Here is a 54,258-nt window from a genome sequence, read left to right as displayed (position 1 = left end):
GCCGCCATCAGCGCGGTGTGATGCCCATGAGGACGAGCGCGACGGCGTCGCGCGCCAGGTTCGGCGGCAGTTCGCCGCCGAACTGCGTGACGTGCAAATGGACCAGACCACCGAGGGTCGAAATGGTCAGCCGGGGATCCACCGTCGCCGCCACCTCGCCGCGGGCGATCGCGCGCCGGACGATCTGCTCCGACGCCGACAACCGCCGCGCCCAGAATTCGCGCCGGATCGCCTCGGCCTCGGGGTCGGACTCGGCGAGCACGGCGCTACGGATCAGGGCTCGGCCGGACGGTGTCCCCGCGAAGCGGACGAGATCGGTCATGAACCGCTCCAGATCGTCGCGCAGCGACCCGGTGTCCGGCAGCGGGATCTCCTGGGCCACCCGGGACAGCAGCGCGTCCAGCAGCAAGCGGGGCAGCGTTTTCCAGCGGCGATAGATCGAGGTCTCGTGCACGCCCGCGTCCGCAGCGATATCGGCGACCCGCACGGCGCCGATGCCCGCCGACTCGATCCTGGACAGGGTCGCGTCGAGCACGGCTGCACGCAGACGTGCGCCGCGGATCTGTGCGCTGGACTCATCCATCGGCCGATTATCGCAAGTTCTCTTGCGTTACGCGGTCGCGGTCCCTAGCGTGGTGCTATCGCAAGTCGACTTGCGATAGAAGGGTGAGAGCGGCATGGACGACGTGATCGCGCCCTCGGGGCGCTGGCGGGGCGAAGCGCGCGGCGGCGTCGCGGTGTTCCGTGGCATTCCCTACGCGCGGGCCCGGCGATTCGGTGCACCCGAGCCGGTCACGCCGCCCGACGGGGTGTACGACGCGACGCGCCGCTACGCGATCGCGCCGCAACTGCCGGGACGGCTGGAGGGCGTGATGGGGCGGGCGGAGGCGCTGGAGCAGTCGGAGGACTGCCTGGCGGTCACCGTCACCGCACCCGTGGCCGCCGAGCCGGGCGGTCTTCCGGTACTCGTGTGGTTGCACGGCGGCGCCTATTTGGCGGGTAGCGGGCAGTGGAATCTGTACGACGCGGCCCGGTTCGTGAGCGAGACCGGCGTCGTCGTCGTGTCGGTGAGTTACCGGCTCGGCGTGCTGGGCTATCTCCGCGCCCCAGGAGTATCGCCGGGAAATCTCGGTGTGCGCGACCAGATCGCGGCGCTGCGGTGGGTGCGCGAGCACATCGCCGAATTCGGCGGCGATCCGGAGCGCGTCACCGTGGCGGGGCAGTCGGCGGGTGCGCAGTCGGTCGTAGCGCTGCTGGGCATCGCGGAGGCGAGGTCGCTGTTCGCCGGGGCCGTCGTGCAGAGCGCGCCCTTCGGCATCGGATTTCAGAGCCACCGGCGGGCCGAGCGGGTAGCGGCGATGTTCCTCGCCGAACTCGACGCCGATCCCCGCACCGCGTCCCTGCCCGAACTGCTGGCCGCGCAAGGACGCACGGTTCGCCGGTGCGCCGGTCCCGGCGCGGTGAATTCGGCACCGCCCTTCTTGCCCGTGGCCGATGCGGGACCGCTGCCCGACGAGCACACCTGGCGACAAGCGGTGCGGAACGGGGTCACCGATCTGCCGGTCGTCCTCGGCTGCACGGCAGAAGAGGTGCGAGCGTTCTACGGCGGCCCGCATCCGGTCTTCGGCAGGCTGCGGCGGCTGCCGGTGATCGGCGCCCGGCTCGATTCGGCGGTGCAGCGTCTGATCAGTCGCAAGGCATTCGAAGACGGGCTGTGGCGTTTCGCCGACGAACTGGTCGATGCCGGGGCCCGCGTGTACTGCTACCGGATGGGACAGCTCCACCCGGACAACCCGTACGGCGCCTGCCACTGCATCGATCTGCCGTTGCTGTTCGGCGACGGCGACACCTGGCACGCCGCTCCGATGCTCGCGCCCCTCACCGCGGCGGAGATCGACGCGCTCGGCGCCCGGACCCGCGGGTACTGGGGTGAATTCGTGCGCACCGGCCGGATCGCCGACACCGGCTGGACGCCGCATCGACCGGGCTCACGTTTCGTCCGGCACTTGCCCTGAGCACGCGCTCGACTAGGCCCGCGCAAGCCGCCGTTTCTGCGCCTCGACGTCGAAGGTCGGTTGCGGCCAGTCGAGGTCGAGCCGCTCTAGGGCCGCGATCAGCAGTTCGGTGACGGCGAGCCGGGAGAACCACTTGCGGTCGGCGGGCACGACGTGCCAGGGCGCGTACTCGGTGGACGTGCGGTCCAGCATCGCCTGGTACGCGTCCAGGTACGCGGGCCAGAACGCGCGCTCATCGATGTCGGACGGGTTGAACTTCCAGTATTTGTCCGTGCGTTCCAGTCGCTCGGCCAGCCGCCGCTTCTGTTCGTCGAGCGAGACGAACATGGCGACCTTCACCAGCGAGGTACCCTCGTCCACCAGTTCCCGCTCGAACGCGTTGATCTCGTCGTAGCGCGGCTCCCACACCGTCGGCGGCACCAGATTGTGCACCCGCACCACGAGCACGTCCTCGTAGTGCGAGCGATCGAACACCCCGAGCTGGCCAGCGCGCGGCAGCGCCTTGCGGATGCGCCACAGGTAGTGATGGCGGCTCTCCTCCGGCGTCGGCACGCCGAACGCGGCATGGTCGACGCCCTGCGGGTCGACCGAGCCGATGACGTGCCGGACTATGCCGCCCTTGCCCGCGGTGTCCATGCCTTGCAGGATCAGCAGCACGTTGCGCCGGTCGCCGCCTGCCCGGCCGTTGGCGTACAGCTTCTCCTGCAGATCCGACAGCACTTGGGCGCGTTCGGCGAGCAAGGGCACGCCCGCCTTCTTGCCGCCGGTGAACCCCGGCGTCCCGGAGGTGTCCAGCTCGGCTACGCGCAAACCATCGGCTCGCATGGCCTCGGTGGGCGGCACCGTCCACAATTTCGGCATGGCTCCAACCTAATCGCGCGGCGGTTCGGCCACGTCACACTTGCGCGAGCCGCAGTAACTGAGTGGCGAATTCCTCGTCCGACACCGGGGTGAGGATGAGATCGTGCGCGGTGGTGAGCAAGTAGCGGCCGTCGCCGGTGAAGTCCAGCCAGGTGCGATGGCGGGTGGGCGGGGACATCGGGTTCTCCGGCTGCACCGTGACGGTGATGAAGCCACGGCCGTCCACCGGCTTGCGCAGGGTTTGGCGGAACTTCGCCGCGCCGCGATGGCCATTGGTGACGAACGGCTCGGTGCGGTCCGGATTCAGCACCGCGTCCTGCGGCTCCCGCATGGGGGCGAGCTTGCCCGGTCGGGCCGAACCGATGATCTGCACCAAGCGTTCGCCCACGGCACGGGCGTGGCACATCTGTACGGTCACCCGGTCCGGCGTGGCGACCAGAATGCCCGCGTGGTTGTGCACCACCGCGGCGAACGCGAGGATCCGTTCGGTCTCGGACCCGCTGCCGTTGCGCGAGAGCGCCGACCGCTCGCCGGAGACGGTGATGGTGGTCGCGTCGTTGCGCGCGCAGAGCACCAGCGCGGCGGCGAGATCCGGATCGGCTTGGCGGGCGAAGCGCTGCGGCAGATGGAGGGCGTGGTACTCCGACTCGGTCCGCGCGGTGGCCGAAGGGACCATGTTGACCGGGTAGGGCCTGCGGTCCAGGCTCGTTTCGTTCGTCCAGACATGCGTGAACTCGTCCGGGGTGAGCACCCATTTCACCGTGCGCCGCCTCCGCGCGCGGAATCCGGATCGCCGGGTGCGTTGTCGGCCGCCGAACCTTCCTGCGGCCGGGGGAATCGGGGAACGCGGTCGCCGGTGGCGGGCATCGTCGGGGTGTAGACGTAAGTCATCGTGTCCCGGACATCCGCTTCGATGTCTGCCGCCGCACTATCGTGTTCCATCCTACGTTTTCCACCGTAAACCGCTTCTGCGGCCGGGTCCGCCAGCGGCCGATACCGCTGCGGCGGCGCGATCGCGCCCCGGACCGTCTGCGCGGCATCGCTATTCAACTCCATCAGCCGAGCGACCGCCCGGCACACGTCGTGCGTATCCCCGCCCGCGCGGACGAACTGCCTGGTCGCGCTCACCGCGGCGTCGGCTGCCCGGCCCGACCAGCGCGCGAATTCCCGGTTGGTGGCATCGGAGAAGGCTTGGAACGCTTCGGCCACCGCGGTCGCGTTGGCCTGCCATGCCGCGGCGATCCGGCCCAATGCCGCCGGGTCGAGCGCTTCGTGCACCAGCTCCCAGATCTGCTGGTGGGTGTAGGCGCCGAACAGTTCCCGATCCGGCGCGTAGGCGGGATCGGTTGCGTCGTCGGTGAATCCGGCCAATTCCTGCCGGATGCCGTCGGCGGCGGCGCGTGCCGTTGAGTCTGCCATCCGTCGTCCCCCTCAGTCGGTCCCGGCGCACGGGTGCGCGCTCAACGGGGCTCCAGATAGTCGGCGACCAGCCGCAGTGCGGCCTGATTCGCCGCCTCGGCGTCGGCCAGCCGATTGGCCGCGGCGAGATACGCGGCCTTGAACAGCAGCGCCGTTTCCTGGAACGCGGCCAGGGTGTCCAGGTATTGCCTTCCCTTCGCGGAGAACCCGCGGGTGAGGCCGTGTCCGGTGGGCAGATCGGGGAAGCCGGTCACGTCGGTGAGGAGGTGTTCGCCTGCCATCGCGCGGCCCAGATCGTCGACCAGTTGGTCGCACGCGGCGGCGAGATTCTCCGCGACCGCCGTGTCCAGCTCGAACCTTTCGCTCCCGCCCGCGCCGATGGCCGCCGCGTACAGCTCGCGCGCCGTCCCCTGTCCGGTATCGGGTACCGCCACGTGGAAGCCCCCTTCCGCTCGGTCCTGTTCGTACCGCGCTGTACTGGATTCGCACTTTACCGGGCGGTTCAGCGCGGCGGACCGCCTCGGTACGGGCTTGTGTGAAGGCCGCTGCGCGCGTCTCCGCCGTTGTTACACTGACCAGCGGTCCGAGGGGCGGTGTGGGGAAGGCGACCGGTGGCCGGAATCGATGGCGTAGTCCCGAAGTATCTGCAGATCTCGGGGCATCTTCGGGATCTGATCGAGCGCGGGGAGTTGGCTCCCGGCGCCGAGGTGCCCTCCGAGCGCGAACTCGCCGCCCGCTGGAAGGTAGCCCGGCCCACTGCGGCCAAGGCGCTGAACACGCTGCGGCAGCAGGGAATCGTCACGTCACGTCGCGGGTCGGGCACCTACGTGGCCGAACGCTCGGCGCTGATGCGCGAGAGCGCGCCCCGATACGGACCGTCCGCGTCCCAGCCCGATTCGGTGACCGTGCTGGGAGCTGAAATGGTGGAAGGACCGCGGGAGGTCACCGAATCACTCGGTCTCCCGGCGGCGGATCCGGTGATCAGCTTGAAGCTGTTGTCCGAGAACGGTTCCGGGGCAGTGCGGCTTGTCACGTGCTGGTATCCAGGTGAATTCGCCGCGGCCGCCACGCTGGTGCACGGGACGGTGCCCGTACCGGGCGGAGTCGTGCGGCATCTGGAAAACGTGATCGGCCGCGCCGCCGCAATCGTGCGCGAGAGCGTCGGCGCCCGGCTGGCCACGGAGGACGAACGCCGCCGTCTCGCGCTGCCGCATCCGGCGGCGGTGCTGGTCGTGCACCGCATCGGTCTGGACGTCCACGGTGTCGCGCTGGAGTACCGCCAGAGCGTCCACCCGCCCGGCCGCCCGATCATGGAGCACGAGTATCCGGCCAGGTCAGCGACCGATTTCCGCCGTTGACACCCCTGTGCCGCAACTGGCATAGTCCACTTGTCGGAAGTATCGAAGGGTGGGAGGGGCGATGTCCGATCAGTTGACCGTCGGCGGCTGGGTGGTCGTGGGGGAGCAGTGCTCGGTCCGCTTGGCCCCGGTACCGCGCGACGACTTCCTGGCCTTCGTGTTCGAGAGCAGCGGCACCGAATTCGAATTGGCCTTGGCGCCCGCGATCCTGCACCGCATGGTCGATCTCGGGACGCCCCCGTCCGCGCCGTGACATCGGCGAGCCATCACCGCGGCGGATCGCCTTACGCGCACCGTGGTTCGCGGCGGTTCCTGCCGATGCCTGCGGAACAAGCTGATCTCGAGGCCGAAAAGTCAGTGCGGTTGCGTGCTTTCGGCTATGTCCGCGGTGTGGTCTACGCGTCGATGAAAAGGTCGTTGGCGAGCGCGCCGGAGCCCGGCACGACCCGGTAGTGGTCCAGGTCGGTGCGGCCATGGGAAGCGAGGACATCCTCGTCCAGCAGGAGCTGACCGGTGTAGGTCGCCGCAGGGCTGGTAACGATCAGTAAAGCGGCGTCCGCGCAGATGAACGGGTTGCGGGACGCGGCGACGGCTTCCGCGCCGCCGAGCAGGTTGCGCACCGCGGCGGTGTCGATCTTCGTGCGCGGCCACAGGGAGTTCACGGCGATGCCGTAGGGCCGGAACTCATGTGCCAGACCGACGGTGGCGACGCTGACACCGTATTTGGAGACGGTGTAGGCCACGCCGTTGCCCACGTGCTCGGGGTTCATGTTGAGCGGCGGTGAGAGGGTGAGGATATGGGGATTGCGCCCGGCCAGGGCCGAGGCGCGCAGATGTGGCAGCGCCAGCTTGGACAGCAGGAACGGCGCGCGGACATTGACGGACTGCATGTGGTCGTAGCGCTGCATGCCCAGCTGCTCGGCGCCCGTGAGATCGACCGATCCCGCGTTGTTGACCAGGATGTCGATGCCGCCGAAGCGCTCGGCGATCTGATCGACCGCTTCGGCCATCGCCTTGTCGTCGCGGACATCCGCCACCAGCGGCAGTACCGCGCCGCCCGCGGCCTCCGCCTCCGCGGCGGCGGTGTGGATGGTGCCGGGAAGTTTGGGGTGCGGCTCCTGGGTACGGGCGATCATCGCGACGTTCGCGCCTTCCGACGCGAATCTGATCGCGATCGCCAGGCCGATACCACGGCTGGCCCCGGTGACGACGGCGGTCCTTCCCGCGAGCAGATCCCCGGTCGCCTCTCCTCGAGCGAACGCGGGCGTGGGTAGGGGACTGTTCATGGCTGGGTCCTCTGACTGGAATACGCGATCTTGTGGAGTGAGGCTAGCTGGCATTCGCCGGCAGCGTGACAGATCCGTTGTCCCCGAGCTGTTTACAGCGGCTTGCGGGCGGTTGCTCGCCGTGCCCGAGGGGACGATCGAAGCCGGTGCGTCCATACGCGGCAGTCGTTTGAAAAAGCAATTGGATTTCTCGGCGATCCGGGGAACCGACAGCAGTCGGGATGCGTCCAATAACAGTGACGACCTTTTGAACGATGCACAGGCGGGCCTGGGGGTGAGGGGATCGGTGCGATGTCGGATGCGAACAACGCGGGTGCGATGGCGACCCGGACGGTGCCGCAGCCTCCGTTCCCGCCGGGGTTGCTGGCCGACCTGCATGCCGGGAATGTAACCGCCGCGCAGCGTGAACAGTTGTGGCCGATCGTCTCGCGTGATCCGCAGGCGGTGCGGTATCTGCGCGGGCTGGATGAGGTCAGCGCCGAGTTGGGTGCGTTGAGCCGGGATGAACGCGTCATCCACGCCATGCCCGAGGACGTCACCGCCCGGCTGACCGAATTCATCGAAGCACTCCGATCACCCCAGGACGCCACGGTCCATGTGATTGCGCGCGGGCGGGCGGGCGAATCCGGGCTCGATATCGAATATTCCGAACGCGGCGCGGCTCCCTCGGTCGCTGTCGACGAGCACCGCCGCACCAGGGCACGATGGTTCGCCGCGGCAGCCGCGGCGATCATCGCCGTCGCCGGAGCCGGCTCGGCCATCTCGACGATGGACGGCCGTGAGCACCCAGCCCCCACCGCGCGACCCACCATCGGCGAAGACGAAGTCACCGCCACCATGGCCCTCGGTGCGCTGGGACGCCACACCGAAGCGGGTTCCCTCGCCGACCCTGAGGCGCTGCGGCGTTGTGTAAACGCGAACGGGCTCGACCGCGCTGTCCTCGGCTCGGCCGACATCGCGTTCCAGGGCGGCGACGCGGTGCTCATCCTGCTCAGCGGCCCGCATCCGCCCGCCGTCACCGCGCTGGTCGTGGGAACCGGATGTGCTACCGATGACCCGCAGCGGAGGGTGCTGCAGGACATCGGCTGACCTCGCGCGGCGGGCCACGTCCCCGCTACGCCCGGCCGCCGGTACGCCCGCGCGGTAGGCTATGACAGTCGTCATGAGCAAGGGAGGGGAAGGGTGGCCGAAACGGCGCAGGCGCGGGATCGGATGGTGGCCGGCGCGGCCGACATGATCCGCCGCCGCGGTCTGAACGCGACCAGCGTGCGGGAGCTGGCCAAGCACGCCCAGGCCCCGCTGGGATCCACTTACCACTACTTCCCGGGCGGCAAGGCGCAGCTGGCGGCCGAAGCGGTGCGCTTCGCCGATGCGCTGGCGGCCCGCAAACTCGCGCAGGGCTTGCCCGTCGGGCCGGTCGCGGGATTGCGGTCGTTCGTCGACATGTGGCGGAAGGTTCTGGTGGACAATGATTTCCAGGCAGGCTGCCCGGTGCTCGCGGTCGCGATCGAAGACCAAGGGGACGACGACGCGCCGCAGCGCGCCGCCGCGGCCGCGTTCGAGAACTGGACCGGGCTGCTGACGCGGTCGTTGCGGGACCACGGCGCGAGCGAGGCAGACGCCGAGCAGACCGCCACCCTGATCGTCGCGGCGCTCGAGGGTGCGGTGGCGATATGCCGAGTGGAGCGCAGCATCCGTCCGCTCGATCGGACCGTGGCGAAGCTCGAGTTCCTGATCCGGACCGTCACCCGCGATTGATCACCGCGCTCCGGCGCACGCTGTTCCCGTCGCCGACTGAATGGGCTTCGTCGCGCTGACGTACTGGAGCAGGCGATGGACCCGCTGGTCGATCTCCACCAAGCCCTCCTCGGCGAACAGCGCGGGAAAGGTCCGGCCGCCGAACACCCGAAGTCCGCTCAAACCGCCGACGACGCGGCTCATCTCACCGATGGGGTTGGCGGCCCGGTGGCTGGTGGTGATGGCGATGCGGCCACCGGGGGCGAGGACGCGGATCATCTCGCGAGCGGCGACGAGCGGGTCCGGGATGAGGTAGAGCGCGCCGAAACAGCAGACCGCGTCGAAGGTTCCGTCCGCGAACGGGAGTGTGCGCGCGTCGCCGCGCAGATACCCGACTCGCGGTCCGGCGTTGTCCGCGACGGCGCGTGCCAGCATCGGCTCGGAGTAGTCCAAGCCGATCGCGTAGCCGTCGCCGGACAGCGATTCACTCAGGTATCTGGTGAAATTACCCGGCCCGCATGCGATGTCGAGCACCTTTTGCGCGCCGCCGAGCCGCAGGGCGGAGACCGCGTCGCGCCGGTCGGACGCGGTCGTCCGCCCACTGGCGAGATAGAACAGCGCCGGTCGCCAGGCCCGCTCGTACACCGCGGCGAGCGCAGGGGCATTCATCGTCTTCCGTGCGAGATTCACCGGAGTGCGTCCCTCAGGCGCGGTCGACGGTGATCGTCATGCCCGCCGCGCGCAGTCGCTCGGTGAGCGCGTCGCCCATTGCCGCGGCCGGGGTGAGAATGCCCGCGAGCTCGGGTTGCTTCTCCGTGTCGAATGCCAGGCACAGACCGCTCTCGCCGAGCAGTACGGCGGTGGCCTGGTAGCCCGGGTCGCCGGTGCCGGAGAAGGTGGCCACGTATTTCGCGCCCGAGGTGGTGTGCGCGAACGTCTTCATGCTGAACCAGCCGCTCTTGCGGGCCTGCTCGCTCGGTCCGGTGCCCGGCTTGGGCAGCACGCGATCGAGCAGCTTGCGGCCCGCCGACGCCCGCGACAGCAGCGCCCCCGCGGTCATGCCCGCCACGATGCCGCCCGCCATGCCCGCCGCGACCAGCGGCGCCACCCGGGACTTCCCCGCGCTCATCACTTCGCGGTAGCGGAAGTTCTTGCCGTACACCCAGCCGAGCAGGCCGTTGCTGCGGCGCACGACCTTGGTGTTGTGCGCGGCCATGACGAACGTGCTGACCCACCCGTCCAGGCTGGGGTCGATCGCGCTCGCCCGCGACAGCGCCTGATCGGACTGGCGGCCGACGTCGGGATCCATCGACCTGTCCGGGCTCAGCGAGTACGGATGCGACATCACCTTGCCCTTGGCCGGGTCGGCGGCGATCGCCTCCATCATGGCGCGGCCGGAATCGATGGTGCCGCCGCTGACGCCGCCCTTGAGCGAAGCCACCAGCGTGGTGTCGACGAGCTCACCGGTGTTGTCCTCGACCGTGCGGCGGTAGAGCTGATACACGCTCAGATCGGACGGAATCGAGTCGTAGCCGCAGGAATTCACGATCTTCGCGCCCGTGGCGACGGCCTGTTCGTGATAGTTGTCGATGGCGTCGCGGATGAACAGCGGCTCGCCGGTGAGGTCGGCGTAATGGGTGCCTGCCTTCGCGCACGCCGCCACCAGCGGCATCCCGTAGCGCAGGTACGGGCCGACGGTGGTGACCACGACTTTGGTGCGCGCCGCCAGCTCGTCGAGCGCGCTCTGGTCTGTCGAGTCGGCCACCACCAGACCCCAGTTCGCGGCCGTCGGGCCGAGGCTGTCGCGTACGGCGGTCAACTTGTCCAGCGATCGTCCCGCCAGCGCGATTCGCGCGGATTCCGGCGCGGCCTCGGTGAGATATTCCGCGGTCAGCTTGCCGACGAAACCCGTCGCGCCGAACAGCACTAGGTCGAATTCCCGTGTGTCTGCCATGGTCTTCCGTTCTGCGGTCGTGCCGCCGTTCGGCGGCTACTTGGTGGTCTTCTTGCGCGGCCGTTGCGGCGCGGCGTGCGGGCGGTCGGCGAGCCAGGCGTGATGGGCCCGGCCGAGCTCGGTGACCGGTGGTTCGTCGTAGAGCCATTCCCTGGAGATGCGATGCCAGTTCGCGGTGCAGCCGAGGTGACCGAGCATGCCGAAGGTCAGGAAGTCGGCGCGGCGTGAAAAGAGGTGCTCCGGCGGCAGATTCTGCTGCTTCATACCGGTGAACTCGCTGGCCCTCGGGTCGACCGCGAGCAGGAAGGCGCCGCTGGCGAGCTCGGGAGTGATGGTCAGTTCCTCGTCGACCAGACACCATTCCGAGGCAGCCAGCACGTATTCCAGGCACTCTTCGGCGCCGATCTCCTGCGGTGAGATGACGCCGCGCTTGATCATCAACTCGCGCAGATCTTCCGCGCGATCTTCTGCCGCGGCACGCAGACAGACCAGCTCGAATTGCACGTGCTCGGCGTCCATGCGATTGAACAATCCGAAATCCAGGAAGCCGACCCGGCCGTCCCCCGCCAGCAGCACGTTGCCCGGATGCGGGTCGCCGCAGAATTCGTTGAAGGTGAACAGCGATCCCACGTAGAACCGGTAGATGATCTCGCCGATCCGGTTGCGCTCCGCTTGGGGCAGCTGCCGGATCTCCTCGAAACCCTTGCCCTCCACGTATTCGGTGACCAGCACCCGCGTGGTGGAGAACTCCGGCAGCGAGCGCGGGACGATGACGAACGGATGCCCGGCGTACAACTCGGCGATCTGCAACTGGGTCGCCGCCTCGGCCCGGTAGTCGAGCTCGGCCTCCATGTTCAGCCTTAGCTCGTCCAGCACCGCGGGCGTCACCCACGGCATCGCGGACTGGAGCACGCGCCGGAACATCGCGAGATTCTTCAGATCCGCGCGCACCGCGGCATCGATGCCCGGATACTGCACCTTCACCGCGACCTGGCGACCGTCGTGTAGTCGCGCCCGGTACACCTGGCCGATCGAGGCGGCGGCGACGGGCTCGGCGTCGAACTCGGCGAATACCGCGTCGAGCGGCTTTCCGAAATCGTCCTCGATCACCTGGCGCATGGCCGCGAAGGAGACTGTCGGAGCAGCGTTGCGCAGCACGGCCAGGCGTTTCTGGAACCGCTCCCGATGGTCCTCTGGCACCAGATCCAGATCGAGCACCGACATCATCTGGCCGAGCTTCATGGCGACGCCCTTCATGGTGCCCAGCACCGTGACCACCTGCTCGGTGGTGCGGATCATCGATTCCTCGGCCATCTTCGCCCGGACGGCCTCGGATCTGCCCCGCATGGTCAACCGCGTGCGCTGGGTGCGAAGGACCGAACTGGCTGCCACCGCGCCCAGCTTCGTGCCACGAGCAAGCCGAGAGGTCGGTACTTGCTTCGCCATCGAGGTACCTCCGTTGGTGCCGCGGTCGGAGCGACGGACGCGGGCGGCAGCGTGCGGAATCCCCGCACGGACCGCCGTCGAGTACGGCGCCTGCGGTGACGCAACGCACTCGGCGCACCGCTCGGGTTCAGACTAGCCAAGGTTTCGGCAAAGTCGAGAGTGCTGGTGAACTTTTGCAAGCGCTCCAGCTAGCACCAGGGCCGATGGCTCGATTCAGTCTTGCGCCGGCGTCTCGGGGGCGGGCAGCACGTGCTGCTGCGCGTTGAACGCGGCGGGCGAACCGCCCGCGCGGGCCATGCCCTCGATGGCGCTCCAGGCGAGCATGGTGAGGTAATCGATCACGTCCTCGCGGGACAGCGACTTGTTGGTGGTCCACCAGTGTGTGGCCAGCTGGATGCCGCCGACCAGCACGTACGACGCCAGCGCCGCGCCCTCGGTCGCCACGCCCCGGTCCTTGGCGCGATCGGTGATCACCGCGCAGACCACCTCGGCGAAGAGCTTCTCGAACTCCGCGAGCGAGGACTGGTCCGCCGAGCCGTTACCCATTATGAAGCGGTAGACCTCGGGGTCCTCGTCGACCGTGCCGACGTACTCGGCAAGAGCCGAGCGCACCAGCTGGTATTCGTCGGCGTCCAGGCTGATCGCGCCGTACACCCGTGGCATCAGCGTGGTCTCGATGAACCGCTGCATGGTCGCGTGGACGAGGTCGTTCTTGTCGGAGAAGTAGCGGTAGAGCACGGTCTTGGAGACGCCGATCTCCGCGGCGATCTCGTCCATGCCCGCGTTGCTGCCGCGGGCGCGCACGGCGGCGAGAGTGCCGTCGACGAGTTCCTCCCTGCGGTCGATCTTGTGTTGCCGCCACCGGCGCTTGCGGCCGTCCATCCGGCCGCCGCGCACCGCCGACGGTCGCTCGCCGACATCGACAAGGTCTTCGGTGGACAGCGTGGGCTCCCTCGTTCGTAAGTGCTCCGGTGGCTACCAGCTTAGGTCCCCGATACCCGTGATATGCGCTTTTGAGCCCGGATGCGGTAGGAACCACAGTCCGGGCGTGCCCGGCGCCCGGCACGTCCGGTTTGTGCGCAGGCACTCACCCCGCTCCCTCACTTCGCCGCGCACAGCAGAATGGGAGGCATGGAGAAAGCTCCCGGCAACACCGCGGTGCTGAACGCCCGGGGCGAGCGCGCCGGAGAGGCCGCGCCGGCCGCCGTGCCCCTCGGCTTCGCCGCCGTGCTCGACGAGGCGGCCAAGCGTCGTGACCTCTGGCGGATGAAGGCGTTCGCCACCGGGCTGCTCGCCCTGGCCACCGCGATCTATCTGTTCTGCCGCTGGACCGAATCGCGCGGGGCGGGCGGCGACTGGGTCGGCTACCTGCGGGCCGCCTCGGAGGCGGGCATGGTCGGCGCGCTGGCGGACTGGTTCGCGGTGACCGCCCTGTTCCGTCACCCACTCGGCCTGCCCATCCCGCACACGGCGATCATCCGGCGGAAGAAAGACCAGCTCGGCGCCAGTCTCGGTACGTTCGTCGGCACGAACTTCCTGGCACCCGAGGTGGTGTCGGCCAAGGTGAACTCGGCGCAGATCTCCTGGCGGGTCGGGCGCTGGATGGCCGATCCGGGTCATGCCGCGCGCGTGGCGCAGGAGAGTTCGACCATCCTGCGCGCCGTCGTCGGCGTACTGCGCGACGAGGACGTGGAGCAGGTCATCGACAACACCATCGTCAAGCGGATCGCCGAGCCCCTGTGGGGTCCGCCGATCGGACGGGTGCTGGCGGAACTGCTCGCCGACAACCGGCAGTTGGCGTTGCTGGATCTGCTCGCCGAGCGGGCGCACCAGTGGGCGCTCGGATCTCAGGAGACGATCGATCGGATCGTGTTGCGGGACGCGCCGCAGTGGGCGCCGAAATTCGTCAACATCTTGCTTTCCGAGCGGATCTACCGGGAACTGGTCGAGTTCACCTGGAAAGTCCGCTCCAACCCGGAGCACGAGGTCCGTCTCGCCGCGAACCGGTTCCTGGAGGAATTCGCCGAGGACTTGCAATTCGATGACGCCATGATCAAAAAGGCGGAGCGGATCAAGGCGCAGATCATGGGCCGGGAGGAGATCACCGGACTCGCCTCGGCCACCTGGCGCGCGGCGAAGCGGCTGATCCTGGAGTCCGCCGACGATCCGAGCAGCACGCTGCGGCGCAAGGTCGCCGAGAACGTGCAGCAGCTCGGCGAACGCTTGCGCGACGACGCGGACATGCGGGCCAAGGTCGACAACTGGATCGATCGCGGCGCGCGCTACTTGGTGGAAAACTATGCCGGTGAGATCAGCACCCTGGTCACCGACACGGTTGCCCGGTGGGATGCCGAGGAAGCCAGCAAGAAGATCGAATTGCAGGTCGGCCGGGATCTGCAATTCATCCGCATCAACGGAACCGTCGTCGGTTCGCTTGCCGGACTGACGATCTACACGATTTCCCACCTGATGTTCGGCGGTTGATCCGCGGCGTGCGGAAAGTTTGCCGAAACGCTGCTAGCAGACTGCTTGCAATAGCTAGCACCCTGACCTAGAATCGAATTCGTACAACCGCCAGAAGGTGAGTGATGGCTGACCAGCCCGAGGTTTCCGCCGAGTACACCGAGAGATCGGACGAGCATTCGTCCGGCATCGGCGAACGAGGGGGTCGCGTCGTCAGTGCGGCGCACGACATCGGAGGCTTCATCAGGGCGCAGCGGGAAGCCGCGCAAGTCTCGTTGCGTCAGCTCGCCCAGCTGGCGGGGGTGAGCAATCCGTATCTCAGTCAGATCGAGCGCGGACTGCGAAATCCGTCCGCCGAAGTGCTCACGCAGATCGCGAAAGCGCTGCGGGTCTCCTCGGAGGTCTTGTACGTACGGGCTGGCTATCTCGAGCAGCGGCCGCACAGTCCGGTCCGGGACGCACTGCTCGCCGACACGTTCATCAGTGAGCGGCAGAAGCAGGTGCTGCTGGACATCTATGAATCGTTTCGCCGGGAAAACGGAGGAAACGAGGTAGGGGGGGACGTATGGGACAGCGACGTTCCGCGCACGACAACCGAAACTCCGCCACGCCAGGAGAACGAAACACCATGACCGAGAAGAACGCCACCGTCACCAAGCCCCTGCTCGCCACCGTCGGCGCGGGTGACGCCCTCTACGCTGCCGTCAACGACGCTTTCGCCCAGGTGCGTGAGCGTGCGGCCGCCACCGAGGTGCAGGCCCGGGTGGAGGAGGCGCGCGAGCGCTTCGCCAACGTTCCCGCCGACGTCCAGGACCGGTTCGAGTCGCTGCGCGAGCGGCTGTCCGGCCTGCCGTCGGAGCTGCCGGATGACCTCGCCGAACTGCGCGAGAGGTTCACCGCCGAGGAGCTGCGCGCGCTGGCCGAGAAGTACTACCGGCAGGCGCTGGACATCTACGCCGACCTCGCCGTCCGCGGTGAGGAGACGATCGAGCGGCTGCGCGCCAACCAGGTCGTCGAGGAGCGGATCGGCAAGGTCGAGACGCTGTACGGCGACGCGGTCAGCCGCGCCGAGGACGTGCTCGGGCGCGTCAACGGACTGATCGGCCGCCCGGCGAAGGTCGCGGCCGACGAAGAGACCGACCCGGCGCCGGTCGTCGAGGCCGAGGTCGTCGAGGTGACCACCGAGGCCACCCCGGCTCCGGCCGTGAACGGTGAGGCCAAGACGGCTCCGGCCAAGAAGGCCCCCGCGGCCAAGAAGGCTCCGGCCAAGAAGGCCGCTCCCAAGAAGGCCTGAACGGCCCGCGGCTGAAGCGATTCGACGCCCTCGCGCACCCCTGGTGTGCGGGGGCGTTGCTTCTATGATGGGTGGGGTGAATATGGTGCACGGATTGACCGGGATGATCCTGCTGGTGCTGTGGCTGGCGGCGCTCGGTGCGACGATTTTCGCGCTGATCCACGCCGTGCGTCAGCGTCCGGACGCGTTCACCGCGGTGGACAAACTGACCAAGCCGATCTGGCTGGCGATTCTCGGGGCGGCTGTGCTCGTGCTCCTGCTCTCGCCCGCGGGTCTGGGCCTGCTCTCCTTCGCGGCGATCATCGCCACGGGCGTCTACTTGGCCGACGTCCGGCCCAAGGTGGACGAGGTGCAGCGGGGTCCCCGCTGGTGAGGGCGGAGTTCGCCGACAGGTAAGGGTGCTTGCACTAGCAAGCGGCGCGAATCGGGGTTACTGTATCTAGCAGTAACACAAAGGAGTGTCCGATGCGTGCCATGCTGCCGACCGCGTTGACGAGCTTCCGGGGCCTGCTCCGGAGCTTGCGCGACGCGCACAGCGCCGACTTGCGGTCGCGTACCTACCAGACCGCCGCGTTCAACCCGCCGACCGCGCATCGCGAGGTGATTCCGGTCCAGACCGGTGACGGCGTCCGGCTGCGCGTACACGCCTACGGCCCATCGGATGCCCCCGCCATCGTGCTCGTCCACGGGTGGACCTGCTGCCTGGAATACTGGAATCCGCAGATCAACGCGTTCGCCGGTGACTATCGGGTGATCGCTTACGACCAGCGCGGTCACGGCGAGAGCGAATACGGGTCGAGCGAGCTGACCATGGAGCTGCTGGCCGACGACTTGGCGGCCGTGCTCGACGCCGCGCTCGCGCCCGGGCAGCGGGCCGTGCTCGTCGGCCACAGCCTCGGCGGCATGACACTGCAAGCGTGGGCGGGCCGCTATCCCGAGCGGGTCGCGCGCCAGGCGCTCGCGGTGCTGCTGACCAATACCGCGGCGGACCGTTTGATCCTGGAGACAACGGTCGTGCCGCTGCTGAATCGTCCGCTGCGGCTGCTGCAGTTGAAAGTGCCGCTCCCGTTCTTGTTCGGCAGGCTCGGGCTCGGCGCCCCGATGGTCTTCCCGCCCATCGCGCCGGTGCGCTGGCTGTTCGCGCGTCAGATCCTCAGCACCGCGGCCAAAGGCGAGCTGTTGGATTTCAGCATGGCGATCGTGCGGTCGTGTCCCGCGCGAGTGCGCGCCAAGTTCGGATTCCTGCTGGCCACGATGGATGTCGGGGAGTCGGCCCGGAATCTGGTGGTCCCCACGACGGTGATCTCGGGGCAGTTCGACGACATGACGCCGCCGGTGCACTCCGAGCGGATCGTCGAAATGCTCCGGCAGACCGGCAGTCTCGCGCGCTATCAGGTGCTGCCCGCGGGGCATCTCGGCAATGTCGAGGCCTACGTGCGGTTCAACGAGGAACTCGCGCGCGTCCTCGCCGCCACGCGCAAGTCCAGCCGCGCCGACCTCGCGGGCTGACGCGCCCAGGCACTCGCGCCGGTCAGGAGAAGACGACCGTCCGGCGGCCGTGCACCAGCACGCGGCCCTCCAGATGCCAGCGCAGCCCGCGCGCCAGAACCACCCGCTCGATGTCGCGACCTTGGCGGACCATGTCGCGCACTTCGTCCGCGTGGTCGATGCGGATGACGTCCTGCTCGATGATCGGGCCCGCGTCCAGTTCCGGGGTCACGTAGTGGCAGGTTGCTCCGATCAGCTTCACGCCACGGGCGAAAGCCTGGTGGTACGGGCGAGCGCCGACGAACGAGGGCAGGAAGCTGTGATGGATGTTGATCGCCTTGCCCGCCCAGTGTTCACACAGTTCGGCAGGCAGCACCTGCATGAACCGCGCCAGCACCACCGCGTGCGGATCGTGCGCGTCCACCAGGGCGCGGACCTCTTCGAACGCGGGACCGCGCTCGGCCGGGTCCTTCGGGAACGGCACGTGATGGAACTTCACCCCGTGCGCCTCGGTCATCGCCGCCAGATCCGGGTGGTTGCCGATCACCGCCTCGATGGTGGCGGGCAGTTCACCGCTGGCGGCGCGTCCGAGCAAATCGTGCAGACAATGGCCGTCCCTGCTGACCAGCAGGACCGCGCGACGGCGCGCGCCGGAGTCCAGCAGTTGCCATTCGCTCTCCGGCCCCAGTTCCGCCGCCACCCCGGCGAACCGGTCACGCAGCTCCGCGATGCCGAACGGCACCGTCGCGGCCCTGATCGCCTGACGCGTGAAGAACCAGCCGGTATCCGCGTCGGAGTGATACCCCGCCTCCACGATCGAGCCGCCGAACTCGGCGATGAACGACGTGATCCGGGCGATGATGCCCGGCCGATCCGGGCAGCCGAGAGTCAGCACGTAGCGGCGATCGTCCGAGACGGGTGGAGCGGAACTCATGGGGTTCATCCTCCCAGGTGCGCCGCCGGGCATTCGCCGCGCCTTCGCCGAGGCTCGACAAAGTGTCCCCGAGTGCGATCGCCGTCTATGCCAGCGCCGCTCGGATGGCCGTCGCCACTCGCGATACCGCGCCGTTCCGAGCTGCCGGGGTGCCCGTCATCGACCCGTGGGCCTAGCGCCCGGACCGTTCGCCTGCGGCGCAGGTCGCCTGTGCCGCAGGCCTCCGAGTCGAGCGGTGGTGCTCAGAGGTTGTAAAACGGTTCGGCGTAATGGAATTCGCCGGCGATCTGGGAGTCGTAGGCCGAGAGGGAGCGGACCTGGAAGTGGCTGATCCACGACGGGTCGTCGGGGGTGATGCCGAGGCGTGCGGCGGGGACGAAACCGAAGCGCGGGTAGAACTCCAGGCTGCCGAGCAGGCCGATCAGTGGTTCGTCGAGGGCGTCGGCGGCGCCGAGCGCCGCGTGCATGAGGGCGGAGCCGACTCCGGCGCCCTGATGGTCGGCGAGAACGCCGATCGGGCCGAGCGCCAGCACGGGAAACGGGCCGACGGCGGCTCTGGTCAAGCACAGGTGGCCGACCACACTGTCGTGCTCGATCGCCACCAGCGAGAGCGTCGGGATCCAACCCTCGTCACTGCGCAGTTGAGCGACCAGGTCGACCTCGGGCGGGTCGGCGCCGGGGCGGCCACCGGATGCGGCGGCGGGGGCATAGCGCGGTGCGAATGCGCTGCGATGCACCGCCGCGATGGCAGCGGCGTCGTCGACGCGTTCGCGACGGATCAGCACGGTCGTCTCCTCCCGAACGAAGTAGGGCCCATCCGCACACGTTAGTCAGCGACCGTGGCGTCACGTTGTCCGATGCGCCATCAGCTATGAGTGTGCGCGAACTGCCGCCAGGCGCGCAACGGAATTCGATTCCGGTGTGCCAGACTCTCACCCCATGGCAAGTTCCACGTCGCTGACCAGGGCCGAAGTGGCCGCCATGATCGATCACACGCTGCTCGCCCCGGAGGCGACGCCCGCGCAGGTCGGCGCGTTGATCGAAGACGCGCGGGCGCTGGGCGTGCTCGCGATCTGTGTGTCGCCGTCCATGTTGCCGGTGCGCGCGCCCGGACTGGTGGTCGCGACGGTCGCCGGATTCCCTTCGGGGAAGCATCATTCGCTGGTCAAAGGCGCCGAAGCGCGGCTCGCGGTGGATCAGGGCGCCGCCGAGGTGGACATGGTCATCGATGTCGGCGCGGCTCTCGCCGGTGATTACACGGCGGTGCTGTCCGACATCGTCACGGTCCGCGAGGCGATCGGGGATCGGGCGCTGTTGAAAGTGATCATCGAGTCCGCCGCGCTGCCGGACGAAGCGATCGTGCAGGTGTGCCGGGTCGCCGAACGCGCGGGCGCCGATTTCGTGAAGACCTCCACGGGATTTCATCCCGCGGGCGGCGCGAGCGCGCACGCGGTGCGGTTGATGGCCGAGACGGTCGGCGACAGGCTCGGCGTCAAGGCCAGTGGCGGCATCCGGACAGCCGAGGCGGCGGCGGAGATGATCGCGGCGGGCGCGACCCGGCTCGGGCTGTCGAAATCGCGTGAAGTGCTCGACGGTTTCCCGATCTGACCGCAAAGCGCAACGCTCGAAGGTCTTGCGACGGTGCGCGTTCAGCAGCGCATGTCGGAGCCGTTGCCGTTGCCCGCGGGCTCGAGCTGGGTACGCCCGCCGGAGAGGTGGACGTCGACGCCGGAGTCGGTGACCTTCAGGTCGGTCGCCGCCATGCCGAGCGGGTAGCTCTGCAGGCTCTTGGTGAACAGGTCGACGATGCTCTGTACCAGGTCGGAGGGCAGGCCGATGCCGAGCAACTCCGCAGACATCGTCTCCACCTGGACCGTGCCGTTCACGATCTGCGGCTTCAGCTGGAGTTCGGCGAAGCCGCCGAGCACCGACAGGGTGAGCATGCCGGTACTCGCCGAGGAACTCACCCCGCTGACCATGCCGCCGAGAGTCTCCTTGATCCCCTCGTTGCTCCAGGTGACATCCGCCGAGGAACTGCCGATCTCGCTTCGGTTCTGGTCGGCGACGTCGACGTCGTGGAAGACGGCGTGCACCACCATCCCGACGGCGGGACCGAACTTGGTGTCGTCACTGTTCACCTTGACCGTGGGCACTTTGCCGTCGATCCAGGTGAGCAGCATCGGCTTGGGTCCGAAGCTCACATCGACCTTCGAACCCATCTCCTTCTCGAACTGCGAGCTGATGCAGTTCGACACCGTGTGCCTGGCGTAGGCCTCGCCGCCGACCAACACCGTGGCGAGCAGAATCGCTACCACGGTCAGGGCGATCAGCAGGGTCCGCCGGTTGATCGTCGAGGTTGAGGTTGCGTTCGTACTCATGGCCGAAATTCTTCCCGACCTTTCTGTGCCGTCTCTGAGGAGGCCGTGAGGGGTTCGAATGTGACATGAAGCACAAAAATCGAGCGTAGCCTGATGCCCATGGCCGGCGATGAGGCAAGCCGCGCGATCGTATCCGCGGAACAAGGATGGCGTGTTCTGCGCCGCTGGGCCGGTCGGCACGCCGGTTTCTTCACGACTCGCCAGGTGCTGCGCACCGGGTGCGGAGCGAGGGTGCGAGCAGCCCTGGGCGATGGTTCGGTGACGAGGGCCGGAGTCGGCATACTCCGGTTGGCCGGGTGGCCGGACGGCCCGCTCGACGAGTACGCGATGTGGGCGGCCTGGTTCGACGGCGCCGCGGTGGTCTCCCATCAGAGTGCGGCGGAGTTGCACGGGCTCGGCAGTCTGTGCCCGCGGTTCCTGCACCTGTCGGCGCGCGCGGGACGTCCGCCGGTGACGCCGCGGCTGGTGGTCCTGCGCCGGACGCTGGCAGGCGCCGACGTGGAATCGGCGGGTGCGTTCCTGGTGACGACGCCGGTCCGCACGGTGCTCGACCTGGCCGAGGCCGATATCGGGCAGTCCGCCCTGAACGAGGTGGTGGCCGACGCGGTCGCGATCCACCGGTGCGCGGGCGAGGAGATCACCGACGCGGGTGCGCGCTTGTCGCCGCGCGCCGCGCGACGGGTATACCGGGCGCTTGCCTTAGCGTGACGGAACCGCGCTAGCTCGTAGCGAGCGGCGCGACCGCCGTCCACGGCACCGAGAGCACGCTGTCGCGCAGGCGGCGACGGTAGTGGCGGATCGGGAAGCCTTCCGCGTGCAGCGCCCGCGCCGCCGCGCGCCAGCGGACCCGGGGACCGTACGGCGCCATCGGCGCGGCGTGGGCCCACGCGCGATCGGCGGCGGTCAGCAGCGCGTGAATCGGTTCACCGGGAATGTTTCGGTGGATCAACGCCTTCGGCAAGCGTTCGGCGAGGTCGGAGGGACGCTCGACGGTGAAAGGATCCCAGGCCAGCGTGAGCGAGCGCGGCCCGTCCCGGTCGAGCAGGATCCATGCGCAGCGTCTGCCCAATTCGTCGCAGGTGCCGTCGACCAGCAGGCCGTCCGGCGCCAGCCCGGCCAGCACCGTCGACCATGCCTCGGGAACCGCTGCTTCCGGGTACTGCCGCAGGACGTTGAAGGCGCGCACCAGAACCGGCCGCAGACCGGCCAATTCGAATCCGCCCCGTGCGAAGGTGACGCTGTCGCGGCCGGGCACCACGCGCTGCGGGTCGATCTCCAATCCGACTACCCGCACGTCGGCGCGGATCGTGCGCAGCCGGGCGGCCAGCTCGAACGTGGTCCACGGGCTCGCGCCGTACCCGAGATCGACGACCAGCGGGTCGGGCGCACCGCGCAACCGGTCGGCGACGAATTCGTCGTTGATCAGCCAGCGGTCGCTGCGGCGGAGACGGTTGACGGCGGTGGTGCCACGAGTGATATTGCCGACCGGTTTGGTCAGCGAGTGGGGTGTTGTTCTTCCAGCCACTGAACCGTGAACTCGGCCTCGCCGCGGAACAGGTCGACCAGGTTCACCAGCATCAGCTGTTCCAGGCGCGGACCCACCATGGGGATGAACACTTTCGCCTCCGACGAGAAGCGCATGGTGCAGCCGGTGTCGGTGGGGAACAGGCGGATGGTGCCGCCCAGGCTGCCGGGGCCTGCGGGAATGGACGCCGAGTACTTGCCGGTGGTCTCCTCCGCGGCGTACGGGCTGTAGAACTCCTTGCGAGTGATCACCATGTCCTTGCGCATCACCGTCTGCGCGATTTCCGGCAGCATGTCGCGGGGCAGGACGTGGTGCAGCTCGACCGTGATCCCGTCGTCGCCCGCCTCCAGCCGGACCACCTCGTTGCCGGGGGTGTACTTCCGCATCTCGCCCATCCGCGCGTCCCAGTAATCGCGGTTCGACAGCGCCGCGTACAGCTCTTTTGTGGTGTGCAGCGGATAGCGGGCGGAGTAGTCCAATCGGCGTGCCATGGGCTCACACGTTACTGGGTCCGGTGGCGCCGACCTCGATGGGCGGGTGGAGTGCGGAACTGACACGAAGGCCGGGACCGCACGATGTGACGTCGAACAGTGACCGTGCTCCCGAGGCGGGTCAGTGCGCCGTGAGCCACTTGCCGGTGAACTCCGCCTCGTTCTTCAGCAGCTCGGTGAGGTGCTCGGCGATCGCCTTCTCGATCTTGCTGCCGAACAGCGGAATCTTCACCTCGATGGTGCCGTCGACGGTGGTGACGGCGCCGGAGCCGTCGGCGGCCAAGGCGATGGCTCCGCGGACCTCGGCGGGCGCGCCCTCGACGCGGGCCTCGAAGGTGGCCTGGTCCCCGGTCCAGTGTTCGACGCGGGGGATGATCAGATCGCCGGGCCGCACCGCGGTGATCGCGGCGGGGAGCCGCTCGGCGGGGATGGCCTGCACCATTTCGACGCGCACCTCGTCACCGCTGACGGTGACCGACTCCAGCCGCGCATTGGGGCCGCCGACCTCCGCGATGCGATCCTTCCAGTACTGGTCGTTCGCGAACGCCGCGCGCACCGCGGCGGTCGGATGGATGTAGCGGGCCGTGTACGCCAGCGGTGTAGCCATGGGTCCACACGCTACCGTGTAGCGCTCGAGCGCCACGACTCCTGTTGTCCGATCTGCTCGCGGCTGGACACCTCGGGATGGGGCCATTCGCGCGCGTGGTACCGCGTAGGACTCGTGCTATCCGGATGGTGCCGTCTGATCGACTGCTGGGAGCAATACACCAGCGTGTACCCATCAGCGCGCACGCTACCGTTTATCATCGTGCGAACTTCACGAGTGGTGCCGTCGGATCTCCTCGCCGATACCGGCGCGCGGCTACGCGCCGACGTGCGGCTGGCGGAGCTGACCACGCTGCGCGTGGGCGGTCCCGCCCTGGTCGCCGAATGTACGACGACCGAAGCGTTGGTCGCGACGGTCCGCGCGCTCGACGCGGCGGATGTCCCGGTGCTGCTGCTCGCGGGTGGCTCGAATCTGCTGATCGGCGACGACGGCTTCGACGGCGTCGTGGTGCGGATCGCCACCGGCGGCGTCGAGATCGGCGACGGCGGCGTGGTCGCCGAGGCGGGCGCGGACTGGGACGCCGTGGTGCGCGCGACGGTCGAGGCGGGTCTCGGAGGATTGGAGTGCTTGTCCGGCATTCCCGGTTCGGCGGGTGCTACGCCCGTGCAGAACGTCGGCGCCTACGGCGCGGAGGTGGCGAATCTGCTGCGCCGGGTACGCCTGCTGGATCGCGCCAGCGGTGAGATCCGGTGGGTGGAGCCCGCGGAACTCGGTTTCGGTTACCGCACCAGTGTGCTCAAGCACCGCGACGACGCCGTCGTACTCGCGGTCGACTTCGCGCTGCGCGCAGACGGTTCCAGCGTGCCGCTGCGTTACGGCGAGCTGGCCTCGGCGCTGGGCGCCACGGACGGCGAGTCCCGCCCCACAGCGCAGGTGCGGGAGGCGGTGCTGCGGTTGCGCGCGGGCAAGGGCATGGTTCTCGATCCCGCCGACCACGACACCTGGAGCGCGGGTTCGTTTTTCACCAACCCGGTGGTCGCGCCGGAGCGGGTGGCCCAGGTGCGCGCCGCGATCGCCGCTCATGTGGGCGACCTCGCGGTGCCGACCTATCCGGCGCCGGACGGAGTCAAGTTCTCCGCGGGCTGGCTCATCGAGCGGGCCGGTTTCGCCAAGGGCTTCCCCGGCGACGGTGCGCCCGCCCGGCTGTCGACGAAACACACACTGGCGCTGACCAATCGCGGCGGCGCCAGCGCGGCCGATGTGGTGGCGCTGGCCAGGACGGTCCGCGACGGCGTCGCCGAGCGTTTCGGGATCCGGTTGGAACCCGAACCGGTCACTGTGGGTCTCGCCCTCTGACCCGTTGAGGCCGACACCACACGCTGCGTCGACGGGTCGGCGCGCGCGCCGCGCGTAGATTCGACGAAGTGAACCACCGCACGATGATCCGCCGATCGGTTGCCGTGGTGTCGGCCGTCCTGCTGGTGGTCGTCGCTCTGGTGGCCGGTTGCACGATAGACCGTGGCTCCGGAAAGCCGCGTCCCGCTGCCGGTCCGATCGCCAAAGCGACGTTGACCCCCGCCGCCGACGCCACGAACGTCAACCCGACAACGCCGGTCTCGGTGACGATCAGCGACGGCACGATCGATCAGGTAGCGCTGACCAACGCCGCGGGCAAGCAGGTCCGCGGCGAACTCGCGCCGGACCGGCGCGCTTACACCATCACCGAGCCGCTCGGCTACGACGCCACCTACAGCTGGTCGGGCACCGCCGTCGGCGCCGACGGCAAGCCGATCCCGATCGACGGCTCGTTCCACACGCTGAAGCCCAAGAGCACCGTCCCCGCGACCCTGAACATCGGCGACAACCAGGAGGTCGGCATCGCGGCGCCGATCATCCTGCAGTTCAAGTCCTCCGTCACGAACAAGGCGGCGGTGGAGAAGGCGCTCACGATCACCACCGACCCGCCCACCGAGGGCGCGTGGGCCTGGTTCCCCGACGACGGCGGCTCCCGCCTGCACTGGCGTCCGAAGAACTACTGGACACCGGGGACCGCCGTGCACGTCTCGGCCCGGCTCTACGGCCTCGACCTCGGCGGCGGCAATTACGGCGATTCCGATCTGACCACCGATTTCCGCATCGGCCGCAGCCAGATCGTCAAGGCGAGCGCCCCTAGTCACCGCATGCAGGTGGTCCGCGACGGACGGACGGTCTTCGATTTCGCCGTCAGTTACGGCGAGGGCAACGAGGCGCGCAACGTGACTCGTTCCGGTGTGCACGTGGTCACCGAGAAGTACGAAGACTTCATGATGTCGAACCCGCCGTTCTACACCAATGTTCGCGAACGCTGGGCGGTACGCATCTCCAACAACGGCGAATTCATCCACGCCAACCCGGAATCGCTGTCGGCGCAAGGGTCGGCGAACGTCACCAACGGCTGCATCAATCTGTCGCCCGGTGATGCCCAGGCGTATTTCCCCACGTCCCTGTACGGCGATCCGGTCGAGGTGACCGGAACCTCGATCCCGCTCTCGGCCGCCGACGGCGACCTCTACGACTGGACCATCGACTGGGACACCTGGAAAACCATGTCGGCGTTGCAGGGCGTGCCGTCGGCCGTGGTGTCCGCCACACCCCTGCCCCCGCAGCCCGCAGGGGCGCGCTGACCGGTTCTAGCGCACCTTCACGTCCTGTTCTTCGGTCGCGTCGTCGGCGTGTTCCTCTTCGACCTCTCGGTCGGCCTGGCGTTGGGCGCGGACCGCCTCGTGCCGCTCGGCGAGCAGGTCGCGAATCTCGGTCAGCAGTTCGATCTGGGTGGGCTCGGCCGCCTTCGGCGTGCCGAAGCGGTTCTTGATCGTCTTCATGGGCAGGATCAGCGCGAAGTACAGCACCGCGGCGACCATGAAGAAATCGATGGCGGCCGTGATGATCGGGCCGACGGCGATGAAAGTGGCGGGCTTGGAGGGGATCAGCTGCACGCCGAGGCCCAGCTGATTGGTGCTGCCGAACACCGCGAGCAGCGGATTGACTACACCTTTCGTCACCGAGGTCACCACGGAGGTGAACGCGGTGCCCATGACGACGGCGACCGCGAGATCGATGACGTTCCCGCGCATCAGGAACTCTTTGAAGCCCTTGAACATGAGCCGAATCACTCCCATCCGATGTCTTTACGCGTGCGGCCTCTCGGATGGTAACGGCTACGGGCGAACAGCGAAGGCCCAGCAATTCGCGGCCGGATCGGCGCCGCCGAAAGAGCAATACGTATCAGCTATGAATTGCGGCGGGCGAACCGGCCCGCGTCCGCCTGGTCGCGCGGCTTGATGATGATCTGGTCCAGATCGACGTGCGCCGGTCGCGACGCGACGAACCCGATGACCTCCGCGATGTCCTGGGCGACCAGCGGATCGATGCCCTCGTACACCTTGGCCGCGCGTTCGGCGTCGCCGCCGAAACGCACCAGCGAGAACTCGGTCTCCACCGCGCCGGGCGCGATCTCGGTGAGGCGCACCGGCTGTCCGAGCAGCTCTCCGCGCAGCGTGCGGTGCAGCACGGCTTGCGCGTGCTTGGCGGAGGTGTACCCGGCGCCGTTGTCGTAGGCGGTGAACGCGGCCACCGACGTGACGGTGACGATCAGCCCGTCACCGGAGGCGATCAGCTTCGGCAGCAGCGCCTTGGTGACGCGCAGAGTGCCGAGCACGTTGGTCTCCCACATCCAGCGCCAGTCGTCCAGGTCGGCCTCGGCCACCGGAGCCAGGCCCTTCGCGCCGCCCGCGTTGTTGACCAGCACGTCGACGCGCTCGACCGCCTCGGTGAACGCCCGCACCGACTCGTCCGAGGTGACGTCGAGTTCCAGTGCGGTGCCGCCGATCTCGTCGGCGAGGCGGCGCAGGCGATCGAGCCTGCGCGCACCGACGTAGACGTGATAGCCCTGCTTCGCCAGCTCCCGGGCGGTGGCCTCCCCGATCCCCGAGCTGGCTCCGGTGACGACGGCGGTGCGAGTGCTCATGCGAACAGATCCTAGGTGCGCGAGGTTTGCCGGGTCCTGGCGGTCACCGCGAGCACGGTTAGCCTCGGTGCATGGCTATTCGGGACGTGGTGAGCGCGGACGGAACCAACATCGTCTACCGGGTGAGCGGCCCGGCGCACGGCAGGCCGCTGGTGCTGCTGCACGGCTGGTCGGCGAATCTGCGCTGCTGGGGTGGAGCCGCCGACGACCTCGCCGCGCACCTGCGGGTGGTCGCCGTCGACCTGCGTGGCCACGGTTACTCCGACGCGCCCGCGGCGGGCTACGACGATCCGAAGAACTGGGCGGCCGACGTCGCGGCGGTGCTGGCGGCCGAGGGCATCGCGTCCGGCGCGGTGCTGCTCGGCTGGTCCTACGGCGGGATCGTGCTGACCGACTACTTGACCGCCTACGGCACCGGCGCCGTGGCGGGCGTCGTTTACACCGGCTCGATGGCGAACATCGGCCCCGGTGTGCCCGGCGCGGCGACCGGCAGCATGATGCGGGAGGCGATTCCGGGCGTCTTCGAGGAGAGCGCGGGGCGGGCGGTGCGCGCTTTCGGTGTGTTCGGCAATGCGAACACCGGACCGGGCGCGGACAAGGGGCCGGACGCGCAGCGCTTGTTCGGGGCCAGTCTCGCCACCCCGCCCGCGGTGCGCAAAGCGCTGTTCTACCGGACCGTCGACAACACCGAGACCCTGCGCACGCTGGACGTTCCGGTGCTCGTCCTGCACGGGACCGCGGACAGGGTCGTTCCCGTCGAGAACGGCCGCTACATCGCCGAGGCCGTGCCGGACGCGCGTGTGTCGTTCTGGGAGGACGCACAGCACGGCCTGTTCATCGAGGACCGTTCCCGGTTCGTCGCCGAGGTGCGCGCGTTCGCCGAGAGCCTGTGATCGGATTCATGTCTGCTCTGTGATAGCTCTCACTTGCCGCGGATAGCGTGTCTGGGCCGGGGAACGCAACGTGCACTATGGATAGTGTGAGTCAGCGCCTGGACCTACGGCCGAACCGTATAGCCGTGTTATCGGTGCACACCTCACCACTCGCTCAGCCGGGCACCGGCGACGCGGGCGGCATGAACGTCTACGTCCTGCAAACGGCCGTCGAGCTGGCCCGGCGCGGCACCGAGGTGGAGATCTTCACCCGGGCCACCGCGTCGAACGTCCCGCCGGTCCAGGAGGCCGCGCCGGGCGTGCTGGTGCGCACCGTGGTGGCAGGCCCGTTCGAGGGGCTGGACAAGCACGATCTGCCCACCCAGCTGTGCCCCTTCACCGCGGAGGTGCTGCGTCAGGAGGCCAGGCACCTGCCCGGCCACTACGACCTGGTGCACTCGCACTACTGGTTGTCCGGCCAGGTCGGCTGGCTGACCAGGGACCGGTGGCGGGTGCCGCTGGTGCACACCGCGCACACCCTGGCGGCGGTGAAGAACGCCGCGCTGGCCGAGGGCGACTGTCCCGAACCGGCGACCCGCGAGATCGGCGAGAAGCAGGTGATCGCCGAGTCCGACCGGCTGGTCGCCAACACCGCCGAGGAAGCCCGCCAGCTGGTGGAACTCTATGGCGCCGACCCCGAGCGCATCGATGTCGTCCCGCCGGGCGCCGACTTGACCCGCTACCGCCCTGGTGACAAGGCCGCCGCCCGCGCCGCGCTCGGGCTGGCCGCAGACGAGCGGATCGTCGCGTTCGTCGGCCGGATCCAGCCGCTGAAGGCGCCCGATGTGCTGGTGCGCGCCGCGGCCGAGGTCTTGCGCGCCGACCCGGAGCGCAAACTGCGCGTGCTGATCGTGGGCGGCCCGTCCGGCAGCGGGCTGGAGCGGCCGGACGCGCTGATCGATCTGGCCGCCGAACTCGGCATCGCCGAGCGGGTCAGCTTCCTGCCCCCGCAGCCGCCGCAACGGCTGGTGCTGGTCTACCGCGCCGCCGATCTGGTCGCGGTGCCGAGCTACAACGAGTCCTTCGGCCTGGTCGCGATCGAGGCGCAGGCCAGTGGCACCCCGGTGCTCGCCGCCGACGTGGGCGGGCTCGGCACGGCCGTACGGCACGAGGTTTCCGGCCTGCTCGTCCCCGGCCACCGCACCCTGGACTGGGCGAACGCGCTGCGCCACCTGCTGGACGACCCGGACCGGCTGCACCGGATGGGTGAGCGGGCCGTCACGCACGCGGCCAACTTCTCCTGGGCGCACACCGCCGACGGGCTGCTGGCCAGCTACGCCGCGGCCATGGCCGGTTTCCGGGACGAGCGGGCGGCTTTCGGCGGACGCGGCCTGGCGCACAGCGATGTGCGGGAGGATGCCTACGACCGGGTGTCCGACGACCACACCGGTCTCGCCGCGGAGCGTACGGCCGCCCTGCTCGGCGAGAACAGTCAGGCGAGATCGCGGGCGCTGTGGCGGCGCCGGATGGGAGTGCGCCGGTGAACGAGGTACAGACGACCGCGCGGCTCATCGATGAGACGCTGCGGGACAGGGAGATCGAATACACCCGGCCGGGGGAGGAGACCTTCGTCGTCGTCCTGCCCGGTGAGCGCAAACTGAAGACCACGGTGATGGTCACGGTGGGCAAGCACGGGATCCGCTTCGAAGCGTTCGTCTGCCGCAAGCCCGACGAGAACTTCGAAGGCGTGTACAAGTTCCTGCTGCGCCGTAACCGCAGGCTCTACGCCGTCGCGTACACCCTCGACCGGGTCGGCGACATCTACCTGGTGGGCCGGATGTCCGCGCACGCCGTCACCGCCGACGAACTGGACCGGGTGTTCGGCCAGATTCTCGAGGCCGTCGACGCCGACTTCAACGTGCTGCTGGAACTCGGGTTCGCCGAATCCATTCGGCGGGAATGGAAATGGCGCGTCTCGCGCGGCGAGTCGCTGCAGAACCTGCGCGCCTTCGAGCATCTGGTCGATTCCGCCGACAAGCCGTAGCCGGTCGTCGCCCCGTCCGGCTCCCGGGTGACAATCGCAGGTGGCTCGGATCGGCGAAGGGACGGCATTGGCGATTCTCGCTCTGGACATCGGCGCGACGAAGTTCGCGGCCGGGGTGGTCGGCCCCGGTTCCGAGGTGCGCGACGTGCGCCGGGTGGACGTGCCGGACGCCGGCGTGTGGGATGTCTGTCGCGAACTGCTGCGCGTGGTCGCGGGGCCGGAACCCGTCAGCGCGGTAGGTATCGGTGCGGCCGGGCCGGTGGATGTGCGCACCGGCGTCACGGGCCCGTTGAACATCCCGGAGTGGAAGACGGGGTTCCCGATCGTTGCCGCCGTGCGGGAACTCTTTCCCGCCGCCACGATTCGTTTCGCCGTCGACGGCGCTTGTCTCGCGCTGGCCGAACATCGCCTCGGCGCGCTGCGCGGGGTGCCCGACGCGCTGGCCATGACGGTGTCGTCGGGCATCGGCGGCGGGATCGTCGCGGGCGGCAAGGTGCTGCTCGGGCGCACCGGCAACGCGGGGCACGTGGGTCACATCGTCGTGCCCGGGTGGGACACGCCCTGTGGCTGCGGCGGCCGCGGCTGCGTCGAGGCGGTCGCGAGTGGCATGTCCTCGGTGCGCTGGGCGCGCGAGCAGGGTTGGCCCGGCGCCACGGGGGTGCGGCTGGCCGCGGACGCGCACGCGGGCGACGAGATCGCCGTCGCCGCGCTGCACCGGGCGGGCACCGCGCTCGGCACGGCCGTCGCCTCGGCCGCCGCCCTGCTCGACGTCGACCGGGTGGTGATCGGCGGCGGGTTCGCGCAATCCGGTGCGCCGCTGTGGGATCCGCTGCGGGCCGCGGTGGACGCGCACGCCGGGCTGAAATTCCTGCGCGGACTGCGCGTGGAACTCTCCGAGATCACCGACGGGGCCACCCTGGCGGGCGCGGGCGTGCTCGCTGCGGAGCACACCGCCGACGAACCGGTCTGACATCGCGCTTTCGCGCCTGGACCGGGGCGGCGGAGGCGGGAACCGATGCGACCCGGCGCGGCGCGCATGGGAGGATGGCCGCATGACGTACACCCTCGTGCTGCTGCGCCACGGCGAAAGCGAATGGAACGCCCTGAACCTGTTCACCGGCTGGGTGGACGTGCATCTGACCGACAAGGGCATCGCCGAGGGCAAGCGTGCCGGGGAACTGCTGGCCGAGCACGGCATCCTGCCGGACGTCGTCTACACCTCGCTGCTGCGTCGCGCGATCTCCACCGCGAACATCGCGCTGGACGCCGCCGACCGGCACTGGATCCCCGTGATCCGGGACTGGCGGCTCAACGAGCGCCACTACGGTGAGCTGCAAGGCAAGAACAAGGCGCAGGTCAGGGAGAAGTACGGCGACGAGCAGTTCATGCTGTGGCGCCGCAGCTACGACACCCCGCCGCCGCCGATCGACGCCGCCAACGAGTACAGCCAAGAGGGCGACGCGCGCTACGCGGGCATCGATGTCCCGAAGACCGAATGCCTGCTCGACGTGGTCAACCGGATGGTGCCGTACTGGGAGTCGACCATCTCCAAGGACCTGCTGTCCGGCAAGACCGTGCTGGTCGCCGCGCACGGCAACTCGCTGCGCGCGCTGGTCAAGCACCTCGACCAGATCTCCGACGAGGACATCGCGGGCCTGAACATCCCCACCGGCATCCCGCTGCGGTACGAGCTCGACGAGAACCTGCGCCCGGTGCGCCCGCACGAGTACCTCGACCCGGAGGCGGCCGCCGCGGGCGCCGCCGCCGTCGCCGGTCAGGGCGGCAAGTAACCCGCATACCGAGCACTCTCGACGCGCTGCCACCCACCCGGGTGGCAGCGCGTTGTCGTTTCGATGGGCAGACGGGCGTTGCCGTGCGACACGCCGGAGGATGCCGGTCCGATCCACGTCGCGACATCGGCGATTTAAGTTACCCACTATTTTTACCGGCAAGTAAGTAGGTACACTCTGGTCGTTCGACCAGCTGAGAGGTGGATCACGTCCGATGAAGAACGCGCTGCGGGTCACGGTGGCGGCGGTTGCCGTCACGATGCTCGTCCCCTTTCTCGCCACCGGGGCCGATGCCGTCGCGCCGCCCACCGGCCCGGACGGCGGCGCTGCCGGAGCGGCTTGGACTGCCACCCAAGATGATCCGCAGCAGTACCCGAACATCAACATCCAGTGGGACGTCCCCATCACGATGAGTGACGGAACGGTGCTGAAGGGCAACGTCTACCGGCCCGCGGACGCCTCCGGCCGCCCCGTCGACACCCCTACGCCGACGATCGTCAATCTCACGCCGTACACCAAGCTGGTATCGAACCTGGCCGATCACGCGCAGTCGATCCCCGGCCTGTCCGACGCGCTGATCGAATTCTTCCGGCAGATCGACATGAGCGGCACGCCGCTGTCCGGCGTCACCGACCTGACGAAGGCGTTCGGCGGGGGCGAACTGCGCAACTTCACCGTCGACCGGCAGCTGATCAAGAGCGGCTACTCGCAGGTGGTCGTCGACGTGCGCGGCACCGGCTTCTCTCAGGGCGTCTGGGACATGCTGCGCGGACGCGAACAACAGGACACGCTCGAGGTGATCGACTGGGCGTCCCGGCAGCCGTGGTCCAACGGACGCGTCGGCATGAACGGCATCTCCTACTCCGGGATCAATCAGGTGCAGGTCGCGCAGAAGCGCCCGCCCGCCTTGCAGGCGATCTTCCCGGTCGTGCCGGGCAGCGACCTGGTCAACGACGTGCTCGCACCCGGCGGCGGCTTCGGCTTCAACTTCATCCCCCTGTGGCTCACCGCGGTCAACGGGCTCAAGCTGATCCCCGACCTGGCCTCGGTGCTCAACGGGCAACTGGACACCACGTGGCTGGCCGACCGCGCCCGCGATCCGTTGACCTTCATGGACGTCCTGCTCAACGTCTACACCACCGCGCGCATCGAGGATCTCGACCCGCGCGCCAGGGAACTGCTCACCGACGGCTCCGGCCCGCGCCAGGACTGGCTCGGTGATCCCAGCGGGATCCGGACGCCGACCTTTGTCATCGGCGGCTGGCACGACCTGTTCACCTACTCGGAATCCAAGATCTACGACGAGATTTCGCTGCCGCCGGGCCAGAAGCAGCTGCTGATGGGCAACACCTATCACCTCAACTCGGGCAACGAGTACGGCAAGCCGGGCCTGCCGCCGCGGCTGGATGTGTTGCAACGCGCATGGTTCGACCGGTGGCTCAAAGACATCGACAACGGCATCGAGCAGTACGGTCCGATCACCCTGCGTCAGCAGGGCGGTGGCTGGATCACCACCGACTCGTTCGCCGCGCCGACCGCCGCCGCGAATCCGGGGCAGGCGGTGCATCGCAGGATGTACCTGACCGCCGCCGCCAGCGGCACCGCGAACAGCCGCTACGACGGTTCGCTCGATGCCACCGGCACCGGCGAGCCGGCGCGTCTGACCGTGGCGCCCGGCCTGACCAGCCTGTGTTCCAACGACGCCGCCCAGGGCAGTGCCGGTGTGCTTTCGGTCATCGACGGCTGCGCGAAGGACTCCAGGGTCGAGGAACTCAACGGACTGACCTTCACCAGCGCCCCGGTCGGCGAGCCGACCACGATTTCCGGGCGGATCGCGGTGCGGCTCAACACCGTTCAAGATGCCGCCGATGGGTACTGGGTGGTCACGGTGAACGATGTCGCGCCGGACGGGCAGTCCAGCGTGCTGTCGTCCGGTCAGCTCATGGCTTCGCTGCGGGCGATCGATGAGGCGAACAGCAGCAAGTCGGCCAACGGCGACTACACCGATCCGCGGCCGTACACCTCGCTGGAGCAGCGGCAGCCCACGGTCCCCGGCGAGGTGACCACGCTGGACATCGCGCTGCCCGCCACCGAGGCGATCCTGCAACCCGGTCACCGCCTGCGCGTCGACGTCTACGCGGGCAACTTCCCCAAGGGCTTGCCGATCCTGCCGATGCTGGTCGACACCGGCTTGCGGCCTCAGCATCTGGAGCTGGACCCCGGCCGTCCGAGCTTCGTCAACATCCCGGTCAGAGGCAATCCGGGCTGGTAGATCCGGGGCGGGTCCGGGCGTGCACCCCGCGCATCGACGTCGCGGGGTATGGGCGAGGGTGCACGCTCCGGCCTCATCGTCGTGCGGTCAGTCAGCGACGGCGAACGCGGCCTCCAAGGGCGGGAACATCGCGCGGGCGTCGTGCCCGGCGAACCAGAGACCGACGGTGAACACCGACATCGCCTCCAGGTACCGGGCCCGGTGCAGCCCGCCTGCCGGGAGAGCCCGCGATCCCAGGTCTTCCGCCAGCCCCGCGACCGCCTGCAGCGCGGCCTCGTCGTCACCGCACAGCGGCACCGCCAAGCGGCGCTCGTCGAAGACGCGCGCCTTCGCCTGCCACACCTCGGCGGCGCACAGGTTGAAGGCCTTCACCACGTGCGCTCCCGGCGCCAGCGCAGCGACCCGTTCCGCGACAGCGTCTTCCGCCAGCACGAAGGCGGTGGCTCCTTCGGGCGCCGCCGCATCCGGGGCGAAGGCGTTGGTGCAGTCGACCACCGTGCGTCCGGCCAGCAGCTCTCCGGTCGCGTGCAGCACCTCCGACAGCGCGGGCACCGGTAACGCGAGCAGCACGACGTCGCCGAACGTCGCCGCGTCGGTGATGCTCCCGGCGCGCCCGCCGATCGAGGCCGCCGATTCCGCCGCGGCGGCGCCGGAGCGGGCGCCGATGAGTACTTCGTGCCCCGCCGCGCTCCAGCCGCCGCCGAGCGCCCGCGCCATCGCGCCCGCACCGATGATTCCGATTCGCATTCGAACTCCTGACTCGAAACGTGTTCGACGACGACGCTAGGAAATCCGAAAGGCACCCGGAGGTGCGCAACGGCGCTGGCAAGCTGGAGCCGTGAACCCAGCACCGATCGACCCGGTCAGCGCCGAGCGGGTGGAATACGCGCCCTACGGCGACTTCGAATCCGACTGCCCGGCCCGGATGGGTGTGGACATCTTCGGCAACTCCTGGCTACCGGTGCTCGTCTACCTGCTGCGGGAGGGGCCGATGCGTCCGGGCGAGCTGCGCGCGGCCATCGGCGGCATCAGTCAGAAGATGCTGACGCAGACGCTGCGCCGGATGGAACAGATGACACTGGTGCGGCGGCACCGCTACGCCGAGGCCCCGCCGCGGGTCGAATACGAGCTGACCGAGGCGGGCGTGGACCTGTTGATCCCGATCTACGCCTTGGGCGAGTGGGTGGACAAGCACGGTGCGTCGGTGAACGCGGCCCAGGCCGAGGCCGACGACGAAGAGAACCGACCGCTCGGTGAATACGAGGCGGATACCTGACGTCGAACAGCGCGTAAACATGCGGCTAACGGGGCCGGAAGGGCCTATGACCTGCGCGAAACTTCGTGTACCCCGCGTTGGCCGACCGGTCGGCGACCGTACGATTCAAGTGTGAGTGTTCCCCAGGCCGTGCTGCTGGCCCTCTTGGCGGCTGTCGTCGGCCTGGCAGTCGGCGGGCTACTGATCCCGTATGTGAATGCCAGGCAGGCCGCGCGCAGGCAGGCCGACTCCGGTCTCACCATGTCCCAGGTTCTCGACCTGATCGTGCTCGCCTCCGAGAGCGGGATCGCGGTCGTCGACGAGTATCGCGACGTAGTGCTGGTCAATCCGCGCGCGGAGGAACTCGGCCTGGTCCGCAATCGCCTGCTCGACGAGCGGGCCTGGGCCGCGGTGGAGAAGGTGCTGGCCACCGGCGAATCCGCGGAGTTCGACCTCACCGCCAAGAATCCGGTCCCCGGCCGCGGCCGCATCGCGGTGCGCGGCGTCGCCAGGCAACTGTCGCGCGAGGAGACCACCTTCACCGTGCTGTTCGCCGACGACGATTCCGAACAGGCGCGCATGGAGGCCACCCGGCGCGACTTCGTGGCCAACGTCAGTCATGAACTCAAGACCCCGGTCGGGGCCATGAGCCTGCTGGCCGAAGCTTTGCTGGAATCCGCCGAAGACCCCGAAGCCGTGCGACACTTCGGTCAGCGCGTGCTCGGTGAATCCCGCCGCCTCGGCAAGATGGTGACCGAGCTCATCGCGCTCTCCCGCCTGCAAGGCGCGGAGAAACTGCCCGAACTCGAGGTGGTGGACGTGGACACCGTGGTGATGCAGGCGGTCGACCGTTCCCGCACCGCCGCCGAAGCCGCCGGGATCACGGTCAGCACCGACCGCCCGAGCGGGCTCGAGGTGCTCGGCGACGAAACCCTGCTGGTCACCGCCCTGTCCAATCTGGTGGAGAACGCGATCGCCTACTCGCCGGCCGGTTCCCACGTGTCGGTGAGCCGCTCGCTGCGCGGCGATCACGTGGCGATGGCGGTCACCGACCGCGGCATCGGCATCGCCAAAGAGGACCAGGAGCGGGTGTTCGAGCGATTCTTCCGGTCCGACAAGGCGCGTTCGCGCCAGACGGGCGGCACCGGTCTAGGCCTGGCTATCGTCAAACACGTGGCCGCCAACCACAACGGGGAAATCACCCTGTGGAGCAAGTTGGGCACCGGATCGACGTTCACCTTGCGCATACCCGCCCATCACGAAGCAGGCACCGACGACGACCACGACGGCGCCGTGATCGGCACGAATGAAACAAGCCCGCGTCCTCCGGGACCGGGCCGACCGAATGGTGTGGAGGCACGCAGATGACGAGTGTTCTGATCGTCGAGGATGAGGAGTCGCTGGCCGATCCGCTCGCGTTCCTGCTGCGCAAGGAGGGTTTCGAGGTCACCGTCGTCGGTGACGGGCCGTCCGCGCTCGCCGAGTTCGACCGGTCCGGTGCGGACATCGTCCTGCTCGACCTGATGCTGCCCGGCATGAGCGGCACCGACGTGTGCAAGCAGTTGCGCACCCGCAGCGGCGTCCCGGTGATCATGGTCACCGCCCGCGACAGCGAGATCGACAAGGTGGTCGGCCTGGAGCTGGGCGCCGACGACTACGTCACCAAGCCGTATTCCGCCCGCGAGCTCATCGCGCGCATCCGCGCCGTGCTGCGCCGGGGCGCGGGCGACGAGCTGGAGGGCTCCAACGAGAGCGGCGTGCTGGAAGCGGGTCCGGTCCGGATGGACGTCGACCGGCACACCGTGATGGTGAACGGCAAGCCGGTCACGTTGCCGCTCAAGGAGTTCGACCTGCTCGAATACCTGCTGCGCAACTCCGGGCGGGTGCTCACCCGCGGCCAGCTGATCGACCGCGTGTGGGGCGCCGACTACGTCGGCGACACCAAGACCCTCGACGTGCACGTCAAGCGGCTGCGCTCGAAGATCGAGGCGGATCCGGCCAAGCCGGAACACCTGGTCACCGTGCGAGGCTTGGGCTACAAACTGGAGGCGTAAGCGCTCCGCGCGGCGAGAACACGGAACGGCCGAGAGCACTGCGGTGCTCTCGGCCGTTGCGTTCAGCGGTGTGTCAGGGGACGTAGATCCACGTGGTGCCGAGGGGGGTCTCGGTCTTCTGCAGGGTGATCCAGCCCAGATCGTCTTCCTGCATGCAGTCGTAGAGATCGACGGTATTGGTACCGCGGCAGGCGATGGTGTGGGAGGTGCCGTACGGGCTCGCGATCAGGAGCTTGCCCGCGGCCTTCGCGTTGACCGCGGCCGGATCGGTGGCCGACACGAACTCCGTGGTGAAGTCGAAGAACTTGTGCGGGTCGCCGTTCGGCTCGGCGTGGGCTACTCCGGTCAGCGAGAGGGCGGCGCCCAGGGCGATGGTGGCCGCGGTGAGAACTTTCTTGGACATAACGGCACATCAAACCCGATCCGGGTAAAGCTCGCATGGCGACGGGGTGAACCGCCCGGCGAATCGGTCCGCCGACCGCGGCCGAGCGAGCGCCCAACCGGCAAACTGGTCAGGCGAGCGGATCCGTGGATTCGCGCATCCGCTCGGCATGCACCGTCGCCGGGTGGACGGCGATCAGGCCGAGACCTTCGCGGCGCTTGCAGTGCCTGGCCAGCTCCGCGTAGGCGGGCGCGCCGATCAGTTCGGTCAGCTCCGGTGCGTAGGACTGCCACACCGGCTTGCTGCCGACATGGGCGTCGGGAGAGCCGGAGCAGTACCAGTCCAGATCGGCGCCGCCCGGCCCCCACCCGCGGCGGTCGTATTCGGTGATCACGGTGCGCAGGATCTGCACGCCGTCGGGCCGGTCCACCCAGTCCTGGGTGCGGCGAATCGGCAGCTGCCAGCACACGTCCGGCTTCATCTCCATCGGCTCGATGCCGCGCCGCAGCGCCATGGAGTGCAGGGCGCAGCCGATGCCGCCCGCGAAGCCGGGACGGTTGAGGAAGATGCACGCGCCGTCGAACCGGCGCGTGCGCAGCGCGGGCTCGTCGTCCAGTTCGTCGAGTTCCAGATAGCCGCTCTTGGTGACTTTGCCCTGCGCGTTGGTCGCCTCGTCCCGCAGCTGCCAGTCCTCGGGTGTGAGCATCTTCACAGCGCGGCTCAGTCGTTTGCGGTCGTCCTCGTCGGAGAGGAACGCGCCGTGCGAGCAGCAGCCGTCGTCCGGCCGGTCGGTCAGGATGCCCTGACAGGCCGGGGTGCCGAACACGCACGTCCACCGCGACAGCAACCAAGTCAGATCGGCGACGATCAGATGCTCGTCATTTGCCGGATCTACGAACTCGATCCACTCACGGGGAAAGTCTGGATCGACTTCCGGGGCGGGGTCGATCTTCCCCGCTGGTCGGGGCCGGGTCGGGCTGCTCGGTGATGCGCCTACCGTCACGAAATAAGACGCTAACAGTTCAGTCGCCTGGGCTGAAGTGCCGCGCCACCCAGTACCGTGTTCATGTGCGGCTTGGGGTACTCGATGTCGGAAGCAATACCGTTCACCTGCTCGTGGTGGACGCGCATCGTGGCGGTCACCCCCTGCCGATGAGTTCGACGAAAGCCACCTTGCGGCTCGCGGAGAACATCGACGTCGCCGGTCGCATCACCGAGGCGGGCGCGCAGCGGCTGATCGACACCGTGGCCGAATTCGCCAGCATCGCCGAGACGTCCAGATGCGTCGAACTGATGCCGTTCGCCACCTCGGCGCTGCGGGAGGCGGCCAACTCCGAGGAGGTACTCGGCCGCGTGCGCGAGTCGACCGGAGTCGACCTGCGGGTGCTGTCCGGCGTCGACGAGGCGCGGCTGACCTTCCTCGCGGTGCGCCGCTGGTACGGCTGGAGCGCCGGGCGCATTCTCAACCTGGACATCGGCGGTGGATCGCTCGAGATGACCAACGGCGGCGACGAGGAACCCGACGTCGCGCTGTCCTTGCAGCTGGGCGCGGGCCGGTTGACCAGGGAGTGGCTGCGCGAGGACCCGCCGGGCAAGCGCCGGGTCGCCGTGCTGCGGGACTGGCTGGACGCCGAACTGGTGGTACCGGCGAAGAAGCTGCTCGAGCCGGGCAAGCCCGATCTCGCCGTCGGCACCTCGAAGACCTTCCGGTCGCTGGCCCGGCTCACCGGAGCGGCACCCTCCGCGGCGGGTCCGCGGGTGCGTCGTACACTCACGAGCTCGGGTCTGCGCCAACTGATTGCGTTCATCTCGCGGATGACGGCGGCGGACCGTGCAGAATTGGAAGGCGTAAGTTCCGATCGGTCACAGCAATTGGTGGCCGGCGCACTGGTCGCGGAGGCGAGTATGCGGGCACTTTCGCTCGATACTTTGGAGATTTGCCCGTGGGCGCTGCGTGAAGGGCTGATCCTGCGCAAACTGGATACCGATATGAATGGTGGACCCGAAGCAACGTACTCAGCGGGCACGGCGACCGGTGACGGTCGGCCCGCGCCCGGCGGCGCGCCTTCGCCGGGCTCGATCGGGACGGTGTCGTCATGAGCGAGGATTCCAAACAGCTGTCGGTCGCGGAACTGCTGGCGCGTAACGGCCAGCAGAGCGGAGGCTCGTCCGGCGGTGGCAGACGTCGCCGCAGTGGCCGTGGCATCTCCGTCGCCGAACTGACCGGCGACCTGCCGGTCATCCGGGACGGCGGTGGCCACTCCGCGCACGCGGCGCCGGATTCCGAAGCGGAGGAGCCCGCCTACGCGCCCCCCTCGTTCGATCCGCCCGCGCCGGAACCGGTTTCCTACTCGCCCGAGCCGCAGCCCGATCCGTCGTCGTATTCGCCCATGTCGGGCCCGATTTCGATGTACGACCCGCTGGCCGGTTACGCGCAGCCGGACCCGCCGCAGGCCGATCCGCCGCCCGGGCGATCCAGCCGGGTCATGCCCGGCCGGGAGATGCCCTCTTCGTGGCACGGCACGTCCTTCGATCCGCTGTCGCCGGATACTCCGGTGTCCGATTTGTTCTCTGTCGCGCCCGGTCCGTACGCCCCCGACCCACTGGCGGGTGCGCCCGAGACGCCCCCGCGCTCCGGGCGCAGGCGCAGGCGGGAGGAACCCGAAGAAGAGGCCACGGAGGTACGGTCCTGGCACGAGGTCCCGCACGAGCCGTTCGGCCGGGACGCGCTGTCCGACCGCGGGGTCGGTGAACCGGGCCGCAACGGCCACGCAGAGCGGGACGCACCCGGCTTCGGCCGTTCGCCGCTGCCCGAACGCAATGGCGCCAGGGGCGGGCGTGCGGCCAGGCGCAGGGCGGCGGAGGCCGCGGAGGCCGCGGAAGCCGCCGAGGATCTCGGTCCGTCCACCGCGGCCTGGTCCCCGTCCACCGGCGGTTTCGCCCCGGAATCGGAACCGCTGCCCCTTCCGCCGCCGCCCGATCCGAGACCGAAGCCGACCAGGCCCGCTCCGCCCGAGCCGCAGCCGGAGGCACATCGAAGACCAGCCCGCCGCGAGGGCGTCGGCGAGAACGGACTACCGGCCTGGTCGGCCCGCAGGCACAAGCCGCAGGCCGATTCCGCGCCGGAGTCCGTCGGCATCCCGACCGCCGCGTGGTCGCTGGCCAGCCAGGATCAGCAGTTGCTCTCCGGCCAGACGGTCGCGGGCGACCTGCTGCGCGACGGCGTCGACCGGGCCGAACGCGGCGCGGCGGAGCGCAACGGCAGAGGCGGTCGCGGTAGGCGCGCCGCGGCCGAGGCCGCGGAACTGGACGGCGTCACCGACGTCTACGAGCCGATCGCGCTGGACGAGGACGAAGACGACGAGGACGACATCGTCGACGAACCTCGCATCACCAGCCGGGCCACCTCGCGCCGGTCCCGGGCCGTCAAGAAGGCGGAGGACGACGAGAACCGGCGCCAGTGGATGATCCTCGGCGGCCAGAGCACCGGCGCCGCCGTCGCGGGCATGCTGCTGTTCAAGGGCTTCGAGCGGATGTGGGAGATGCTGCCCTGGGTCGCACTGGCCCTGGCGATGATCGTGATTCTCGGCCTGGTGGCCCTCGTGCGGATCCTGCGCAGGACCGACGACATCCTCAGCACGGTGATCGCCGTCGTCGTGGGCATCTTCGTCACGCTGGGGCCACTGGCCTTTCTTCTCAGCACGAACTGAGCATGGAGCAAGTCGTGGCGAATATCGGGCAGGCGAACGAGACCGGGTCGCGGATGGGCGAGGGATCGCCAGGAGATACCGGGGGCGCATCCCGGCCGAGGGAGATCCGGGTGGGGCTCTCGACCGCCTCGGTGTACCCGGAGAATACGGAGGCCGCGTTCCGTTACGCCGCCGAACTCGGCTACGACGGCGTCGAGCTGATGGTCTGGGCCGAGCCCGCCAGCCAGAGCATCGCCACCGTGCAGGCGTATTCGCGCAGTTACGGCGTTCCGGTGCTCGCGTTGCACGCTCCGTGCCTGCTGATCTCGCAGCGGGTATGGGGTTCGGATCCGGTGGCCAAGCTCGAGCGCAGTGTGCACACCGCCCAGGCGCTCGGTGCGGGCACGGTCGTCGTGCATCCGCCGTTCCGCTGGCAGCGCCGCTATGCGGCCGGGTTCGCGGCGCAGGTGGCCGAGCTGGAGGAGAGCAGCCCGGTGCTCGTGGCGGTGGAGAACATGTTCCCGATGCGGGCGGACACGCTGTTCGGCCGACGCGAAGGCGCGGTGCGCCGACTGGAGCGCCGTGGTGGCCCGGGTCCGGCGCTCACCGCCTTCAGCCCCTCCTACGACCCGACCGACACCGGGTTCCGCCACTACACCCTGGACCTGTCGCATACCGCCACCGCAGGAGCCGACCCGTTGGCGCTGGCGGCCCGCATGGGCGCGGGTCTGGTCCATCTGCACCTGGCCGACGGCCGGGGCGCCGCGCACGACGAACATCTCGTTCCTGGCGATGGCACCCAGCCGTGCGTGGAAGTGTGCGCGAGCATGGTCCGCAGCGGTTTCACCGGCCAGGTCGTCGCCGAGATCAATACGCAGAACGCGCGCACGACCAAGGAGCGGGCCGAGATGTTGCATCGCACGCTGGCCTTCGCCCGCAAGCATCTGACCGAGGCCGCCGCGCCCACTCCCGCCGGCGCGCGGCACAGCTCGCCCGAACCGCCGATGTGACGCTCGTCGCTACTCCGGTATGCGGCCATGGGGTCGGTCGCCGGTTGCGTTGTACGTTGTACGAACCCGTTGCCGACAGTGTGGTCACGAGGCCGCGAACGACGCCATCGGGTGCGGCCGACGCAGGACAGGAGTGAGGATGACGACGGAGCTGACGGCCGAATTCGGCGCGGCGGCAACGACCGACGCACCGTTCAGCCAGGTGTGCGCGCTGGAACCGGCGCCGCCGCGAACTCCGGACACCGGCCGCTACCTGGGCTTCATCGACGACATCTGGACCATCGGCCCGAAGGTGCACGGCGGGACGATGGTCGCGGGCAGTGCGGCCGCGGCGACGAATTGGCTGCGCGCCGCCGATCCCGCGCTGGTCGGGATGGCGCCGGTCGCCGCGAGTTCCGATTTCCTCGGCGCGCCGAACCCCGGCGATGTCGAATACGAGGTGCGCCTGCGGAAGATCGGTCGCCAGATCTGCCTGGCCGACGCCGATCTCATCCAGAACGGCCGCGTCCTGGTGCGCACGGCGCTGACGTTCAGCCGCCTCGACGACGCGAATCCGATCTACGCGCCCGAGCACTCCGACATGCCCACGGAGCCGCCCGCCGATGCCGTCGGCTACGAGCCAGGCTCCCAGATGGGCGAGATCGTGCACGTCGGCCGAGGAGCCGACATCTATCTCGACCGCGACTGGGCCCGCTTCCTCGCGGGCGCGAAGGGCGAGCCGCGCCTGCGGATGTGGATTCGTCCGCGCCCGGGCGACGAACAGGACCCGGACGTCGCGATGTACTTCGCCATGATGAGCGCCGACATGAGCCCGCCGGTCCCGATGAACCTCGGCCACTTCGGCTGGGCGCCCACCGTGCAGATGACCACCTACCTGCGTCGTAGGCCCGCGCCGGGCTGGCTGCGGATCATCGCCACCACGCACGAGGTGGGCGAGCGCATGTTCGACGAAGATCAGCTGGTGCTGGACTCGACCGGCGCGGTCGTCGCGCAGAGTCGTCAGCTGGCGCTCGTTCCCCAGCGCTGAGCCGCCGCGCGCGCCGTCTAGCCTTGACGCCCATGACGAGAATTGCGGTGATCGGTGGCGGGCGCATCGGGGAGGCGTTGGTCGCCGGGTTGCTGGAGTCCGGGCGGCTGACCAAGGATTTGGTCGTCGTGGAGACGCATCGGGAACGGGCCCATCAGCTCGCCGACCGCTTCGGCGTCCGGGTCACCGACGACCTCGCCGATGCCGCGGTCGGCGCGGATCTGCTGGTGATCGCGGTGAAACCGGGCGATGTGGACGCCGTGCTCGCGCCGCTGGGCAAGGCGGAGATCGGCAGCGACCGCGATCAGGTGCTGGTGTCGCTTGCGGCCGGTGTGCCGACCGCGCGACTGGAGGGCAAAATGCCCGCCGGGTTCCCCGTGGTGCGGGTGATGGCGAATACGCCGATGCTGGTGGGGCAGGGGATGAGCGTCATCGCGCCGGGGCGCTATGCGCGCGAGCAGCATCTGGAACTGGTGACCGAGGTGCTCGGCGCGGTCGGCAAGGTGGTCACCGTGGCGGAGAGCCAGATGGATGCCGTCACCGCGGTGTCCGGATCCGGGCCCGCCTACTTCTTCCTGGTCGTCGAGGCCTTGGTGGACGCGGGCGTCGGGCTCGGGCTCACCAGGGATGTGGCCACCCAGCTCGTCGTGCAGACCATGGTCGGCTCGGCCGCCCTGCTGGACAGTTCCACCCAGACCGCGGCGGAATTGCGCGCCGCGGTGACCTCGCCCGCGGGCACCACCGCGGCCGCGATCCGCGAACTCGAGCGCGGAGGACTACGCTCGGCATTCTGGGAAGCCCTCTTCGCATCGAAGGAACGGTCGGTCGAACAGGGCGCATCAGCGGAGTGACCGGTCTGTCCAAAATCGGAAAACCCGATTTCTCACACCCGTCGCAGTAACACCACTGGTCCCGCTAAGCTTCAAGGAGCACGTGCGTGTCTGTTCCGCCGGTGGGGAAGCCGGCGGCGCGGACGTGCCGGAGGTCAATGGTGCAATGATGTCTGCGAACAAGATGTCTGCGAATTCCGGAGCGTCCGGCGGCTCCGGTCCCGCAGCAGGTCGGGGGAATTCCCGCGCACAGCGTGAGGCCGCGACGCAGGGGCAACCTGTACTCGGCGGCGGCACCCAGTTTCTCACCGTCGCCGAAGTGGCGAGTCTGATGCGGGTGTCCAAGATGACGGTCTACCGGCTCGTGCACTCGGGCGAGTTGCCCGCCGTGCGCGTCGGACGATCGTTCCGGGTGCACGCCAAGGCGGTGCACGACTATCTGGAAACGTCCTATTTCGACGCCGGATGAGGCGGTTTCGGTCCCGCTAGGGCGTGACGGTACGATAGCTCCTCGGTTCGTGTTCGCCCGCCGGTGGCATCGTTGTTCGTTGCCCCGTGGTATCCGGCGGCGCGAACACGGGGCGTGAGGCTTGCCGAGTGACCCCGGCCCGTCGGCCGGGGCGCGGGCAGACGGGCGTCCGGCAATCGCGCACGGGCAGCGTGCGTGCCGAGTAGAGAGAACGCGAGGACAACCCTATGGGTTCTGTGATCAAGAAGCGCCGCAAGCGCATGTCGAAGAAGAAGCACCGCAAGCTGCTTCGCCGCACGCGTGTTCAGCGGCGCAAACTCGGCAAGTAGGCATCGCTGCGTGGTAGCTGCGCGAGCCCGTCACCAATAGGTGACGGGCTCTTTTATTTGAAACTTGAAATTTTGGAATCACAATTTGTATCACGTGACTGAAGTCATCGTTAGATCCTGGTTAATACTCTCGGTGCACGGGTAGGTACCCGCTACGCTGGGCACTGGGAATAATCACAAGGGCGGCTGGCAATGGAAAGCGGGTGCCGGTGAGTTCTGAGGGTCGGGAAGTGTACGCGCCGAAGGTCGTGCTGGTCACCGGGGCCAGCCGGTTCTTCGGCGGCACGGTCGTCGCCCGCCTCGCCCAGCAACCCGCGATCGAGCGGATCCTCGCCGTCGACACGATGACGCCGAGCCGAGAGTTGCAGCGGCGCATGGGCCGCGCGGAATTCGTGCGGGCGGACATTCGAAATCCGTTGATCCGTAAGGTGATCGATGGTGGCGAGGTGGATACCGTGGTGCACACCGCGCTGCTGACGCGCCCGCCTGCGGGCGGCGGTCGCGCGGTGATGAAGGATTACAACGTCCTCGGCGCGATGCAGCTGTTCGCGGTGTGCCAGAAGGTGGCTTCGGTGCGCCGGGTGGTGCTGCGCTCCTCGTCGGCGGTTTACGGTTGCAGCGCCAAGGATCCCGCGAAATTCACCGAGGAAATGAGCGCGCGCACACCGCCGCGTGGTGGGTTCGCGCGGGACATGATCGATATAGAGGGTTATGTTCGCGGGCTGGCCAGGCGGCGCCCCGATATCGCCACGTCAATTCTGCGATTCGCCCCCATCGTGGGCCCGCGGCTGGCCGCCCGCGGCGCGCAATATCTGCGTTCGCCGGTGACCCCTACCGTATTCGGCCGGGACGCCAGAATGCAGCTGCTGCACGAGGAGGACGCGGTGGCCGCGTTGACCCACGCGGCGCGCGGCGCGGCAGGTGGCACGTACAACATCGCGGGCGACGGCGCGCTGTCGCTGTCGCAGGCGGTCCGCCGGGCGGGCCGGATCGAGTTGCCCGTTCCCTTCACGGTGTTCCGCACCGCGGGTCGCCTGCTCATGGGCCCGGTGCTGCGGGAGTTCTCCGCCGAACAGCTCGACTATTTCCACTTCGGTTGTGGCCTGGACACCACGCGCATGCGCACCGAATTCGGGTTCGTGCCGCGCTGGACGACGGTGCAGGCATTCGACGACTTCATCGGGGGCGCAGCGTTGCGGCCCGTGGTCGATCCAGCGTGGATCGACGCCGCAGAACACAAACTGCTCGGCCTGCTCGGGGCCGGTACGGGAGCACACCAATGAATGACGTAGCGAAAGTCATCCGACTCCACGACCTCCAGATCGAGGCGCGTCAGCGGCCCGCGCCACGCAGGCTGGCCGCGCAGAGTCCGGTGACATCGCTGGTGGAGCGGCGCGCGGCGGTCGCGCCCGCCGCGCCCCAGTCGCTGTCGGGCATGCTGCGCGGCGCGCTCGGCAAGCAGATCTCCAAGACCGCGGATTTCGCGCGCCGCAGGCTCACCGGCGACTACCAGGTCGACGAGTTCGGTTTCGACGAGCATCTGCTCGAGTCGGTCATCCTGCCCGCCCTGCGTCCGCTGTCGGATGTGTGGTTCCGGGTGGAGGTCAGCGGTATGGAGAATCTCCCGGAAGCGGGCGGCGCGCTGATCGTGGCCAACCACGCGGGCACCGTGCCGATCGACGGTCTGATGCTGCAGCTGGCCGTGCACGATCGGCATCCCAAGCAGCGCGCGTTGCGCTTGCTGGCGGCCGACCTGATCTTCGAGACGCCCGTGCTCGGGGTGCTGGCTCGCCGGGCGGGTCACACGCTGGCCTGCCGGGAGGACGCCGAACGGCTGCTGCGCTCCGGCGAGCTGACCGGCGTGTTCCCCGAAGGGTTCAAGGGCGTCGGCAAGCAGTACACCGATCGCTACAAGCTGCAGCGCTTCGGTCGCGGCGGCTTCGTCGCCGCCGCGGTGCGCACCGGCGTGCCGATCATCCCGTGCTCCATCGTCGGCTCCGAGGAGATCTATCCCAAGCTGGCCGACCTCAAGCCGCTGGCCCGGCTCCTGGGTCTCCCGTATTTCCCCGTGACGCCGCTTTTCCCGCACCTGGGCCCGCTGGGCGCGGTGCCGCTGCCGTCGAAGTGGTACATCGAATTCGGCGCCCCCATCCCGACCGCGCCGTACGAGCCCGAGGCCGCCGACGACCCGATGACCATGTTCGAGGTCACCGACCAGGTGCGCGAGACCATCCAGCAGACGCTCTACAAACTGCTCACCAAGCGCCGCAACGTTTTCACGGGGTAGCGGGGATCGCTAGTGACCGTCGCGGCGGCGGGTTACCGCCGCTGCTACGGCACCGCCCGCTGCGCCGAGGGCCAGGGCGGTGGGTACGCCGATCTTCGCTGCCTTTCGGCCGGTTCGGAAGTCGCGGATCTCCCAGCCGCGGTTCTTGGCGACCTCGCGTAGATCCGAGTCCGGGTTGATCGCGACGGCGGTGCCGACCAGCGAGAGCATCGGCACATCGTTGTGGCTGTCGGAGTACGCGGTGCACCGCTTGAGGTTCAAGCCCTCGCGGATCGCCAGGGTGCGCACCGCGTGCGCTTTGCCGAGTCCGTGCAGGATGTCGCCCACCAGGCGTCCGGTGAACTTCCCGTCGACACTCTCGGCCACGGTGCCCAGCGCTCCGGTGAGCCCGAGCCGCTTCGCGATCACCTGCGCCAGCTCCACCGGGGTCGCGGTCACCAGCCACACCTGCTGGCCCGCGTCCAGGTGCATCTGCGCGAGCGCGCGGGTGCCGGGCCAGATCTTGTCGGCGATGATCTCGTCGTAGATCTCCTCGCCCAGCGCGGCCAGTTCGGCGGTCGAGCGCCCGGCGATGAACGCCAGCGCCTTCTCCTTGCCGCTGGCCATGTCGGTGCTGCTCTCCTTGCCGGTGACCCGGAACTTCACCTGTTTCCAGGCGACATCCACCAGATCGGAGGTCTTGAAGTACTTGCGCGCCGCTAGGCCACGGGCGAAATGCACGATCGAGGCGCCTTGCACCATGGTGTTGTCGACGTCGAAGAACGCCGCCGCGGTCAAGTCGCGCGGCGCCTCGGGACCGGCGGGCTCCACCTCGCCCGCGGCGAGCTCGGCGTCGTGCAGGGTCAGCGCCGCGTCCGCGCTCGCCTCACCGGCCAGATTGGCCCGCAATTCCTCTTCACTCGGGCCGAAGGGGCTGCGCGAGATGCGGGCGAGCTGGTCCTGCAGACCCTGGCCCATCTGGCTCAGATTCCACCGCGCCGGAAACTCACCGAATCGTCCCGCGATGAATCCGGCCCTCGCCACCTTCGATCGTTCCGGCACCAGTACCTCCGCCCGTCGCGCGAACCATGTCAACAGTAGCCGGATCGGCCGACAGTCACGGCAGAAGGCGGCGCGCGACACAATCGCGTGGCGCGCACCGAGCCCGCATGGCGTTCCGGCCGCTGATTGAATTCCGGTCATGACCAATCACACACATTCGGTGACATTGCTGACTCGCGCGGGCTGTGGACTGTGTGCGACGGCACTGGAACAGCTGCGCGTGATCTGCGCCGAATTCGGTTTCGAACCGGGAACCGTCGACGTCGACGAAGCCGCCGCTACCGACCCTGGCCTGCGCGCGGAGTACGGCGACCGGCTTCCCGTCGTCCTGCTCGACGGCCGCGAACACAGCTATTTCGATGTGGACGAGACCCGATTGCGGGCCGACCTGGAGCGCTGAGCGCGCCGTTTTCCGTCCGATTCGGCCACTGTGCTGGTCGCGGCGGAAAATGAGGCCAATTTCACCGACTTTGTGCAGGGCTTCACAAGCAGTTACGGTGGTGGCAACGCGACCCGCATGCCGAGGCTGCGGAGCCGCCCCGAAATCCGAAACTTCGACACCATGGCACCGGACCGCCCCCGGGTCAGAAGGGTCGAGCGACGAACCGGAGCCCCGAGGCCCGGGACGAGGAGCCGACGACGTGACAGAGCAGCATGAGGCGCCAGGCGGCGTCTCCGGCAGGGCTCTGCAGAAGGACATCCCGCAGGCCACCGTCGCGCGGCTGGCTACCTATCTTCGGGTCCTCGCCATGTTGGCCGACGACGGTGTTGCCATCGTATCGAGTGAGGAACTGGCTGTCGCGGCGGGTGTCAATTCGGCCAAATTGCGCAAGGATCTATCCTTCCTCGGCCCCAACGGCGTTCGCGGCGTCGGCTACGACGTGGCCAAGCTCCGCTCCCGGATCGAGGATGTGCTCGGTCTGTCCCAGGGCCACCGTGTCGTGCTGGTCGGCGCGGGAAACCTGGGCCGGGCACTGGTGGGCTACGGCGGGTTTCAGCGGCGCGGTTTCACCGTGGTCGGCATTCTCGACAGCGACCCCGCGGTGATCGGCATGCCGGTCGCCGGACTGGTGGTGCGCGACGTCGCGGAGCTGGCCGCGGCGGTCGCCGAGCTGGAGCCGACCATCGCGGTGATCACCGTTCCCGACGACGCGGCCCAGGACGTGTGCGATCGGCTCGTCGCGTTCGGACTGCAGTCGATTCTGAGTTTCGCCCCCTGCGAGCTGGTCGCACCGGCCACGGTCGAGGTCCGCCGCGTCGACCTGGCCGTCGAGATGCAGATGCTGTCGTTCGAACGGGTGCGCAACGCGGAGCAGGCTCCGCTGCCGGAGGTCGTGCACGCCGGGTCGGGTCGCATCGCGCACCGCCTGCCGACTTCGCATCCGGCACTCCAGCACTCGGCAACCCCGCATACGGCAACCTCGCATACGGCAACGGAGCCAAGCAGCAAGGGATCGGTGGTCACACCATGAGTGAGCGCAGCGAGCGAATCATGCAGTACCGCACGGCGGAGGATTCCGTTCGTGCCGGGACGGTGACGGCATGAGCGTTCTCCTCGTCGGCATCTCGCACCGCAGCGCGCCGGTTCCCGTGCTGGAGAAGGTGGCCGTCACCGACACCGACCGGCCGAAGCTGATCGACCGTCTGATCTCCTCCAGCCGAGTGTCCGAGGCGATGATCGTCTCCACTTGCAACCGGGTCGAGGTCTACGCGGTGGTCGACGCCTTCCACGGCGGTCTCGCCGAGATCGGCGATCTACTGACCAAGCACTCCGGCCTGCCGATGCCGGATCTGACCAAGCACGCCTACGTCCGCTACTCCGAGGCCGCCGCCGAGCATCTGTTCGCGGTCGCCAGTGGCCTGGACTCGATGGTGGTCGGCGAGCAGCAGGTGCTCAGCCAGATTCGCGGGGCCTACGCCTCCGCCGACGCGCAGCGCGCGGTCGGGCGGACCCTGCACGAGCTGGCGCAGCACGCGCTGCGGGTCGGCAAGCGGGTGCACGCCGAAACCGGCATCGACCGCGCGGGCGCGTCGGTGGTGTCGGTCGCGCTCGATCGCGCGCAGCAGGTGCTCGGCCCCCTGGCCGGCCGGACCGCCGCGGTGGTCGGAGCGGGGGCCATGGGCGGTCTCGCGGTCGCGCATCTCTCCCGAGCCGGGATCGGCCGGATCATCGTGGTGAACCGCACCATCGCGCGGGCGCGCAGGCTCGCCGAGACCGCGCGGACGCACGGCGTCGAGGCGGAGGCCATGGAGCTGTCGCGGCTCACCGAGGCCATGTCCGCGACCGACGTGGTGGTCACCTGCACCGGCGCGGTCGGCGCGGTCGTGACGCTCGCCGACACCCACCGCGCGCTCACCGACCGCGAGCGCGGCGAGGAATTCGCCACGGTGGACCGGCCGTTGGTGTTCTGCGATCTCGGCCTGCCGCGCGATGTGGAGCACGCCGTGGCCGGGCTGCCCGGCGTCACGCTCATCGACATCGAGACCTTGCAGCGCGATCCGGCCGCGGGCGCCGCCGCCGACGACACGGCGGCCGCCCGATCGATCGTCGCCGACGAGCTCGCGAAGTATCTCGCCGGACAGCGGATGGCCGAGGTCACCCCGACGGTGGCGGCGCTGCGCCAGCGTGCGGCGGAGGTGGTCGAGGCCGAACTGCTGCGTCTGGATTCGCGGCTGCCCGGCCTCGCAGACCCGGAACGCGACGAGGTCGCCCGCACGGTGCGCCGGGTGGTCGACAAACTGCTGCACGCGCCGACGGTGCGGGTCAAGCAGCTCGCCTCCACGCCGGGCGGCGACAGCTACGCCGAGGCGCTGCGCGAATTGTTCGAACTGAAGCCGGGCGCGGCCCAGGCGGTCGCCGCGCCGATGGAGATCACCGCGCTCGCGGACGACCGCGCCGAGATCACATTGGCCGACGGGGAGATCGCGCTGGCCGACGACTTCACCGCGGGCCATCGCGGCGAGGAACAGGGGCAGACGGCATGACCATGGTTCACCGAGAAGGCAACGCCACCGCGGAAGGCACTCGTGCCCCGTGGCGGATCGGCACCCGCGGGAGCCTGCTCGCGCTGACCCAGGCGGGCACGGTGCGCGACGCGCTGATCGCGGCCGGGCAGCCCGCCGAGCTGGTCGTCATCAAGACCGCCGGTGACCTGTCGTCGGACCCGGTGCAGAAGATCGGCGTCGGCGTGTTCACCTCCGCGCTACGCGACGAGCTGGCGGCGGGCGCGATCGACATCGCCGTGCACTCCTACAAGGACTTGCCGACCGCGCAGGACCCGCGCTTCACCATCGCCGCCATCCCGCCCAGGGAGGACCCGCGTGACGCGCTGGTCGCGCGCGACGGACTCGTCCTCGGCGAGCTGCCCGCGGGCGCCAAGGTCGGCACCTCCGCGCCGCGTCGCGCCGCTCAGTTGCGGGCGCTCGGGCTCGGTCTGGACATCGTCCCGCTGCGCGGCAACCTGGACACCCGGCTGCGCAAGGTCCGCGAGGGCGAGTTGGACGCCGTGGTGGTGGCCAGAGCCGGACTGGCCCGCATCGATCGGCTGGACGCGGTCACCGAGTCGCTGGAGCCGGTGCAGATGCTCTCCGCTCCCGCGCAGGGCGCGCTCGCGGTCGAATGCCGCAGCGACCACACCGCGCTGGTGGAGATCCTTTCCGGCCTCGACGACGCGGCCACCCGCGCGTCGGTCGCCGCCGAGCGGTCGCTGCTGGCCGAACTCGAGGCGGGCTGCACCGCACCGATCGGTGCGCTCGCCGAGGTGGTCGAATCGCTCGACGACGAGGGGCGGATCGTGGACGAGCTGTCGCTGCGCGCGTGCGCGGCGGCCGTCGACGGATCCGACGTGCTGCGCGCGTCGGTGGTCGGCGCCCCGGACGACGCCGCCGAGCTCGGCCGCGCGCTTGCCCGCGAGTTGCTCGACATGGGTGCGCGCGAGTTGCTCGCCACCGAACCGGACGACGGTTCCCCCACCCGGGCGGTGAGTTCGCCCGCCACAGACTTGCCCAACCCCAGCCCAATGGAGAACAGCCGATGAGCGGAAGCATAGGCACCGTGCCTTCGGGTATGCCGGAGCCGAGCGCAAGCGAGGTGCAGGCATGAGCCGAGCCACGAAGAAGCACCCCGGTCGCATTCTTTTCGTCGGATCGGGTCCGGGTGACCCGGCGCTGCTCACGGTGCGGGCCCGTGAGGTCATCGGGCGGGCGACGCTGGCGTTCACCGACCCGGACGTCGACAAGGGTGTGCTCGCCCTGATCGGCACCTCGGTCGAGCCGGGGCCCGACGGCGAACGTCCCGTCGACGTGCGGCCCGCGCTCGGCGAGCCGGCCGAGGTGGCCAAGACGCTCATCGCCGAAGCGCGTGCCGGGCACGACGTGGTGCGCGTGGTCGCGGGCGACCCGCTGACCACCGATTCGGTGATCGCCGAGGTCAACGCCGTCACCCGCTCGCACATGGTCTTCGAGGTGCTGCCCGGCCTGCCCAATGGCTCCGCGGTGCCCAGCTACGCCGGCATCGCGCTCGGTTCCGGGCACACCGAGGCGGACGTGCGCGGCGAGGTCGACTGGGCCGCGCTCGCGGCCGCGCCCGGCCCGCTGGTCCTGCACGCGACCTCGGGTCATCTCGCGGAGACCGCGAGCGCCCTGGTCGAGCACGGCATGGCACCGCAGACCCCGGTCGCGGTGACGGTACGGGGCACCACCCGTCAGCAGCGCACCATCGAGGCCACTCTGGCCACGCTGAACAGCGCCGCCTCCGAACTGGTCGGCCCGCTGGTGGTGACCATCGGCAAGGTGGTCGCGCAACGCTCGAAGATGTCCTGGTGGGAGTCGCGCGCGCTGTACGGCTGGACCGTGCTGGTGCCGCGCACCAAGGATCAGGCCGCGGAGATGAGCGAACGGCTCGTCACGCACGGCGCCATCCCGATGGAGGTGCCGACCATCGCGGTCGAGCCGCCGCGCAGCCCCGCCCAGATGGAGCGCGCGGTCAAGGGTTTGGTCGACGGTCGCTACCAGTGGGTGGTGTTCACGTCCACCAACGCGGTCCGCGCGGTGTGGGAGAAGTTCGCCGAATTCGGTCTGGACGCGCGGGCGTTCTCCGGTGTGAAGATCGCCTGCGTGGGGGAGGCCACCGCCGACAAGGTGCGGTCGTTCGGCATCAACCCCGAGCTGGTGCCCAGCGGCGAGCAGTCCTCCGAGGGTCTGCTGGCCGACTTCCCGCCTTACGACGACGTGTTCGACCCGGTGAACCGGGTGCTGCTGCCGCGCGCCGACATCGCAACCGAGACGCTGGCCGAGGGCCTGCGCGATCGCGGCTGGGAGATCGACGACGTCACGGCCTACCGCACGGTGCGCGCTTCGCCGCCGCCCGCGGAGACTCGCGAGATGATCAAGACCGGCGGTTTCGACGCGGTCCTGTTCACCTCGTCCTCCACGGTGCGCAACCTGGTCGGCATCGCGGGCAAGCCGCACGCCCGCACCATCGTGGCCTGCATCGGCCCCAAGACCGCCGAAACCGCCATCGAATTCGGTCTGCGCGTGGACGTGCAGCCCGACGTGGCCCAGGTCGGTCCTCTGGTCGAAGCGCTGGCCGAGCACGCGGCCCGGCTGCGCGCCGAAGGACTCCTGCCGCCGCCGCGCAAGAAGAGCCGCCGCAGTAGGTAATGGGATCGGACTCAGTACCGCCTGCGCATCAAGGTGCGGACCAT

General features: G+C 69.2%; 60 protein-coding genes (1 of these 60 only partly in view). 37 read left to right on the top strand and 23 right to left on the bottom strand.

The annotated features are described in order from the left end of the window. Nucleotides 1-7 precede the first annotated feature (7 nt). Nucleotides 8-583 (bottom strand): TetR-like C-terminal domain-containing protein, encoded by a 576-nt coding sequence (locus tag ACWEO7_RS03450; RefSeq protein ID WP_452420407.1) that lies wholly within the window; start codon nt 581-583, stop codon nt 8-10. 94 nt (nt 584-677) lie between these two features. On the opposite strand from ACWEO7_RS03450, the gene ACWEO7_RS03445 reads away from it, so the two are divergent. After that, complete coding sequence (locus ACWEO7_RS03445; RefSeq protein WP_452420405.1) at nt 678-2,015, top strand: carboxylesterase family protein; 1,338 nt, start codon at nt 678-680, stop codon at nt 2,013-2,015. A 12-nt stretch (nt 2,016-2,027) separates the two neighbouring features. Here the strand turns inward: ACWEO7_RS03445 and ACWEO7_RS03440 are convergent, their stop codons facing one another. Genes ACWEO7_RS03440 through ACWEO7_RS03425 form a run of 4 tightly spaced genes read right to left on the bottom strand, consistent with a single transcriptional unit; the run spans nt 2,028 to nt 4,729 of the window. Then, entirely contained in the window at nt 2,028-2,876 is an 849-nt protein-coding gene (locus tag ACWEO7_RS03440; RefSeq protein WP_450017553.1) for a polyphosphate kinase 2 family protein, read from the bottom strand. Between the two features lie 34 nt (nt 2,877-2,910). Continuing rightward, nucleotides 2,911-3,636 carry an ESX secretion-associated protein EspG gene (locus tag ACWEO7_RS03435; protein WP_450017555.1) on the bottom strand — a complete coding sequence of 242 codons (726 nt, stop codon included), beginning with the start codon at nt 3,634-3,636 and terminating at the stop codon, nt 2,911-2,913. Next, a complete protein-coding gene (locus ACWEO7_RS03430) occupies nt 3,633-4,295 on the bottom strand; it encodes a hypothetical protein (protein WP_355071862.1) in 663 nt (220 codons plus the stop codon). The genes ACWEO7_RS03435 and ACWEO7_RS03430 overlap by 4 nt, the downstream gene beginning before the upstream one ends. A 41-nt stretch (nt 4,296-4,336) precedes the next feature. Next, a complete protein-coding gene (locus ACWEO7_RS03425) occupies nt 4,337-4,729 on the bottom strand; it encodes a hypothetical protein (RefSeq protein ID WP_452420403.1) in 393 nt (130 codons plus the stop codon). A 177-nt stretch (nt 4,730-4,906) separates the two neighbouring features. Here ACWEO7_RS03425 and ACWEO7_RS03420 point away from each other — a divergent pair, with 177 nt between their 5' ends. Next, on the top strand, nt 4,907-5,653 hold the full coding sequence (locus ACWEO7_RS03420) for a GntR family transcriptional regulator (RefSeq protein ID WP_452420401.1): 747 nt from the start codon (nt 4,907-4,909) through the stop codon (nt 5,651-5,653). A 61-nt stretch (nt 5,654-5,714) separates the two neighbouring features. Then, nucleotides 5,715-5,906 (top strand): hypothetical protein, encoded by a 192-nt coding sequence (locus tag ACWEO7_RS03415; protein ID WP_452420399.1) that lies wholly within the window; start codon nt 5,715-5,717, stop codon nt 5,904-5,906. 142 nt (nt 5,907-6,048) lie between these two features. Here the strand turns inward: ACWEO7_RS03415 and ACWEO7_RS03410 are convergent, their stop codons facing one another. Beyond that, nucleotides 6,049-6,939, bottom strand: a complete 891-nt coding sequence (locus tag ACWEO7_RS03410; RefSeq protein WP_452420397.1) for an SDR family oxidoreductase — start codon at nt 6,937-6,939, stop codon at nt 6,049-6,051. A 291-nt stretch (nt 6,940-7,230) separates the two neighbouring features. Here ACWEO7_RS03410 and ACWEO7_RS03405 point away from each other — a divergent pair, with 291 nt between their 5' ends. Beyond that, nucleotides 7,231-8,028 carry a hypothetical protein gene (locus ACWEO7_RS03405; RefSeq protein WP_452420395.1) on the top strand — a complete coding sequence of 266 codons (798 nt, stop codon included), beginning with the start codon at nt 7,231-7,233 and terminating at the stop codon, nt 8,026-8,028. Between the two features lie 93 nt (nt 8,029-8,121). Continuing rightward, on the top strand, nt 8,122-8,697 hold the full coding sequence (locus ACWEO7_RS03400) for a TetR/AcrR family transcriptional regulator (protein ID WP_452420393.1): 576 nt from the start codon (nt 8,122-8,124) through the stop codon (nt 8,695-8,697). Here ACWEO7_RS03400 and ACWEO7_RS03395 read toward each other — a convergent pair whose 3' ends face one another. From ACWEO7_RS03395 to ACWEO7_RS03380, 4 genes are all read right to left on the bottom strand, one after another. Next, nucleotides 8,698-9,366: a class I SAM-dependent methyltransferase gene (locus tag ACWEO7_RS03395; RefSeq protein ID WP_452420392.1), complete on the bottom strand. Its 669-nt coding sequence runs from the start codon at nt 9,364-9,366 to the stop codon at nt 8,698-8,700. 13 nt (nt 9,367-9,379) lie between these two features. After that, nucleotides 9,380-10,630, bottom strand: coding sequence for a saccharopine dehydrogenase family protein (locus ACWEO7_RS03390; protein ID WP_450017570.1), 1,251 nt, complete (start codon nt 10,628-10,630; stop codon nt 9,380-9,382). Nucleotides 10,631-10,666: 36 nt separating this feature from the next. Beyond that, a complete protein-coding gene (locus ACWEO7_RS03385; RefSeq protein WP_450017572.1) occupies nt 10,667-12,076 on the bottom strand; it encodes an ABC1 kinase family protein in 1,410 nt (469 codons plus the stop codon). A gap of 213 nt (nt 12,077-12,289) precedes the next feature. Beyond that, on the bottom strand, nt 12,290-12,958 hold the full coding sequence (locus ACWEO7_RS03380) for a TetR/AcrR family transcriptional regulator (protein ID WP_355071877.1): 669 nt from the start codon (nt 12,956-12,958) through the stop codon (nt 12,290-12,292). A gap of 249 nt (nt 12,959-13,207) precedes the next feature. Here ACWEO7_RS03380 and ACWEO7_RS03375 point away from each other — a divergent pair, with 249 nt between their 5' ends. The 5 genes from ACWEO7_RS03375 to ACWEO7_RS03355 all read left to right on the top strand — a co-directional run bounded on the left by ACWEO7_RS03375 (nt 13,208) and on the right by ACWEO7_RS03355 (nt 17,342). Beyond that, nucleotides 13,208-14,560 (top strand): DUF445 domain-containing protein, encoded by a 1,353-nt coding sequence (locus ACWEO7_RS03375; RefSeq protein WP_452420390.1) that lies wholly within the window; start codon nt 13,208-13,210, stop codon nt 14,558-14,560. Between the two features lie 104 nt (nt 14,561-14,664). After that, a complete protein-coding gene (locus tag ACWEO7_RS03370; RefSeq protein ID WP_355071881.1) occupies nt 14,665-15,171 on the top strand; it encodes a helix-turn-helix domain-containing protein in 507 nt (168 codons plus the stop codon). Beyond that, nucleotides 15,168-15,833 carry a heparin-binding hemagglutinin gene (locus ACWEO7_RS03365; RefSeq protein WP_452420388.1) on the top strand — a complete coding sequence of 222 codons (666 nt, stop codon included), beginning with the start codon at nt 15,168-15,170 and terminating at the stop codon, nt 15,831-15,833. Before ACWEO7_RS03370 ends, ACWEO7_RS03365 begins: the two co-directional genes overlap by 4 nt. An 82-nt stretch (nt 15,834-15,915) precedes the next feature. Beyond that, a complete protein-coding gene (locus ACWEO7_RS03360) occupies nt 15,916-16,206 on the top strand; it encodes a DUF2516 family protein (protein ID WP_040870424.1) in 291 nt (96 codons plus the stop codon). A 92-nt stretch (nt 16,207-16,298) separates the two neighbouring features. Beyond that, nucleotides 16,299-17,342 (top strand): alpha/beta fold hydrolase, encoded by a 1,044-nt coding sequence (locus ACWEO7_RS03355; RefSeq protein WP_452420386.1) that lies wholly within the window; start codon nt 16,299-16,301, stop codon nt 17,340-17,342. A gap of 22 nt (nt 17,343-17,364) precedes the next feature. On the opposite strand, the gene purU is transcribed toward ACWEO7_RS03355, so the two are convergent. Together purU and ACWEO7_RS03345 are read right to left on the bottom strand one after the other, a co-directional pair. Continuing rightward, nucleotides 17,365-18,255 carry a formyltetrahydrofolate deformylase gene (gene purU, locus ACWEO7_RS03350; protein ID WP_450017580.1) on the bottom strand — a complete coding sequence of 297 codons (891 nt, stop codon included), beginning with the start codon at nt 18,253-18,255 and terminating at the stop codon, nt 17,365-17,367. A 242-nt stretch (nt 18,256-18,497) separates the two neighbouring features. Further along, nucleotides 18,498-19,040, bottom strand: a complete 543-nt coding sequence (locus tag ACWEO7_RS03345) for a GNAT family N-acetyltransferase (protein ID WP_364424346.1) — start codon at nt 19,038-19,040, stop codon at nt 18,498-18,500. 154 nt (nt 19,041-19,194) lie between these two features. Between ACWEO7_RS03345 and deoC the strand changes: the two genes are divergently transcribed. After that, nucleotides 19,195-19,863, top strand: a complete 669-nt coding sequence (gene deoC, locus ACWEO7_RS03340) for a deoxyribose-phosphate aldolase (RefSeq protein ID WP_452420384.1) — start codon at nt 19,195-19,197, stop codon at nt 19,861-19,863. Nucleotides 19,864-19,904: 41 nt separating this feature from the next. On the opposite strand, the gene ACWEO7_RS03335 is transcribed toward deoC, so the two are convergent. Then, on the bottom strand, nt 19,905-20,633 hold the full coding sequence (locus ACWEO7_RS03335) for an LmeA family phospholipid-binding protein (RefSeq protein ID WP_452420382.1): 729 nt from the start codon (nt 20,631-20,633) through the stop codon (nt 19,905-19,907). 99 nt (nt 20,634-20,732) lie between these two features. Here ACWEO7_RS03335 and ACWEO7_RS03330 point away from each other — a divergent pair, with 99 nt between their 5' ends. After that, complete coding sequence (locus ACWEO7_RS03330; RefSeq protein WP_452420380.1) at nt 20,733-21,341, top strand: hypothetical protein; 609 nt, start codon at nt 20,733-20,735, stop codon at nt 21,339-21,341. Nucleotides 21,342-21,351: 10 nt separating this feature from the next. On the opposite strand, the gene ACWEO7_RS03325 is transcribed toward ACWEO7_RS03330, so the two are convergent. The 3 genes from ACWEO7_RS03325 to ACWEO7_RS03315 form a co-directional block, all read right to left on the bottom strand. Continuing rightward, the gene (locus ACWEO7_RS03325; RefSeq protein ID WP_452420378.1) at nt 21,352-22,158 is read right to left on the bottom strand and encodes a class I SAM-dependent methyltransferase; all 807 of its coding nucleotides are present in this window, start codon (nt 22,156-22,158) and stop codon (nt 21,352-21,354) included. Continuing rightward, nucleotides 22,128-22,649 carry a DUF2505 domain-containing protein gene (locus tag ACWEO7_RS03320; protein ID WP_355071895.1) on the bottom strand — a complete coding sequence of 174 codons (522 nt, stop codon included), beginning with the start codon at nt 22,647-22,649 and terminating at the stop codon, nt 22,128-22,130. The genes ACWEO7_RS03325 and ACWEO7_RS03320 overlap by 31 nt, the downstream gene beginning before the upstream one ends. A gap of 121 nt (nt 22,650-22,770) precedes the next feature. Next, nucleotides 22,771-23,256 carry a DUF2505 domain-containing protein gene (locus ACWEO7_RS03315; RefSeq protein WP_452420377.1) on the bottom strand — a complete coding sequence of 162 codons (486 nt, stop codon included), beginning with the start codon at nt 23,254-23,256 and terminating at the stop codon, nt 22,771-22,773. Between the two features lie 216 nt (nt 23,257-23,472). On the opposite strand from ACWEO7_RS03315, the gene ACWEO7_RS03310 reads away from it, so the two are divergent. Together ACWEO7_RS03310 and ACWEO7_RS03305 are read left to right on the top strand one after the other, a co-directional pair. Further along, nucleotides 23,473-24,552 (top strand): UDP-N-acetylmuramate dehydrogenase, encoded by a 1,080-nt coding sequence (locus tag ACWEO7_RS03310; RefSeq protein ID WP_452420642.1) that lies wholly within the window; start codon nt 23,473-23,475, stop codon nt 24,550-24,552. A gap of 83 nt (nt 24,553-24,635) precedes the next feature. Further along, nucleotides 24,636-25,859: a L,D-transpeptidase gene (locus ACWEO7_RS03305; protein ID WP_452420640.1), complete on the top strand. Its 1,224-nt coding sequence runs from the start codon at nt 24,636-24,638 to the stop codon at nt 25,857-25,859. Between the two features lie 6 nt (nt 25,860-25,865). Here ACWEO7_RS03305 and mscL read toward each other — a convergent pair whose 3' ends face one another. Beyond that, nucleotides 25,866-26,354 (bottom strand): large conductance mechanosensitive channel protein MscL, encoded by a 489-nt coding sequence (gene mscL / locus ACWEO7_RS03300; RefSeq protein WP_452420375.1) that lies wholly within the window; start codon nt 26,352-26,354, stop codon nt 25,866-25,868. Nucleotides 26,355-26,464: 110 nt separating this feature from the next. Then, on the bottom strand, nt 26,465-27,202 hold the full coding sequence (locus tag ACWEO7_RS03295) for an SDR family NAD(P)-dependent oxidoreductase (protein WP_450017599.1): 738 nt from the start codon (nt 27,200-27,202) through the stop codon (nt 26,465-26,467). Nucleotides 27,203-27,273: 71 nt separating this feature from the next. Between ACWEO7_RS03295 and ACWEO7_RS03290 the strand changes: the two genes are divergently transcribed. The 6 genes from ACWEO7_RS03290 (at nt 27,274) to ACWEO7_RS03265 (ending at nt 34,180) form a co-directional block, all read left to right on the top strand. Further along, nucleotides 27,274-28,095, top strand: a complete 822-nt coding sequence (locus tag ACWEO7_RS03290; RefSeq protein WP_452420373.1) for an alpha/beta fold hydrolase — start codon at nt 27,274-27,276, stop codon at nt 28,093-28,095. 77 nt (nt 28,096-28,172) lie between these two features. After that, nucleotides 28,173-29,618, top strand: a complete 1,446-nt coding sequence (gene mshA, locus ACWEO7_RS03285) for a D-inositol-3-phosphate glycosyltransferase (protein WP_452420371.1) — start codon at nt 28,173-28,175, stop codon at nt 29,616-29,618. Continuing rightward, a complete protein-coding gene (locus ACWEO7_RS03280; RefSeq protein WP_452420369.1) occupies nt 29,615-30,118 on the top strand; it encodes a YbjN domain-containing protein in 504 nt (167 codons plus the stop codon). The genes mshA and ACWEO7_RS03280 overlap by 4 nt, the downstream gene beginning before the upstream one ends. A gap of 67 nt (nt 30,119-30,185) precedes the next feature. After that, nucleotides 30,186-31,088, top strand: coding sequence for an ROK family protein (locus ACWEO7_RS03275; protein ID WP_452420638.1), 903 nt, complete (start codon nt 30,186-30,188; stop codon nt 31,086-31,088). Between the two features lie 82 nt (nt 31,089-31,170). Beyond that, the gene (locus ACWEO7_RS03270) at nt 31,171-31,908 is read left to right on the top strand and encodes a phosphoglyceromutase (protein WP_452420367.1); all 738 of its coding nucleotides are present in this window, start codon (nt 31,171-31,173) and stop codon (nt 31,906-31,908) included. Between the two features lie 214 nt (nt 31,909-32,122). After that, nucleotides 32,123-34,180 carry a CocE/NonD family hydrolase gene (locus tag ACWEO7_RS03265; protein WP_452420365.1) on the top strand — a complete coding sequence of 686 codons (2,058 nt, stop codon included), beginning with the start codon at nt 32,123-32,125 and terminating at the stop codon, nt 34,178-34,180. 87 nt (nt 34,181-34,267) lie between these two features. On the opposite strand, the gene ACWEO7_RS03260 is transcribed toward ACWEO7_RS03265, so the two are convergent. Beyond that, the gene (locus ACWEO7_RS03260; RefSeq protein WP_452420363.1) at nt 34,268-34,927 is read right to left on the bottom strand and encodes an NADPH-dependent F420 reductase; all 660 of its coding nucleotides are present in this window, start codon (nt 34,925-34,927) and stop codon (nt 34,268-34,270) included. A gap of 91 nt (nt 34,928-35,018) precedes the next feature. Between ACWEO7_RS03260 and ACWEO7_RS03255 the strand changes: the two genes are divergently transcribed. The 3 genes from ACWEO7_RS03255 to ACWEO7_RS03245 all read left to right on the top strand — a co-directional run bounded on the left by ACWEO7_RS03255 (nt 35,019) and on the right by ACWEO7_RS03245 (nt 37,489). Next, nucleotides 35,019-35,456 carry a winged helix-turn-helix transcriptional regulator gene (locus ACWEO7_RS03255; RefSeq protein WP_452420362.1) on the top strand — a complete coding sequence of 146 codons (438 nt, stop codon included), beginning with the start codon at nt 35,019-35,021 and terminating at the stop codon, nt 35,454-35,456. A 111-nt stretch (nt 35,457-35,567) separates the two neighbouring features. Then, a complete protein-coding gene (locus ACWEO7_RS03250) occupies nt 35,568-36,803 on the top strand; it encodes a sensor histidine kinase (protein ID WP_452420360.1) in 1,236 nt (411 codons plus the stop codon). Further along, nucleotides 36,800-37,489: a response regulator transcription factor gene (locus ACWEO7_RS03245; protein ID WP_039802162.1), complete on the top strand. Its 690-nt coding sequence runs from the start codon at nt 36,800-36,802 to the stop codon at nt 37,487-37,489. Before ACWEO7_RS03250 ends, ACWEO7_RS03245 begins: the two co-directional genes overlap by 4 nt. Before the next feature lie 73 nt (nt 37,490-37,562). Here ACWEO7_RS03245 and ACWEO7_RS03240 read toward each other — a convergent pair whose 3' ends face one another. After that, nucleotides 37,563-37,892: a hypothetical protein gene (locus tag ACWEO7_RS03240; protein ID WP_355071913.1), complete on the bottom strand. Its 330-nt coding sequence runs from the start codon at nt 37,890-37,892 to the stop codon at nt 37,563-37,565. 109 nt (nt 37,893-38,001) lie between these two features. Beyond that, entirely contained in the window at nt 38,002-38,874 is an 873-nt protein-coding gene (locus ACWEO7_RS03235; protein ID WP_452420358.1) for a hypothetical protein, read from the bottom strand. 65 nt (nt 38,875-38,939) lie between these two features. Here ACWEO7_RS03235 and ACWEO7_RS03230 point away from each other — a divergent pair, with 65 nt between their 5' ends. The 9 genes from ACWEO7_RS03230 to ACWEO7_RS03190 all read left to right on the top strand — a co-directional run bounded on the left by ACWEO7_RS03230 (nt 38,940) and on the right by ACWEO7_RS03190 (nt 47,512). After that, nucleotides 38,940-39,971: a Ppx/GppA phosphatase family protein gene (locus ACWEO7_RS03230; RefSeq protein WP_355071917.1), complete on the top strand. Its 1,032-nt coding sequence runs from the start codon at nt 38,940-38,942 to the stop codon at nt 39,969-39,971. After that, entirely contained in the window at nt 39,968-41,581 is a 1,614-nt protein-coding gene (locus ACWEO7_RS03225; protein WP_452420356.1) for a hypothetical protein, read from the top strand. The genes ACWEO7_RS03230 and ACWEO7_RS03225 overlap by 4 nt, the downstream gene beginning before the upstream one ends. Nucleotides 41,582-41,634: 53 nt before the next feature. Next, nucleotides 41,635-42,570, top strand: a complete 936-nt coding sequence (locus tag ACWEO7_RS03220; RefSeq protein WP_450017717.1) for a sugar phosphate isomerase/epimerase family protein — start codon at nt 41,635-41,637, stop codon at nt 42,568-42,570. 139 nt (nt 42,571-42,709) lie between these two features. After that, the gene (locus tag ACWEO7_RS03215) at nt 42,710-43,597 is read left to right on the top strand and encodes a thioesterase family protein (RefSeq protein WP_452420354.1); all 888 of its coding nucleotides are present in this window, start codon (nt 42,710-42,712) and stop codon (nt 43,595-43,597) included. A 32-nt stretch (nt 43,598-43,629) separates the two neighbouring features. Beyond that, nucleotides 43,630-44,448, top strand: coding sequence for a pyrroline-5-carboxylate reductase (gene proC / locus ACWEO7_RS03210; RefSeq protein WP_452420352.1), 819 nt, complete (start codon nt 43,630-43,632; stop codon nt 44,446-44,448). A 163-nt stretch (nt 44,449-44,611) separates the two neighbouring features. After that, nucleotides 44,612-44,896, top strand: coding sequence for a helix-turn-helix domain-containing protein (locus ACWEO7_RS03205; RefSeq protein WP_356962590.1), 285 nt, complete (start codon nt 44,612-44,614; stop codon nt 44,894-44,896). A 227-nt stretch (nt 44,897-45,123) separates the two neighbouring features. Continuing rightward, a complete protein-coding gene (locus tag ACWEO7_RS03200; protein ID WP_003402602.1) occupies nt 45,124-45,225 on the top strand; it encodes a 30S ribosomal protein bS22 in 102 nt (33 codons plus the stop codon). A 209-nt stretch (nt 45,226-45,434) separates the two neighbouring features. Continuing rightward, nucleotides 45,435-46,508 carry an NAD-dependent epimerase/dehydratase family protein gene (locus ACWEO7_RS03195; protein WP_355071925.1) on the top strand — a complete coding sequence of 358 codons (1,074 nt, stop codon included), beginning with the start codon at nt 45,435-45,437 and terminating at the stop codon, nt 46,506-46,508. Continuing rightward, on the top strand, nt 46,505-47,512 hold the full coding sequence (locus ACWEO7_RS03190; protein WP_452420350.1) for a lysophospholipid acyltransferase family protein: 1,008 nt from the start codon (nt 46,505-46,507) through the stop codon (nt 47,510-47,512). The genes ACWEO7_RS03195 and ACWEO7_RS03190 overlap by 4 nt, the downstream gene beginning before the upstream one ends. 9 nt (nt 47,513-47,521) lie before the next feature. On the opposite strand, the gene ACWEO7_RS03185 is transcribed toward ACWEO7_RS03190, so the two are convergent. Further along, complete coding sequence (locus ACWEO7_RS03185) at nt 47,522-48,469, bottom strand: HAD family hydrolase (protein ID WP_452420636.1); 948 nt, start codon at nt 48,467-48,469, stop codon at nt 47,522-47,524. Nucleotides 48,470-48,692: 223 nt separating this feature from the next. On the opposite strand from ACWEO7_RS03185, the gene ACWEO7_RS03180 reads away from it, so the two are divergent. From ACWEO7_RS03180 to ACWEO7_RS03160, 5 genes are all read left to right on the top strand, one after another. Then, a complete protein-coding gene (locus ACWEO7_RS03180) occupies nt 48,693-48,953 on the top strand; it encodes a glutaredoxin family protein (RefSeq protein ID WP_450017629.1) in 261 nt (86 codons plus the stop codon). A gap of 241 nt (nt 48,954-49,194) precedes the next feature. Next, nucleotides 49,195-50,025, top strand: a complete 831-nt coding sequence (locus ACWEO7_RS03175; protein ID WP_452420348.1) for a redox-sensing transcriptional repressor Rex — start codon at nt 49,195-49,197, stop codon at nt 50,023-50,025. Nucleotides 50,026-50,095: 70 nt separating this feature from the next. Continuing rightward, nucleotides 50,096-51,538 carry a glutamyl-tRNA reductase gene (locus ACWEO7_RS03170; RefSeq protein ID WP_452420346.1) on the top strand — a complete coding sequence of 481 codons (1,443 nt, stop codon included), beginning with the start codon at nt 50,096-50,098 and terminating at the stop codon, nt 51,536-51,538. Continuing rightward, complete coding sequence (gene hemC, locus ACWEO7_RS03165) at nt 51,535-52,590, top strand: hydroxymethylbilane synthase (protein WP_452420344.1); 1,056 nt, start codon at nt 51,535-51,537, stop codon at nt 52,588-52,590. Before ACWEO7_RS03170 ends, hemC begins: the two co-directional genes overlap by 4 nt. Nucleotides 52,591-52,651: 61 nt before the next feature. Then, nucleotides 52,652-54,214 carry a uroporphyrinogen-III synthase gene (locus ACWEO7_RS03160; protein ID WP_452420342.1) on the top strand — a complete coding sequence of 521 codons (1,563 nt, stop codon included), beginning with the start codon at nt 52,652-52,654 and terminating at the stop codon, nt 54,212-54,214. An 11-nt stretch (nt 54,215-54,225) separates the two neighbouring features. Here ACWEO7_RS03160 and ACWEO7_RS03155 read toward each other — a convergent pair whose 3' ends face one another. Next, nucleotides 54,226-54,258 carry the end of a hypothetical protein gene (locus ACWEO7_RS03155; protein ID WP_452420340.1) on the bottom strand. The gene runs 240 nt beyond the window's last position, so 33 of the gene's 273 nt are visible here — the last part of the coding sequence; the start codon falls outside the window, past its right edge; the stop codon is at nt 54,226-54,228.

The organism is Nocardia sp. NPDC004260, from assembly GCF_053603155.1.
The sequence above is the reverse complement of the archived record's forward strand: the minus strand, read 5'-3'. Positions and strand labels throughout refer to the sequence as shown.

What these genes read in the sequence shown, in the direction of transcription:
- ACWEO7_RS03245 (WP_039802162.1), top strand. Translation starts at nt 36,800, where the DNA reads ATGACGAGTGTTCTGATCGTCGAGGATGAGGAGTCGCTGGCCGATCCG.
- ACWEO7_RS03220 (WP_450017717.1), top strand. Translation starts at nt 41,635, where the DNA reads ATGGGCGAGGGATCGCCAGGAGATACCGGGGGCGCATCCCGGCCGAGG.
- ACWEO7_RS03450 (WP_452420407.1), bottom strand. Translation starts at nt 583, where the DNA reads ATGGATGAGTCCAGCGCACAGATCCGCGGCGCACGTCTGCGTGCAGCC.
- ACWEO7_RS03335 (WP_452420382.1), bottom strand. Translation starts at nt 20,633, where the DNA reads ATGAGTACGAACGCAACCTCAACCTCGACGATCAACCGGCGGACCCTG.
- ACWEO7_RS03315 (WP_452420377.1), bottom strand. Translation starts at nt 23,256, where the DNA reads ATGGCTACACCGCTGGCGTACACGGCCCGCTACATCCATCCGACCGCC.
- deoC (WP_452420384.1), top strand. Translation starts at nt 19,195, where the DNA reads ATGGCAAGTTCCACGTCGCTGACCAGGGCCGAAGTGGCCGCCATGATC.
- ACWEO7_RS03205 (WP_356962590.1), top strand. Translation starts at nt 44,612, where the DNA reads ATGTCTGCGAATTCCGGAGCGTCCGGCGGCTCCGGTCCCGCAGCAGGT.
- ACWEO7_RS03190 (WP_452420350.1), top strand. Translation starts at nt 46,505, where the DNA reads ATGAATGACGTAGCGAAAGTCATCCGACTCCACGACCTCCAGATCGAG.
- ACWEO7_RS03385 (WP_450017572.1), bottom strand. Translation starts at nt 12,076, where the DNA reads ATGGCGAAGCAAGTACCGACCTCTCGGCTTGCTCGTGGCACGAAGCTG.
- ACWEO7_RS03390 (WP_450017570.1), bottom strand. Translation starts at nt 10,630, where the DNA reads ATGGCAGACACACGGGAATTCGACCTAGTGCTGTTCGGCGCGACGGGT.
- ACWEO7_RS03200 (WP_003402602.1), top strand. Translation starts at nt 45,124, where the DNA reads ATGGGTTCTGTGATCAAGAAGCGCCGCAAGCGCATGTCGAAGAAGAAG.
- ACWEO7_RS03320 (WP_355071895.1), bottom strand. Translation starts at nt 22,649, where the DNA reads ATGGCACGCCGATTGGACTACTCCGCCCGCTATCCGCTGCACACCACA.
- ACWEO7_RS03260 (WP_452420363.1), bottom strand. Translation starts at nt 34,927, where the DNA reads ATGCGAATCGGAATCATCGGTGCGGGCGCGATGGCGCGGGCGCTCGGC.
- ACWEO7_RS03295 (WP_450017599.1), bottom strand. Translation starts at nt 27,202, where the DNA reads ATGAGCACTCGCACCGCCGTCGTCACCGGAGCCAGCTCGGGGATCGGG.
- ACWEO7_RS03305 (WP_452420640.1), top strand. Translation starts at nt 24,636, where the DNA reads ATGATCCGCCGATCGGTTGCCGTGGTGTCGGCCGTCCTGCTGGTGGTC.
- ACWEO7_RS03170 (WP_452420346.1), top strand. Translation starts at nt 50,096, where the DNA reads ATGAGCGTTCTCCTCGTCGGCATCTCGCACCGCAGCGCGCCGGTTCCC.
- ACWEO7_RS03225 (WP_452420356.1), top strand. Translation starts at nt 39,968, where the DNA reads ATGAGCGAGGATTCCAAACAGCTGTCGGTCGCGGAACTGCTGGCGCGT.
- mscL (WP_452420375.1), bottom strand. Translation starts at nt 26,354, where the DNA reads ATGGGAGTGATTCGGCTCATGTTCAAGGGCTTCAAAGAGTTCCTGATG.
- mshA (WP_452420371.1), top strand. Translation starts at nt 28,173, where the DNA reads ATGGATAGTGTGAGTCAGCGCCTGGACCTACGGCCGAACCGTATAGCC.
- ACWEO7_RS03270 (WP_452420367.1), top strand. Translation starts at nt 31,171, where the DNA reads ATGACGTACACCCTCGTGCTGCTGCGCCACGGCGAAAGCGAATGGAAC.
- ACWEO7_RS03415 (WP_452420399.1), top strand. Translation starts at nt 5,715, where the DNA reads ATGTCCGATCAGTTGACCGTCGGCGGCTGGGTGGTCGTGGGGGAGCAG.
- ACWEO7_RS03355 (WP_452420386.1), top strand. Translation starts at nt 16,299, where the DNA reads ATGCGTGCCATGCTGCCGACCGCGTTGACGAGCTTCCGGGGCCTGCTC.
- ACWEO7_RS03240 (WP_355071913.1), bottom strand. Translation starts at nt 37,892, where the DNA reads ATGTCCAAGAAAGTTCTCACCGCGGCCACCATCGCCCTGGGCGCCGCC.
- ACWEO7_RS03160 (WP_452420342.1), top strand. Translation starts at nt 52,652, where the DNA reads ATGAGCCGAGCCACGAAGAAGCACCCCGGTCGCATTCTTTTCGTCGGA.
- ACWEO7_RS03265 (WP_452420365.1), top strand. Translation starts at nt 32,123, where the DNA reads ATGAAGAACGCGCTGCGGGTCACGGTGGCGGCGGTTGCCGTCACGATG.
- ACWEO7_RS03440 (WP_450017553.1), bottom strand. Translation starts at nt 2,876, where the DNA reads ATGCCGAAATTGTGGACGGTGCCGCCCACCGAGGCCATGCGAGCCGAT.
- ACWEO7_RS03330 (WP_452420380.1), top strand. Translation starts at nt 20,733, where the DNA reads ATGGCCGGCGATGAGGCAAGCCGCGCGATCGTATCCGCGGAACAAGGA.
- ACWEO7_RS03365 (WP_452420388.1), top strand. Translation starts at nt 15,168, where the DNA reads ATGACCGAGAAGAACGCCACCGTCACCAAGCCCCTGCTCGCCACCGTC.
- ACWEO7_RS03380 (WP_355071877.1), bottom strand. Translation starts at nt 12,958, where the DNA reads ATGGACGGCCGCAAGCGCCGGTGGCGGCAACACAAGATCGACCGCAGG.
- ACWEO7_RS03370 (WP_355071881.1), top strand. Translation starts at nt 14,665, where the DNA reads ATGGCTGACCAGCCCGAGGTTTCCGCCGAGTACACCGAGAGATCGGAC.
- ACWEO7_RS03180 (WP_450017629.1), top strand. Translation starts at nt 48,693, where the DNA reads ATGACCAATCACACACATTCGGTGACATTGCTGACTCGCGCGGGCTGT.
- ACWEO7_RS03185 (WP_452420636.1), bottom strand. Translation starts at nt 48,469, where the DNA reads ATGGGCCAGGGTCTGCAGGACCAGCTCGCCCGCATCTCGCGCAGCCCC.
- ACWEO7_RS03405 (WP_452420395.1), top strand. Translation starts at nt 7,231, where the DNA reads ATGTCGGATGCGAACAACGCGGGTGCGATGGCGACCCGGACGGTGCCG.
- ACWEO7_RS03410 (WP_452420397.1), bottom strand. Translation starts at nt 6,939, where the DNA reads ATGAACAGTCCCCTACCCACGCCCGCGTTCGCTCGAGGAGAGGCGACC.
- ACWEO7_RS03215 (WP_452420354.1), top strand. Translation starts at nt 42,710, where the DNA reads ATGACGACGGAGCTGACGGCCGAATTCGGCGCGGCGGCAACGACCGAC.
- ACWEO7_RS03445 (WP_452420405.1), top strand. Translation starts at nt 678, where the DNA reads ATGGACGACGTGATCGCGCCCTCGGGGCGCTGGCGGGGCGAAGCGCGC.
- ACWEO7_RS03290 (WP_452420373.1), top strand. Translation starts at nt 27,274, where the DNA reads ATGGCTATTCGGGACGTGGTGAGCGCGGACGGAACCAACATCGTCTAC.
- purU (WP_450017580.1), bottom strand. Translation starts at nt 18,255, where the DNA reads ATGAGTTCCGCTCCACCCGTCTCGGACGATCGCCGCTACGTGCTGACT.
- ACWEO7_RS03430 (WP_355071862.1), bottom strand. Translation starts at nt 4,295, where the DNA reads ATGGCAGACTCAACGGCACGCGCCGCCGCCGACGGCATCCGGCAGGAA.
- proC (WP_452420352.1), top strand. Translation starts at nt 43,630, where the DNA reads ATGACGAGAATTGCGGTGATCGGTGGCGGGCGCATCGGGGAGGCGTTG.
- hemC (WP_452420344.1), top strand. Translation starts at nt 51,535, where the DNA reads ATGACCATGGTTCACCGAGAAGGCAACGCCACCGCGGAAGGCACTCGT.
- ACWEO7_RS03375 (WP_452420390.1), top strand. Translation starts at nt 13,208, where the DNA reads ATGGAGAAAGCTCCCGGCAACACCGCGGTGCTGAACGCCCGGGGCGAG.
- ACWEO7_RS03360 (WP_040870424.1), top strand. Translation starts at nt 15,916, where the DNA reads ATGGTGCACGGATTGACCGGGATGATCCTGCTGGTGCTGTGGCTGGCG.